51 protein-coding genes and 1 tRNA gene (2 of these 52 cut by a window edge) are annotated in these 57,671 nt (G+C 60.2%); 38 read left to right on the top strand and 14 right to left on the bottom strand.

The annotated features are described in order from the left end of the window. From RMQ97_RS14410 to RMQ97_RS14465, 12 genes are all read left to right on the top strand, one after another. On the top strand, positions 1–925 hold the 3' portion of the coding sequence (locus RMQ97_RS14410) for a glycosyltransferase family 4 protein (protein WP_413661596.1). The gene continues 221 nt to the left of window position 1, outside the view; only the last 925 of its 1,146 coding nucleotides appear in the window; its start codon lies off the left edge, out of view; its stop codon occupies positions 923–925. Next, the gene (locus RMQ97_RS14415) at positions 922–1,905 is read left to right on the top strand and encodes a glycosyltransferase family 9 protein (RefSeq protein ID WP_413661597.1); all 984 of its coding nucleotides are present in this window, start codon (positions 922–924) and stop codon (positions 1,903–1,905) included. Before RMQ97_RS14410 ends, RMQ97_RS14415 begins: the two co-directional genes overlap by 4 nt. A 162-nt stretch (positions 1,906–2,067) precedes the next feature. Then, entirely contained in the window at positions 2,068–2,589 is a 522-nt protein-coding gene (infC, locus tag RMQ97_RS14420) for a translation initiation factor IF-3 (protein ID WP_413661663.1), read from the top strand. Positions 2,590–2,817: 228 nt separating this feature from the next. Further along, positions 2,818–3,306: a peptidase S1 gene (locus RMQ97_RS14425; RefSeq protein WP_413661598.1), complete on the top strand. Its 489-nt coding sequence runs from the start codon at positions 2,818–2,820 to the stop codon at positions 3,304–3,306. Between the two features lie 37 nt (positions 3,307–3,343). Then, a complete protein-coding gene (locus tag RMQ97_RS14430; RefSeq protein ID WP_413661599.1) occupies positions 3,344–5,107 on the top strand; it encodes a hypothetical protein in 1,764 nt (587 codons plus the stop codon). A gap of 240 nt (positions 5,108–5,347) precedes the next feature. Beyond that, positions 5,348–5,548, top strand: coding sequence for a 50S ribosomal protein L35 (rpmI, locus tag RMQ97_RS14435; RefSeq protein WP_413661600.1), 201 nt, complete (start codon positions 5,348–5,350; stop codon positions 5,546–5,548). 31 nt (positions 5,549–5,579) lie between these two features. Then, on the top strand, positions 5,580–5,936 hold the full coding sequence (rplT, locus tag RMQ97_RS14440; protein ID WP_413661601.1) for a 50S ribosomal protein L20: 357 nt from the start codon (positions 5,580–5,582) through the stop codon (positions 5,934–5,936). 144 nt (positions 5,937–6,080) lie between these two features. Next, positions 6,081–7,163: a phenylalanine--tRNA ligase subunit alpha gene (gene pheS, locus RMQ97_RS14445; RefSeq protein WP_413661602.1), complete on the top strand. Its 1,083-nt coding sequence runs from the start codon at positions 6,081–6,083 to the stop codon at positions 7,161–7,163. 7 nt (positions 7,164–7,170) lie between these two features. Then, entirely contained in the window at positions 7,171–7,779 is a 609-nt protein-coding gene (locus tag RMQ97_RS14450) for a hypothetical protein (protein WP_413661603.1), read from the top strand. Positions 7,780–7,837: 58 nt separating this feature from the next. Next, positions 7,838–10,246 (top strand): phenylalanine--tRNA ligase subunit beta, encoded by a 2,409-nt coding sequence (pheT, locus tag RMQ97_RS14455; RefSeq protein ID WP_413661604.1) that lies wholly within the window; start codon positions 7,838–7,840, stop codon positions 10,244–10,246. 319 nt (positions 10,247–10,565) lie between these two features. Continuing rightward, entirely contained in the window at positions 10,566–11,960 is a 1,395-nt protein-coding gene (locus RMQ97_RS14460; protein ID WP_413661605.1) for a peptidoglycan-binding protein, read from the top strand. Between the two features lie 57 nt (positions 11,961–12,017). After that, positions 12,018–12,689 (top strand): hypothetical protein, encoded by a 672-nt coding sequence (locus tag RMQ97_RS14465; RefSeq protein WP_413661606.1) that lies wholly within the window; start codon positions 12,018–12,020, stop codon positions 12,687–12,689. 114 nt (positions 12,690–12,803) lie between these two features. Here the strand turns inward: RMQ97_RS14465 and RMQ97_RS14470 are convergent, their stop codons facing one another. Next, positions 12,804–13,325, bottom strand: a complete 522-nt coding sequence (locus tag RMQ97_RS14470; protein ID WP_413661607.1) for a GNAT family N-acetyltransferase — start codon at positions 13,323–13,325, stop codon at positions 12,804–12,806. After that, complete coding sequence (locus tag RMQ97_RS14475; protein WP_413661608.1) at positions 13,325–13,927, bottom strand: DUF1134 domain-containing protein; 603 nt, start codon at positions 13,925–13,927, stop codon at positions 13,325–13,327. Before RMQ97_RS14475 ends, RMQ97_RS14470 begins: the two co-directional genes overlap by 1 nt. Before the next feature lie 218 nt (positions 13,928–14,145). Between RMQ97_RS14475 and RMQ97_RS14480 the strand changes: the two genes are divergently transcribed. The 5 genes from RMQ97_RS14480 (at position 14,146) to serA (ending at position 19,987) form a co-directional block, all read left to right on the top strand. Further along, positions 14,146–15,669 (top strand): hypothetical protein, encoded by a 1,524-nt coding sequence (locus tag RMQ97_RS14480; RefSeq protein ID WP_413661609.1) that lies wholly within the window; start codon positions 14,146–14,148, stop codon positions 15,667–15,669. A gap of 79 nt (positions 15,670–15,748) precedes the next feature. Then, complete coding sequence (lepA, locus tag RMQ97_RS14485; RefSeq protein ID WP_413661610.1) at positions 15,749–17,557, top strand: translation elongation factor 4; 1,809 nt, start codon at positions 15,749–15,751, stop codon at positions 17,555–17,557. Positions 17,558–17,616: 59 nt separating this feature from the next. After that, positions 17,617–18,147, top strand: coding sequence for a peroxiredoxin (locus RMQ97_RS14490; RefSeq protein WP_413661611.1), 531 nt, complete (start codon positions 17,617–17,619; stop codon positions 18,145–18,147). 60 nt (positions 18,148–18,207) lie between these two features. After that, positions 18,208–18,669, top strand: coding sequence for a DUF5655 domain-containing protein (locus RMQ97_RS14495; RefSeq protein ID WP_413661612.1), 462 nt, complete (start codon positions 18,208–18,210; stop codon positions 18,667–18,669). Positions 18,670–18,778: 109 nt separating this feature from the next. Further along, positions 18,779–19,987 (top strand): phosphoglycerate dehydrogenase, encoded by a 1,209-nt coding sequence (gene serA / locus RMQ97_RS14500; RefSeq protein WP_413661613.1) that lies wholly within the window; start codon positions 18,779–18,781, stop codon positions 19,985–19,987. Here serA and RMQ97_RS14505 read toward each other — a convergent pair. Both RMQ97_RS14505 and msrA read right to left on the bottom strand, forming a co-directional pair. Further along, complete coding sequence (locus tag RMQ97_RS14505; RefSeq protein ID WP_413661614.1) at positions 19,984–20,664, bottom strand: HAD-IB family phosphatase; 681 nt, start codon at positions 20,662–20,664, stop codon at positions 19,984–19,986. The genes serA and RMQ97_RS14505 overlap by 4 nt on opposite strands. A 36-nt stretch (positions 20,665–20,700) precedes the next feature. Next, positions 20,701–21,363 carry a peptide-methionine (S)-S-oxide reductase MsrA gene (msrA, locus tag RMQ97_RS14510; RefSeq protein WP_413661664.1) on the bottom strand — a complete coding sequence of 221 codons (663 nt, stop codon included), beginning with the start codon at positions 21,361–21,363 and terminating at the stop codon, positions 20,701–20,703. A 195-nt stretch (positions 21,364–21,558) separates the two neighbouring features. On the opposite strand from msrA, the gene RMQ97_RS14515 reads away from it, so the two are divergent. Next, positions 21,559–21,649: transfer RNA gene (locus tag RMQ97_RS14515), tRNA-Ser, on the top strand. Positions 21,650–21,987: 338 nt separating this feature from the next. Here RMQ97_RS14515 and RMQ97_RS14520 read toward each other — a convergent pair. The 9 genes from RMQ97_RS14520 to RMQ97_RS14560 form a co-directional block, all read right to left on the bottom strand. After that, entirely contained in the window at positions 21,988–23,700 is a 1,713-nt protein-coding gene (locus tag RMQ97_RS14520) for a recombinase family protein (protein ID WP_413661615.1), read from the bottom strand. An 8-nt stretch (positions 23,701–23,708) separates the two neighbouring features. Then, positions 23,709–24,146, bottom strand: coding sequence for a DUF2924 domain-containing protein (locus tag RMQ97_RS14525; RefSeq protein ID WP_413661616.1), 438 nt, complete (start codon positions 24,144–24,146; stop codon positions 23,709–23,711). Beyond that, entirely contained in the window at positions 24,146–24,640 is a 495-nt protein-coding gene (locus RMQ97_RS14530) for a DUF3489 domain-containing protein (RefSeq protein WP_413661617.1), read from the bottom strand. Before RMQ97_RS14530 ends, RMQ97_RS14525 begins: the two co-directional genes overlap by 1 nt. Positions 24,641–24,849: 209 nt before the next feature. Next, complete coding sequence (locus RMQ97_RS14535) at positions 24,850–25,335, bottom strand: DUF5681 domain-containing protein (RefSeq protein WP_413661618.1); 486 nt, start codon at positions 25,333–25,335, stop codon at positions 24,850–24,852. Beyond that, positions 25,332–26,642 (bottom strand): site-specific DNA-methyltransferase, encoded by a 1,311-nt coding sequence (locus RMQ97_RS14540; protein WP_413661619.1) that lies wholly within the window; start codon positions 26,640–26,642, stop codon positions 25,332–25,334. The genes RMQ97_RS14535 and RMQ97_RS14540 overlap by 4 nt, the downstream gene beginning before the upstream one ends. Beyond that, complete coding sequence (locus RMQ97_RS14545) at positions 26,639–26,935, bottom strand: hypothetical protein (RefSeq protein WP_413661620.1); 297 nt, start codon at positions 26,933–26,935, stop codon at positions 26,639–26,641. The genes RMQ97_RS14540 and RMQ97_RS14545 overlap by 4 nt, the downstream gene beginning before the upstream one ends. Positions 26,936–26,953: 18 nt before the next feature. Continuing rightward, positions 26,954–27,631 (bottom strand): hypothetical protein, encoded by a 678-nt coding sequence (locus RMQ97_RS14550; protein WP_413661621.1) that lies wholly within the window; start codon positions 27,629–27,631, stop codon positions 26,954–26,956. Between the two features lie 85 nt (positions 27,632–27,716). Continuing rightward, positions 27,717–27,917 (bottom strand): hypothetical protein, encoded by a 201-nt coding sequence (locus RMQ97_RS14555; RefSeq protein WP_413661622.1) that lies wholly within the window; start codon positions 27,915–27,917, stop codon positions 27,717–27,719. Next, entirely contained in the window at positions 27,914–28,408 is a 495-nt protein-coding gene (locus tag RMQ97_RS14560; protein WP_413661623.1) for a hypothetical protein, read from the bottom strand. Before RMQ97_RS14560 ends, RMQ97_RS14555 begins: the two co-directional genes overlap by 4 nt. Positions 28,409–28,534: 126 nt before the next feature. On the opposite strand from RMQ97_RS14560, the gene RMQ97_RS14565 reads away from it, so the two are divergent. The 12 genes from RMQ97_RS14565 (at position 28,535) to lspA (ending at position 47,434) form a co-directional block, all read left to right on the top strand. Next, positions 28,535–28,708 (top strand): helix-turn-helix domain-containing protein, encoded by a 174-nt coding sequence (locus RMQ97_RS14565; protein ID WP_413661624.1) that lies wholly within the window; start codon positions 28,535–28,537, stop codon positions 28,706–28,708. Positions 28,709–28,865: 157 nt separating this feature from the next. Continuing rightward, on the top strand, positions 28,866–31,571 hold the full coding sequence (locus RMQ97_RS14570; protein ID WP_413661625.1) for a class I SAM-dependent DNA methyltransferase: 2,706 nt from the start codon (positions 28,866–28,868) through the stop codon (positions 31,569–31,571). Then, positions 31,571–33,655: a DEAD/DEAH box helicase gene (locus RMQ97_RS14575; protein ID WP_413661626.1), complete on the top strand. Its 2,085-nt coding sequence runs from the start codon at positions 31,571–31,573 to the stop codon at positions 33,653–33,655. The genes RMQ97_RS14570 and RMQ97_RS14575 overlap by 1 nt, the downstream gene beginning before the upstream one ends. An 11-nt stretch (positions 33,656–33,666) precedes the next feature. Further along, positions 33,667–34,932: a GIY-YIG nuclease family protein gene (locus RMQ97_RS14580; protein WP_413661627.1), complete on the top strand. Its 1,266-nt coding sequence runs from the start codon at positions 33,667–33,669 to the stop codon at positions 34,930–34,932. After that, the gene (locus RMQ97_RS14585) at positions 34,929–35,624 is read left to right on the top strand and encodes a hypothetical protein (protein ID WP_413661628.1); all 696 of its coding nucleotides are present in this window, start codon (positions 34,929–34,931) and stop codon (positions 35,622–35,624) included. The genes RMQ97_RS14580 and RMQ97_RS14585 overlap by 4 nt, the downstream gene beginning before the upstream one ends. Before the next feature lie 144 nt (positions 35,625–35,768). Beyond that, positions 35,769–39,119, top strand: a complete 3,351-nt coding sequence (locus tag RMQ97_RS14590) for a TM0106 family RecB-like putative nuclease (protein ID WP_413661629.1) — start codon at positions 35,769–35,771, stop codon at positions 39,117–39,119. Beyond that, positions 39,116–39,793, top strand: coding sequence for a DUF6946 family protein (locus RMQ97_RS14595; RefSeq protein ID WP_413661630.1), 678 nt, complete (start codon positions 39,116–39,118; stop codon positions 39,791–39,793). The genes RMQ97_RS14590 and RMQ97_RS14595 overlap by 4 nt, the downstream gene beginning before the upstream one ends. Positions 39,794–39,884: 91 nt before the next feature. After that, a complete protein-coding gene (locus RMQ97_RS14600; protein WP_413661631.1) occupies positions 39,885–40,580 on the top strand; it encodes an IS6 family transposase in 696 nt (231 codons plus the stop codon). 465 nt (positions 40,581–41,045) lie between these two features. Continuing rightward, positions 41,046–42,365 (top strand): TolC family protein, encoded by a 1,320-nt coding sequence (locus tag RMQ97_RS14605; protein WP_413661632.1) that lies wholly within the window; start codon positions 41,046–41,048, stop codon positions 42,363–42,365. Then, entirely contained in the window at positions 42,358–43,647 is a 1,290-nt protein-coding gene (locus RMQ97_RS14610) for an efflux RND transporter periplasmic adaptor subunit (RefSeq protein WP_413661633.1), read from the top strand. The genes RMQ97_RS14605 and RMQ97_RS14610 overlap by 8 nt, the downstream gene beginning before the upstream one ends. Continuing rightward, positions 43,631–46,771: an efflux RND transporter permease subunit gene (locus RMQ97_RS14615; RefSeq protein ID WP_413661634.1), complete on the top strand. Its 3,141-nt coding sequence runs from the start codon at positions 43,631–43,633 to the stop codon at positions 46,769–46,771. Before RMQ97_RS14610 ends, RMQ97_RS14615 begins: the two co-directional genes overlap by 17 nt. Positions 46,772–46,906: 135 nt before the next feature. Beyond that, on the top strand, positions 46,907–47,434 hold the full coding sequence (gene lspA / locus RMQ97_RS14620; protein WP_413661635.1) for a signal peptidase II: 528 nt from the start codon (positions 46,907–46,909) through the stop codon (positions 47,432–47,434). Here lspA and RMQ97_RS14625 read toward each other — a convergent pair. After that, on the bottom strand, positions 47,421–47,888 hold the full coding sequence (locus tag RMQ97_RS14625) for a MerR family transcriptional regulator (RefSeq protein ID WP_413661636.1): 468 nt from the start codon (positions 47,886–47,888) through the stop codon (positions 47,421–47,423). The two genes, lspA and RMQ97_RS14625, sit on opposite strands and share 14 nt — an antisense overlap. A gap of 64 nt (positions 47,889–47,952) precedes the next feature. Here RMQ97_RS14625 and RMQ97_RS14630 point away from each other — a divergent pair, with 64 nt between their 5' ends. From RMQ97_RS14630 to RMQ97_RS14665, 8 genes are all read left to right on the top strand, one after another. Next, positions 47,953–48,591 (top strand): cation transporter, encoded by a 639-nt coding sequence (locus RMQ97_RS14630; protein WP_413661637.1) that lies wholly within the window; start codon positions 47,953–47,955, stop codon positions 48,589–48,591. Next, complete coding sequence (locus RMQ97_RS14635) at positions 48,592–49,146, top strand: PEMT/PEM2 family methyltransferase (RefSeq protein ID WP_413661638.1); 555 nt, start codon at positions 48,592–48,594, stop codon at positions 49,144–49,146. It begins immediately after the preceding gene. Positions 49,147–49,343: 197 nt separating this feature from the next. After that, on the top strand, positions 49,344–49,757 hold the full coding sequence (locus RMQ97_RS14640) for a hypothetical protein (protein ID WP_413661639.1): 414 nt from the start codon (positions 49,344–49,346) through the stop codon (positions 49,755–49,757). A gap of 60 nt (positions 49,758–49,817) precedes the next feature. Next, positions 49,818–51,068 (top strand): TolC family protein, encoded by a 1,251-nt coding sequence (locus RMQ97_RS14645; protein ID WP_413661640.1) that lies wholly within the window; start codon positions 49,818–49,820, stop codon positions 51,066–51,068. Then, positions 51,065–52,777 (top strand): efflux RND transporter periplasmic adaptor subunit, encoded by a 1,713-nt coding sequence (locus RMQ97_RS14650; protein WP_413661641.1) that lies wholly within the window; start codon positions 51,065–51,067, stop codon positions 52,775–52,777. Before RMQ97_RS14645 ends, RMQ97_RS14650 begins: the two co-directional genes overlap by 4 nt. After that, entirely contained in the window at positions 52,774–55,929 is a 3,156-nt protein-coding gene (locus RMQ97_RS14655; protein WP_413661642.1) for an efflux RND transporter permease subunit, read from the top strand. Before RMQ97_RS14650 ends, RMQ97_RS14655 begins: the two co-directional genes overlap by 4 nt. After that, positions 55,926–56,333 (top strand): Cu(I)-responsive transcriptional regulator, encoded by a 408-nt coding sequence (gene cueR / locus RMQ97_RS14660; protein ID WP_413661643.1) that lies wholly within the window; start codon positions 55,926–55,928, stop codon positions 56,331–56,333. The genes RMQ97_RS14655 and cueR overlap by 4 nt, the downstream gene beginning before the upstream one ends. Positions 56,334–56,388: 55 nt before the next feature. Continuing rightward, on the top strand, positions 56,389–57,671 hold the 5' portion of the coding sequence (locus RMQ97_RS14665; RefSeq protein WP_413661644.1) for a heavy metal translocating P-type ATPase. 1,075 nt of this gene lie beyond the right edge of the window; the window shows 1,283 of its 2,358 coding nt (coding positions 1–1,283); it begins with the start codon at positions 56,389–56,391; the stop codon falls past the right edge of the window.

Below are 57,671 nucleotides of genomic sequence, written 5' to 3' on the forward strand. Positions count from 1 at the left end.
ATCCGTGATCCGCGAACAGGGCGTGGATCTCATCCATGCCCGGTCGCGCGCGCCCGCCTGGAGTGCTTTCTGGGCCGCCAAACAGACCGGCATTCCCTATGTCACGACCTATCACGGCACATACAATGCCCGCTCCGCGCTCAAGCGCTGGTACAATTCCGTGATGGCTCGGGGTGAGCGGGTGATCGCAAACTCCGAATTCATTGGGGATCATGTGCGCAAGGAACACGCTTTCGCCGCTGAGCGGATCACCATCATCCCTCGGGGCGTGGATCTGCGCCGCTACACGCCTGGCGAAATTCCGCAGGACCGGCTTCGCGCCCAGTCCGACACCTGGGCCTTGCCCGACGATGGCGCCATACGTCTGCTTCTCCCGGCCCGGCTCACCCGCTGGAAGGGGCAGGAGGTCGCCATCGACGCCCTCGCACAGCTCAAATCCCGGGATTGGGCGACGCTGCCGCATCTGGTCCTCGCCGGGGATGATCAGGGGCGACATGATTACACACAAGGACTGAGAAACCGCATCCAGCAGGCCGGTCTGCAGGATCATGTCCACCTGGTGGGACATTGTAGTGACATGCCGGCCGCTATTGAACTGTGCGATATCGTGCTGACCCCATCCGTTGAACCCGAGGCTTTTGGCCGGACGACAGCGGAAGCGGGTGCCATGAAACGCCCGGTGATTGCCGCAAATCATGGCGGTGCGATGGAAATCATTGCGCAGGGAGAAACCGGACTGAAGGTCGAACCGGGTAATTCAGACGCTCTGGCACAGGGAATTGCCGATGTTATCGCACTCGGCCCGGCCGGTCGGGCACAGATGGGTGAAAAAGCCCGTGCACGTGTCGCGCGAGCCTACTCGACACAGGCGCTCCAAGCTGCAACTTTGCGCGTCTATGAGGAAGTGTTGAAGTGCCGTCCATGAATGAACCCGATCGCGATATCACCTACATCCTGCACTGGGGTGATCTGACCGACAGCGTCCGCATGCTGGTTGCCGCCAAAACCATTCGTGCCGCCCACAAGCGCGACCGGATCGTCTTGCTGACCACTCCGGAGTTTGAGTCCTTCCTCAAACACTGTCCGTTCTTCAACGCGGTCGAGACCGATGTTCAGCCGGAAACGCGACCCGCGCAGCAAATGCGTGACAAACGCCTCAAATCGGCCAAGGTCACCCGCGTCTATGATCTCGTCGGCTCCTCCGAAAGCCGCAAGCTCAAGCGAGCCCTGAAGGTCAAGCGCGATATGTGGATCGACGTCCAGACCGATCCGCGCTCCGGGCAGCACCCCATTGACGAGCTCGCCGGGCGCATCGGGGCGATTACCGGTCTTGGTGACAGCTTCTACAAGCTGGGCGCCGCCCCGGCGCCGGACGCCAGCTGGGTCGACTATCTGGCCAAGCAATCACGGATGCTCGACCCCGCCTATTTCGGGTTGAACGGACCCTTTGCCCTGCTCGCCCCGTCCGGTGAGGGTGTGAAACCGGCGCAGAGATGGCCCAAGGAACGCTGGGCCTCGCTGTCCCACGAACTCATCCAGGCCGGGATCACACCGGCTTTGATTGGCGGTCCGGATACGCGGGAAGTCGGTCGGTATGTCGCGCATGTCACACCCGGCGCCACGGACATCACCGGGAAAGCCAAGCTGACCCAGCTGGCAGGCCTGGCACGCCATGCCCGTTTTGTATTCACGGAAGAAACGCCGCTGATGCATCTTCTGGTCGCTGCCGGTCCCCCGGCACTCGTTCTGTATTCGTCGGACGAAGATCCGGTTTTGCGGGCTCCACGCAGCGAGGCACCGGTCATCCTGATGCACACGCCGACACTGGCCGCGGTTTCACCCACCGAAGCCATGGCAGCCATGAAGTTTGCCGGCGGCTTTGAATCGCGCTCAACGGCAGGCTGAGCTTGCTTCCTGTGCCGGAATGGCCATATTGCCCCACTTTCCGTGACGATTATCCGGTTTCTTCTCGACCGGGACTTGATCGATCGTTAACGGGAAGCCTTTACTATTCGCACTTCAGCTTGAGGCCACCAGGGAGAAACATCCATAGCCCGCAGACCGCATATCGCGCAGCCGCCCAAAAAAGAAGGCCCGCGCATTAACCGGGAAATCCGCGTTCCGCGCGTGCTCCTGATCGACGAACATGGTGAGAAACAGGGTATCATGCCGGTGGACGCCGCCATTGAGGCAGCGCAGGAAGCCGGACTCGACCTCGTTGAGGTCTCTCCGAACTCTGATCCGCCCGTGTGTAAAGTCGTCGACTACGGCAAGCTGAAATACCAGGAACAAAAGAAAAAGGCCGAGGCTCGCAAGAAGCAGAAGACCGTCGAGATCAAGGAGATCAAGATGCGTCCGAACATTGATGTGCATGATTACCAGGTGAAGACCCGGGCCATGCAGCGCTTCTTCGAGGCGGGTGACAAGGTGAAGATCACCCTGCGTTTCCGGGGCCGCGAAATGGCTCACCAGGATCGCGGTATGGAGATCATGAACCGCGTCAAGGAAGACTTCGCCGAATCTGCCAAGGTGGAATTTGAGCCGAAGATGGAAGGCCGGATGATGGTGATGGTGATGGCGCCGCGCTGAGGCGACAATACCACACCTGACAGGAAAACAGGCCCTGGCGGAGATCCGTCAGGGCCTTTTTCTTGTGCATCCATGCCCCGAACCCCAAGCGGAGCATGGCTACTCGGGACAATCTGACCAAAGCGGGGCAAAACGGGCGATATTGCGGCCCGCGTGTTCAGAGCGTATTCAAGGCGCCTGGGGAAGGCTGGATGCATCAAGATGCATTCGCCAACCAGAGGGGATACTATGAGCCTAACCAAGCCGTTCGCGGCGCTCATGCTTGCCATCGCACTCGCAGCGTTGTGTCTGGCCGCACTCGGGCTGACATCCGTTCGCGGCAATGCACAGGACTGGCAGGCCCCGCCCAGGTCCGGTCAAGTGATCCTGGCCGCCGGTTTCACCCCCGACCCCTATACCGTGAGCGTGGAAGGCGGCGGCAGTATTCAGGCAAGCGCGCGTCTAGGTGACGAATGTGCCAGCCACATCAGTGCCGCACCCAGCTTCAGCCTGACCTATAATGCCGGAACATTTCCGCTCTCGATCGGAGCACAAGGCTCGGACAACATCGCCTTGCTCATCCGAGCACCGGATGGCGTCTGGCACTGTGAAACAGACGCCGGATCTCGACCGCTCACCACCTTCAATCCGCCGCAATCGGGTCAGTACGATGTGTGGCTTGGACATTCACGCTCAGGAGCCACAGTATCCGCGCGCCTGAGCATTTCGGAATTCTGATCGCCAGTGTGGTGATCAAACACAAAGGGGAAGGGAAATGGGACACATCTCCAATCTGACACGCACCGCCAGCACGCTGGCCCTGGGCATTGCCCTGGCCAGCACGGCGCTGAGCGCCGCAACGGCGCAGGATGTCGCCGCACCTCCGGCGTATGGATCCTCCAATCTGAGCGCAGGTTTCGCTCCGGACCCGACCTCTATCGCGGTCCAGGCCGGTGGAGCGGCTGCCGCCTACCGCCTCGATGATTATTGCTCGGGCTATATCTCCCACATGCCCTCCCACAATCTCTACTACGAGGCGGGCAGCTACGACCTCTTCATTTCCGCCGCTTCGGATGTGGACGCCGTACTGGTCGTCAATACGCCGGATGGCGAGTGGCACTGTAATGATGACGGCGACGGCATCGGCCTGAACCCGGGCATCGAATTCTCCGATCCGCAGTCCGGTCTCTATAATATCTGGGTTGGCACGCTGGGGAGTGGCTCAGGCTATGAGCCGGCCATGCTGCACATTTCCGAACTGGAATTCTCCCAGGACAACCCCTACTCCGTGTCCATTGACGGCGCGATGGTGCCGCAACACGGCTCCCAGCGCCTGCGTGCCGGTTTTGTGGATGACCCCCGCACGGTGTCCGTGCTGGCGGGCGGCGAGCTCGACCTTTCGCGCGGCACTGACGGCTATTGTTACGGCTATGCCGGTCAGGCCCCGGACTTCGCCGTTGATTACTCTGCCGGTTCGCTGGACCTCTATTTCTCCATGGAGGCCGATGTCGACACGACACTGGCCGTGCAACTGCCGGACGGCTCATTCGTCTGTGACGATGACAGCGCCCAGAACCTCAATCCGGGTGTCCAGATCTCGGACCCGCAATCGGGACGCTATTCTGTGTGGGCCGGACGCTATTCCGAAGGTTCGGAAGAAGCCGCCATGCTCTATGTCTCCGAGCTGGGTTTCCTGGGAAGCGAGAACCGTCTCGACCCGGGCATGGACCCCACCTATGGACAGGTCAATCTGAGTGATGGCTTCACACCGGATCCCTACCAGGTCAGCCTGGATGCCGGTGGTGATGTGGATGCCTCCTCTGCCACTCAGGACTGGTCCTGCCGCGGTTACGTGGCAATGGCCCCGGACTATCGCCTGAACTATTCCGCCGGTGACTTTGACCTCTACCTCTCCGCCATGTCGCAGCGTGACATCACTCTTGTGGTCAACGCCCCGGACGGCAGCTGGCATTGTGACGATGATACCGCCGGTGATCTGAACCCGGGCGTGATGTTCGACAGCCCACAATCGGGTCAATACGACATCTGGGTTGGCACATTCGGCAGTGCTGACATCGCACCGGCCGAACTCTTCATCTCGGAATTGGGATGGGGTGGCGATCTGACCACAGGTGAGCTCGACTACACCCTGCCGCCCAATTACGGCTCGGTCTTCCTGTCCGGCGGGTTCGCACCTGATCCGCACGTGGTTGACGTGCAAACCGGTGGTGCTGTTCTGGCCGAGGAAGCGGCCGATTACAGCTGCACCGGCTATGTCAGTGAAGCGCCAGACTTTGAACTTGAGTTTGAACCTGGCGCGCTCGACCTGCACATCTATGTCGAAAGCGATCTGGACACGACACTCGTGGTCAATGATCCCAATGGCGACTGGGTCTGCAATGACGATGATGATGGCCTGGATGCAGGACTGACCTTTGATAATCCGCAGGCTGGCCTCTACCACATCTGGGTGGGCGCTTATGGCGATGATGATTTCGGTCCGGCCCAGCTGAATATCTCCGAGCTGCCGCGCTACTGATCAACACGCGCGCACGGTCTATCTGAAACGGGCGGTCTGTCGGCAGGCCGCCCGTTTTCTGTTGAGCGTCCGTTTTCTGTTAAGCGTCCGGGATCGGCCTGCGGATTCAAGACTTGCAATCCTTTGCCAGCCGCGTATAAGCCCCGCTTTCCAATTGCGCCTCCCGGGCCCCATCGACATGCCCGGTGGCGAGACGTTCACCTGATCCGGTTCCGGCCGGATTGAGACAAGGAGATCGAAATGTCGAAGATGAAGACGAAGAGCGGCGCGAAAAAGCGCTTCAAGCTCACCGCCACCGGGAAAGTGAAAGCCGGTCAGTCTGGCAAGCGCCACGGCATGATCAAGCGCACGAACAAGCACATCCGCAACCAGCGCGGCACGACCACGCTGTCCGAGCAGGATGCGCGCATCGTGAAAAAATACATCCCGAACGGCCTGTAAGGCCGCTGGCAGACGAGTTTAGGAGCAAGACATGTCTCGAGTAACGTCCGGACCGGCGACCGCATCGCGCCACAAGAAAGTCATCAAGAAAGCCAAAGGCTATTACGGCGCCCGCCGCAAGCAGTTCCGCACCGCGGTTCAGGCTGTGGAGAAGGCCGGCCAGTACGCTTACCGCGACCGCCGGGCCAAGAAGCGCAATTTCCGCGCTCTGTGGATCCAGCGGATCAATGCCGGCGCCCGCCTGCATGGCATGACCTATTCCACCTTCATGAATGGCCTGGCGAAAGCCGGTATCGAACTGGACCGTAAAGTCCTGTCCGACATCGCCATCCGTGAGCCGGAAAGCTTTAAGTCCCTGGTCGACCAGGCGCGCGCTGCGCTGGGCTAAGCCGCGGATTGAAACGATCCTGGATCAAGGCCCGTCAGCGCTCGCTGGCGGGCCTTTTTCGTTCAAGCCAGACCCGCAACCGCGCGCCCCTGTCGACACCAGAAAAATCACCCGCTAAACCCCCATCAAGCATAGGGGCCTGACATGACCGACACGTCCAATCTCGACACGCTGGAAAGCGATGTCCTCTCCCAGATCGAAGCCGCCAGCGATGAGGCAGGCCTTGATGAAATCCGTGTGTCCGCACTCGGCAAGAAGGGCTCCGTCAGCCTGATGATGCGCGAGCTGGGCAAGATGAGCCCGGAGGAGCGCCAGGTGATGGGTCCGGCCCTGAACGGCCTCAAAACCCGCCTGAATGATGCGATCACCACGCGCAAGACCGTGCTGGAGACGGCGGCTTTGAATGCGGCCCTGGCGAGCGAAACCGTGGATGTGACCCTTCCGGTACGGCCGCAGCCCGAAGGTTCGCTGCATCCGATTTCCCAGGTGATGGAAGAACTGGCCGTGATCTTCGCCGATATGGGGTTTGCGGTCGCAGAAGGGCCGGACGTGGAAAGCGATTTCCATAACTTCACCGCCCTGAACTTCCCGCCCGGACACCCTGCACGCGATACGCAGGATACGTTCTTCATGAAGCCGGACGAAAACGGTGAGCGTAAAGTGCTGCGCACACACACCTCACCGGTACAGATCCGCACCATGTTGAACGAAAAACCGCCGATCCGCATTATTGCGCCGGGCCGGGTCTATCGCTGTGACTGGGACCAGACCCATACGCCGATGTTCCACCAGGTCGAAGGTCTGGTCATCGACAAGGACACCCATATGGGTCACCTCAAGGGCGTGCTGCTGGATTTCATCGCCGCCTTCTTCGAGACCGATCAGGTGGAAGCGCAATTTCGGCCACACCATTTCCCCTTCACCGAACCCTCTGCCGAGATGGATGTGAAGTATGAGCGCGTGGGCCAGGCCGTGAAGGTCGGTTCGGGCGATAAATGGATGGAAATCCTGGGCTGCGGCATGGTGCATCCGAACGTGATCCGCAATTGCGGGCTGGACCCGGATGAATATCAGGGTTTCGCCTTCGGCATGGGTGTCGACCGTCTCGCCATGCTCAAATATGGCGCTCCGGACCTGCGTGACTTTTTCAATTCTGACGCCCGCTGGCTGGCCCATTACGGCTTCAGCCCGCTGCTGCAGGCCAATCTCGCGACGGGGCTGAGCTAGTTTCACCATGCTCCGCTGGCTGAAACATAACCATCAGGCCTTGACCGGACTCGGCGCGATGCTGGTTGGCGTCGCTGCGCTGTTTATTGCCTGGGATCAGTCGCGGGTGATGCGGGCCCAGCAACATGGCGCCGTGGTGCCCGTGCTCCAGGTGGATGGGTTCATCCAGTCGTCCAGCACTCGTCGGGATCTGGGTTTGCGCGTGGTCAATAATGGTGTGGGACCTGCCATGATCCAGACCATGACCCTGATCCGCGACGCGCAGGATGCGACAGATTTTGATCCTCTGCTGCGCCACATGCCCGACACTGTGGACCGGTCCTGGTCCAGCGTGAACGGCCGCACACTGGCTCCAGGTGGAGAGGTCGAACCAGCCGTGTTCACCTGGGCCCGGGGCGAGCTCAACGATGGCGAGCTCGACGCCCTGCTGGATGAATGGGCCTTCTGGACCGTGGAAGTCTGCTATTGCTCGGTCTTTGACCGCTGCTGGACAACCACCTCCGACAATGAAATGCGCCAGCCGGTCCGACGCTGCCCCCTGGTTGACCATGACGTGTTTGAACGGTTCGGCAATTCCGAACGTGGTTCGACCCCGATTCCGGAGGCGGGCGAATGACACCTTTGAGCGACGCACTCCGATCTTTCAATCTTGCAAGCGACGGCGGGAGCCGACCATGAAATTCCCTCTTTCCTGGCTGAAATACCATCTCGAGACCGATGCCTCCCTGGAGGCCCTTGCCGAGGCCATGACCATGGCCGGTCTGGAGATCGAGGACATCGACAATCCGGCCGAGAAGTACGGCGAGTTTACGGTTGCCTATGTGAAAGCCGCTGAGAAACACCCGGATGCCGACAAGCTGCGGGTCTGCACGGTCGACACCAAGGATGGCGAAAAGACCATTGTCTGCGGTGCCCCCAATGCCCGCGCCGGCATGTATGCCGTGTACGCGCCGCTTGGAACCTATATTCCGGGGCTGGATTTCTCCCTCGACAAGAAACCCCGCAAGATCCGCGGTGTGGAAAGCCATGGCATGATGTGTTCGGCCAAGGAGCTTGAGCTTGGCGAAGATCATGACGGCATTATCGATCTGGATGGCGAATGGGAGGTCGGCACACCGGCTGTCGTGGCGCTGGGCCAGGACGATCCGGTGCTCGATTTCGAAGTCACACCAAACCGGCCCGATTGGCTGGGCGTGCGCGGTATTGCGCGCGACCTCGCCGCAACCGGTATCGGCACACTGAAACCCCATGACCTGGCACCGGTCGAGGGCACGTTCGCCAATCCGGTGGCCATCGAGCTGGAATGGCCAGAAGCCTGCCCGGTCTTTGCCGGACGTGTCATTCGCGGCATCAAGAACGGTCCCTCGCCGGCCTGGTTGCAAAAGGCCCTGACCTCCATCGGTCTTCGGCCGATCAATGCCCTCGCCGACATTACAAACCTGATCTCCTATGATCGCTGCCGCCCGCTCCACGTCTATGACGTGGCCAAGCTGGATGGCCCGGTCCGAGCTCGTCGGGGCAAGGGTGAGGCAGACCGTTTCGAGGCGCTCGACAACGCCGAATATGCGCCGAGCGATACGATGTGCGTGATTGGCGACAATGCGCGTGCCCTCGGCCTGGGGGGCGTGATGGGCGGAACTCTGTCGGGCTGTTCCGAGGAGACGACTGACGTCTTCATCGAAAGCGCCTGGTTTGATCCGATGATTACCCGCGCCACGGCAAAAGCGACCGGCATTGATAGTGACGCCAAGTATCGCTTCGAACGCGGTGTCGATCCGGCCTCCTGTCTGGACGGTATTCACCAGGCGACCCAGCTGATCCTGGAATTGTGCTCGACAGATGCGACCGAGGTGTCGGAAATCACGCTTGCGGGCGAAACACCCGCGGCTCCGGCGAATATCGAGCTACCCCTGGGCGAGGTGAAACGCCTGACCGGTCTCGATCTGGATCGCGCCGAGATGGTCCGCATTCTCGAAACCCTGGGCTTCACCGCCACCGGTGAGGGCGATAGCCTGACCGTCTCCGTGCCCAGCTGGCGTATGGATTGCAGCCAGAAGGCCGATCTGGTTGAGGAAATCGCCCGAATTCACGGCTTCGACAAGCTGGAGGCACTCTCCCTGCCGCGTCCGCCCGTGCGACGTGAAGCGCCGGCCACAGTGATGCAATTGCGCGCCCGTTATGCGCGCCGCGCCCTCGCGGGCCGAGGTTTCAACGAAACCGTCACCTGGTCGTTCTGCGAAAAATCACAAGCCGCACTGTTTGGCGGACAAGGTCCAGGGCTGGAACTCGACAACCCCATCTCCTCCGAGCTGGATGTGATGCGGCCGACCGCGCTCATTCACCTTCTCACCGCGCTTCAAGCCAATGCGGACCGGGGCCAGGCCGATCCGCGCCTGTTTGAAGTGGCTCCGATCTATCTGGACGACAGTGAAAAAGGTCAGCGCCTGGTGGCCACAGGGGTGCGCCGCGTGACCCAGGACCGCCACTGGGCCGGCACGCGCCAACCGGACGTGTTCGATATCAAGGCGGATGCTCTGGCCGTGCTCGATGCCATTGGTGCACCGACCGCCTCCCTGCAGACCGCAGCCGAGGCGCGCGAGTGGTGGCACCCGGGACGATCCGGCGTGCTGCGCTTGGGTCCGAAAAACGTCATTGCCGAGTTTGGCGAGATCCATCCCGGCATCCTCAAACAGCTGGGCATCGACGGCCGTGTGCTCGCTTTTGAAATCGTGCTCGACAATGTGCCTCAGCCCAAGAAAGGGTCGGGCCTGAAAGCCCGGCCGCAGCTGGACCGGGCGGATCTGACGCCTGTACGCCGCGATTTTGCCTTCCTCGCTGAGGCCACCGTCTCGGCCGAGACCCTGATGCGGGCCGCCCGTGGCGCCGACAAGGCGCTGATTGCCGATGTCAGCGTGTTTGATGTCTATGCCGGACAGGGCGTTCCGGACGGGCATGTCTCCATCGGCGTGGAAATCACCCTGCAACCGCGCGACAAGACTCTCACAGACGAGGATATCGAGGCCGTTTCCAACAAGGTCGTCGCCAAGGTCACCGGTGCGACCGGGGCCACGCTGCGCAGCTAGCACAGCCCCAGCGCGAACCGGGATGGCGATTCTCAAGCCAGAGGGGAATTCGGATCAAATCGTCCGGATTCCCCTTTGTTTTTGTTGACAGACCAGAAGTCTGTGGCATCTCAATGGTGTCGAAGCTAGTATGGTTAATGGCCGGTTAATCGGCGTTTTGGGATGCTCGGCAAGACCGGGTCCAAGACCCGCGATAAGACCGAACCATACGAGTTGAGATCCGGCCTGCGGTGGTCACTCATATCCGTGCGCTGAGCCAGTGGGGTGGCTCATAGCGGGTGTCAGTGAGATCACCAAGGCCAGAGGGGGATGCGAGATAATGATCGAACGGGTAACAGCCCTGCTGGCGCAAAGTGCTGCGACCATCATTGCCGTCACCGGCTTTGTCGGTCTTCTAGCCTATACGCATACCCAGGCTTTCCGTGCTGGCGAGACCAAGGCCACCGAAACAGCCTCTTTCAATCCGCCCGTCATCGAACCCGTACCGGCTCACCAGCCACAATTTGCTGCGACCGCCTATCCGGGACAGGGGCAGGTCGCCACCGGCGCCCCCCAGGTCGATAGTCGTCCGACGACCGTATTGCCTGCCTCGGCACAGGGCACGGTGACTGTGACCGCCCAAGGGATTCCGCCAGACCCTCCGCCCAATCTAGGTGGTCCGGTTCTTGGTAGTGAAGGCCTGCCGGTCAGCGATGGAATTTCAGGCACTCCGATCAGCCCGCCGCCCGGCCCTGTTGGTCCGGGTACAGGCACCGGATCCGGCCCGGTTTATGTGCCCAATCCGGGCGCTGACATCTGCTACTCGCTCGATCCTAATATCGGGGATAGCGATATCGCGCGGTGCTGGCTTCGGGTCGGGGATGCCTATCAGTCCGTCGGACGCATGGAACAGGCGCGCGTGGCGTGGGATGAAGCCCTGCTGATCGGCGCGCGCGTGGGCGGAGCCCAAGCCTCTCTGATGGCTCAGCAACGCCTGCAAAGCGCTGTGCTTGCCCGGTCCTGCCCGGCTAATCCGGACTCACTCTCGCGCATCGCCAACGGGTTTGATCGCGACGAAATCAATGGTGAGATCATCTCCCTGAGAGCCCGCCAGGATGCTATGCGCGCTCTGGGGTATTACAATGCTGAGGTGGATGGAGAGTATGGGCCGAGCACACGTCGTGCGGTCCGCGACTTCCAGGCCGATATGGGCTTCGATCAAACCGGTGCACTCAATGCACAGGAGACCGTGGATCTGGTGTGTCACGCCGCAATCACGGCTCGCGACCCCGGTGCACAGAACCTGCTCGGTATCATGTTCGCCACAGGTCTGGGCGTCGAGCTGAATGTCGACATGGCCACGGAGTGGCTTGAGATTGCTGCCGCCCGCGACCAGGCCGAGGCCAATTTCAATCTCGCTCTCATCTACGGCACCGGCACGATCGAAGGCAGCTATCGCCTGTGTGGCATTGTCGAGAGCCCTGAGCGCGCCGACGCCTATCTGCGCCGCGCCGCCGAGCTCGATCACCGCCGGGCCCGCAGTATCCGCTCAAGCTTTGGCACCGGGGGATCACCGGCCGAACGGTGGAATCGTATTGAAGACCGTCTTCTGCGCCAGGCGCAGGACACGGGTGATCGTTTTTACCTGGCCTGGCAGCGCCGTCTCGAAGAGGCGGAATTGCGCGCCGTCCGCGGTGCCAGCCAGCCAGGTTGTTATCTGGATCCTGTGGATTGATGAACCGACCGGTCTGGGCCGCGGGCATGGTCCCGACCGGAAAAAGGGGAGTGCATGATGAAAAAACTGATTGTGGGTCTGACGACCCTGGCCCTGGTGGGCTGTGCCAGTCCGGGTGTTCACGAACATACCTTCTTTGAAGGAGTGGTTCCGGCTGTCGATACGGATCTGGAAGCGCGCAGCATGTGTTCGGCTGTGTCCTATGAAGCCGATCACGACCGCTGGCTAACCGTGGTCCGCGACATGCGCATGGCTCTGTCAGGCGGGGATGATGGCCGCACCGGAAGCCCTGAGCTGGAAGGTGGCAGCCCGGATCCGAATTATCCGGACTACACGGAAAGCCGTCGCTCACCGAATTATTACGGCGTCAACGACCCCCAGGTTCGCGATGCCCTGTACATGGTGACCCAGTTCGAAGCCGAGCTGGACGGATCCTATGACGCGGTTGTTCAAAACTGCCGGGCTTATAATCAGTGCATGATCCGCAATGAGTATGATGAGCGCCTGTGCGGACAGACGGCAGATATGTGGGAGAACAGCCAGGTGCGCTTCCACCAGCTGGCTGATCGCATGGCTGAAGTCCGTGAGCGCGTTGCGCGGGCCTGTAGCAATTGCGGCCCGAGCTATAATCGTCGCCCGCACCACACCCACTCGTCTGGCCATGGCCGTACCAATAGCGGCTATCAGAATGATGACCGGTACGGCCCGTTCTCGGGTGGTTCCAACTGATCAGCGCGTATTCGCTGATCCCCCGGAGCGGCATTCATTCCCCGCCGCCTCCGGGGCCTGCCCGGCTTGATTGCTCCGGTAAAACGCTCGCGCGATAGCGTGTCGCCATCGCACCTAAACCGCATCAAATCCTGGATGGTAGTGGACAAGGGCTGGTCCGGGCGGACAGGCACTCTCGCGCCAGCGCAGCAGCTGAAACGCGTCGCCGGTTTCGCTCCCCGTCGGGTCCTTATCCCAGAACCAGACATGATCGCGTGCGGCCGAGAAACCGAACCGGCTGTAATAGTTCGGCTCCCCCAGAACAACACAGAAGGGCACGCCCAACGGCGTCAGGCTTTCAATGGCGCAATCCACCAAGGCTGAGCCAATACCCCGCCCCTGATGGGCCGGACGAACAGCAAGCGGCGCCAGGCCAAGGCCATAAACCTCCCGGCCGTCGGCATAGCGGGCCTCAACGGGTGAGAAGAGGACTGTGCCGACAATATCGTCCTGTTCCAAAGCGACGAGTTCCAGCGTATCCGCCTGCGCCGCGCGCAAGGTCTTGACCAGTCGAGCCTCTGCCTCTGTCTCAAACACCTCACTCAAAACGGCGGTAATCGCCGCATGGTCCTCGTCCGTCGCCGTGCGGATATGCATCAGAAGGGCAACCAGCGCCGCTCGCGGGAATAGGCCAGATACCCCACATTCGCGCCGGCTCGCAGCCCGACACCGGACCGGATCGGCGCCAGGGTAATTTCGTCCGCGCGTTGATAATTCACACCCAGACCAGCGATAAAATAGGCCGAGCCTTCCACGCCGGGAAAGCGCTGGAAAAGGTGGTCGGTGTCGTCCAGTCGATAGACCAGAACAAAGACCCGGCTGGCATTGCCGCCGGCGTCCCAGCCAATCGACGGGCCACGCCAGTACACTTTTTCGCGCTCGCCATTTTTCATGGTGAGATAGCCTTCGCCATAACGCAGACCCACACCGACCGCGCCGGCGACTTCCTCACCCGCGACATAGCCAACCGGACGGCCGAGATCGGAGAACACCCGCTCGAGAACGCTGGCCGACGCCTCAGCCGTCACTCCGAAGAAATCTGCAACAGCATCCACCATTTCATCGCGGGAATAGGTGTCGACCGGATCAGAATACGCGCTCGGCTGTCCATAGTCGGGCGGCGTTTCCTGCTGGGCCCGGGCCATGGAGAGCGGTGTGACCGTCCAGATCACGGCCATCAGAAGCGAAATCAGTCTCATCTTACTCTCCCAGTCTGCTGGGGTGTTGGGATAGGGGTCAATTGGGGCCACAGCGCGGCGAAAGCGTTACGATGTGGTTAAGAGCATCCCCACAACGCGATTAAAACATTGCATTATGCCACCAACGTTTATGTTGAAGTAAGAGAGTTGCACTACCCTACATCGCATACCCGGCAAGGGAGGCGGCACGATCTGCCCCAAGTGTACAGGTCACGCGTATGAACACGTATGAGGACAAGCTAAGACAGGCGCTGGCGGCACACCCGTCGATACGCACCGAACAATTCCAGCTCATCGAGATGGACATTATTCGTGAAGCAACAGGCGCGCGCTGGATCAGCGTAAAACAGAAGATCTACGCCATAGCCGCCCACTTCCTCGAAAGACGCCTTGGGGAACGCGATCTGGTGTTCCGGTGTCGCGGCGGGTTCCTGACCCTGTTCCCCGATCTTTCGCCCGAGGAGTCGCGTGCCCGCTCCGAGGCCCTGTCCGAGGCGCTCAATCTGTTCTTCCTCGGCGACAAGACACTCCGGCAACTCAAGATCCGCAGCAAGGCCCGACAGCTGGCCGGCGCGGATATCGGTGTCATTGTGCGGGCAAAAAACCCGCCGCACCGTGCGGCCAGAGCCCAGGATCCGCAAGGCGCTGACGACCGCTCTCCTTCAACACTCGCCTCCCCCCCCGACCTAGCGGAGGGTGCGTCTTCAGACACGATCGGCCCGGCACACCGCGATGCTCACTGGTTCGACATGACGCTCAGCCACCACCCGGCTTACCTGGATGCCCTGACTGCACCACCGCCTGAAACGGAGGGTTTTGCACCGATCATGATCGAACCGGGAGAAAGCGGCATGCTGTCACCGGACACGGCCCTACCGGCGACGGATACCCTGCGCGTCGACGATCCGGTTCTTCCACCCCCCGTACCGGCCCGACGTCCGGCGAGCACACCGGCCCGCCCCAAAACCTATTGGGATGATATTGTATTTCTTCCCAGCTGGGACGCGAAGGAGAACCGCGTATCCCGCTATTTCTGTGTGGCGCGCAAACTCAGATTTGGACAACCCGTCTATGGTCGCAATACGCTCGGCCCTGACGCGCCGCCCCTCTTGCATCTCGCACTTGATCGGGCTGTCGCCCAGGCCGCGCAACGCGCGACGCTTGCCCTGTGTGAAACCTGCCGACCGGCCAATACCGCGATCGCACTGCACTATGAGACCGTTCAGGCCATATCCGACCGGGTTGCCTATTTCTCGGTCCTCCAAGCCATACCGCCAGATCTGCGCACCTGTTTCGACCTCTATATTGACGGCATCCCCGAAGGCACGCCGATCGGGCAAATGCAGGAAGTCTTCCGGTCCATGAAGGGTTTCGGGTTGAGAGTTCTGGTGCGCCTGCCCTTTGGTGATGCCGATATCAGCCGGTTCGAAAACTGTGGTGTCGATATGTTCGGAGCCGAAATCCCTGAACATGTCGGCCGGGACGGGATCAAACAGACCGATATCTTCCGGATGTCGACCCAGGCTGAAGCGATCGAGGCCGCAGGCACCGAGAGTTTTCTCACCCAGGTCACTGGTTTTGATGTGCTCAGTGCTGGCGTGGTTACCGGTATTCGGCATTTCAACGGCACTGTTGTCGGGGCAGCAGCGGATACACCGACCGAGGCCTTTGCGCTCAAATACGAAGATCTCTGCTCGCTCGACACCGAAGCCACGCCGTCTGCGGCCCAGGCCAAGGCCTAGACAGAGGGTTTCAGTTGAAATCGCGATGAACAGCTAAGTCTGCTTGGCCAAACGGGGCCGGAATGCTACCTCCCGGCAGATGAGTACAGATCCGTCCCTGATCCGCAATTTCTCCATCGTGGCGCATATCGACCACGGTAAGTCCACGCTCGCCGACCGCCTGATCCAGACCACAGGTGGTCTATCTGATCGCGAGATGAAGCAGCAAGTCCTGGACAATATGGAACTTGAACGTGAGCGCGGCATCACGATCAAGGCCCAGACCGTGCGCCTGGACTATACGGCGGCCGACGGCAAGACCTATATTCTCAATCTGATTGACACCCCCGGACATGTGGACTTCGCCTATGAGGTCAACCGGTCCCTGGCCGCATGCGAAGGCTCGCTTCTGGTCGTGGATGCGTCACAGGGCGTGGAAGCCCAGACGCTCGCCAACGTCTATCAGGCGATCGAGGTGGATCACGAAATCGTCCCCGTCCTCAACAAGATTGACCTTCCGGCCGCGGAACCCGATCGGGTCAAGGCCCAGATCGAGGACGTGATTGGTCTGGATGCGTCTGACGCCGTCGAAATCTCTGCCAAGACCGGTCTGGGGATCGACGGTGTGCTGGAAGCCATCGTCAAACGCCTCCCACCCCCCGAAACCGGCGATCCATCATCTCCGCTCAAGGCCATGCTGGTCGATAGCTGGTATGACCCCTATCTGGGCGTCATCTGTCTGGTGCGTGTGGTCGAAGGCACGCTGAAAAAGGGCATGCGGGTCCGGTTGATGGGCACGGGTGCGGCTTACCCCGTGGACGGTGTAGGCGTATTCCGTCCCAAAAAAGAAAACATGGACGCGCTGTATCCGGGTGAAATCGGCTTCCTGAACGCCTCCATCAAACAGGTGCGCGATGCGCGCGTGGGTGACACTGTCACGGACGATCGGCGCCCGACCGAAAAAGCCATGGAAGGCTATAAACCCGCCCAGCCAGTTGTGTTCTGTGGCCTCTTCCCCGTGGACAGCGCCGAGTTCGAGGATCTGCGCGAAGCCATCGAGAAGCTGGCGCTCAACGATGCCTCCTTCTCGTATGAGATGGAGACTTCGGCTGCGCTAGGCTTTGGTTTCCGCTGCGGCTTCCTCGGCCTGCTACACCTCGAAGTCATCCGCGAACGCCTGGAACGCGAATACGATATCGAGCTGATCACGACAGCTCCGTCAGTGGTCTACAAACTGACCCTGACCGACGGGACACAAACCGATCTCCACAATCCCGCCGACATGCCCGATCCGGTCAAGATTGATTCCATCGCCGAACCCTGGATCAAGGCCACCATTCTTGTCCCGGACGAGTATCTGGGCAGCGTTCTGAAACTGTGCCAGGACCGTCGCGGCATTCAGGTCGAACTGACCTATGCGGGCAATCGGGCCATGCTGATCTATGAGCTCCCGCTCAACGAGGTCGTCTTCGACTTTTATGACCGCCTGAAATCCGTGACCAAGGGCTATGCCAGCTTCGACTATCAATGGATCGAAGACCGGGTCGGAGACCTCGTCCGCATGTCCATTCTGGTCAATGATGAACCCGTTGATGCGCTGGCCATGGTCGTGCACCGCGGACGCGCCGAATTACGCGGTCGGGCCATGTGCGAGAAGCTCAAGGACCTGATCCCGCGTCACATGTTCAAGATCCCGATCCAGGCGGCGATTGGCGGCCGGATCATTGCCCGTGAAACGCTCGCTGCGCTGCGCAAGGACGTGACCGCGAAATGTTACGGCGGTGACGCGACGCGTAAGCGCAAACTGCTGGACAAGCAGAAGGCCGGTAAGAAGAAGATGCGTCAGTTCGGCAAGGTCGATATTCCGCAGGAAGCGTTCATTGCGGCGCTCAAGATGGACGACAACTAGCCATCTGCCTTGCCTTCTGGCGTGTTTGCGCCATCTTGGCCGGAGAGAGGGAGATTTCCATGCGCCGTATTCTGACCAGCCTGGCTGTTGCCACCGTATTGACCGTTGCCGCCCATGCCGATCTGGCCGTGGGGGATGCGGCACCTGACTTCACCGTTCAGGGCTTCCAGGCCGGCGAGGCTGTCGATTTCACCCTCTCCGAGGCGCTCGAGGACGGTCCGATTGTGGCCTTCTTCTTCCCGGCCGCGTTCACGGAGGGCTGTGAAGTCCAGGCCGCCAGCTTCGCCGACTCCATCGAGGATTTCGAAGCGCTGGGCGCCACAGTCATCGGTCTGACCGCAGGCAATACGGACCGTCTGGCCGAGTTTTCAACCCAACACTGCGCCAGCGCGTTTCCGGTTTTTGCCGTCAATAACGACATCATTCGCGGATATGACAGCCGCTTGCGCCCGGGCGGCAACTGGACCGGTCGCATCACATATGTGATCGATCAGGACAGTGAAATTGCCTTCCACTATGCGGACATGAATCCGGTCGAGCATGTGGATCGCTCACTGGAGGCATTGCGCAACCTGCCGACCGCAGAATAGAAACGACCTGCTCATTCAACTGATATGGGCCTGCGAGCCACTGCCTGACAACGGTGGTCAATGCTTGCATGTTTTTTGAGAATAGTTCACAGTCGCGCATCTTTATCACAAGATGCAGGCAGTGTTGTGGCTCCAGACCCTACATCTACCCCACCGGACATTCGCTCGTCCAACAATGGTCAAGACACGCTGCTTGATCGTATTTATGGAAAGCGTCCGGCGCTGAGACCCATTCACGATGTGTTGATGCAACAGGTTGCGCGCTTCCAGCCCGACTTGCGCGTCGATTTCAAGAAGAGCTACGTCTGCCTCTATCGCAGCCACCTGTTCGCGCGCCTTCAACCCACCGGCAAGACCTGTCTCGATCTGATGCTTCAATTACGCGGCTTCGAGGCATCGGGCCGCCTGGAAGATGCCCAAGGTGTCAAACCCCTCATGACCCACCGCATCCGCCTGCGCGATCCCATCGACGTCGATAATGAGGTCTATGACTGGCTCCGCCAGGCCTGGGCGCTGTCATAAGCTTCACCATAATTTGTATGCGCCTATACACAGGGCATGGCTTATGAGCGCTTGCGATAGCGCTCACGTCTTCTAGGTTTGTGAACTCCCTATTCACAGAGATCCCGCCATGACCCAATCTGCCGTCCTGTTCGAAAACATCCACGCCCTGGCTGATGCCCCCCTCACCTCTGCCGGTGTCGACCTTGTTCGCCATGGCGCGGCTCTTCCGGTTGATACACTCCATTCCGAACTCGCACAGGCCAGCCTGGCCGGCATCCGTTCTCGCACCAAGATGAACAGCGCGGCCTTCGATGCCGCACCCCAGCTCCTTGCCCTTGGGTGTTTCTGTATCGGGACCAATCAGGTCGACTTGGTCACCGCAGCCGATCGCGGAATACCGGTTTTCAATGCGCCCTTTGGCAATACACGCTCCGTCGCCGAGCTGACGCTGGCCTCCGCCATCATGCTCATGCGCGGCATTCCGATGCGCTCCGCGGCGGCCAAGGCCGGCAAGTGGATGAAATCCGCCGACGGCGCCCATGAGGTCCGCGGCAAGAAGCTGGGCATTGTCGGTTATGGCAATATCGGCTCCCAGCTTTCCGTCCTGGCGAGCGGGCTGGGCATGCATGTGTATTTCCATGATGTCGAACCCAAGCTCGCCCACGGCAATGCCCGGTATGTCGACAATCTGGATGAGCTACTGGCGCTAAGCGATGTGCTCACCCTGCACGTGCCATCGACGCCCCGCACGCAGGGGATGATTGATGCCGCCGCCCTGTCCAAGATGAAGCCCGGCGCCATGCTCATCAACCAGGCCCGTGGCGATCTGATGGATATCGACGCTGTCGCGGCGGCGCTGGAATCGGGTCAGTTGGGCGGCGTGGCCGTTGATGTCTTCCCGGTTGAGCCGGCCTCGAAGAGCGATCCCTTCGTCTCGCCGCTCCAGGCGTTCGAGAATGTCATCCTGACACCACATATCGGGGGGTCCACACTGGAAGCCCAGGCAGCCATTGGCACCGATGTCGCCAGTAAGCTCGCCCGTTTCCTGACCGAGGGAGCCACAAAAGGCGCCGTGAATGTACCGGAAATGGATCCGGGCCCTCTCAGCGCGGGTCAGACCCGCCTGCTCAGCTTCCACGGCAATGCGCCGGGTTATCTGACCCGCCTCAATGAGGCTGTCAGTGCGTCAGGCGCCAATGTGACGGCACAGCGTTTGGAAACCAAAGGCGAACTCGGTTTTGTAGCCGCCGATCTCGATGGGGAGTTGCCGGCGGGCTTTGTGGACTATGTGTCCGCGCTGGAGGGTTCGATCAAGACTCGCCTGATCAAGGGTTAGTCCAGCAAAACAGCGCGCAATTCGGTCAGCGTGTTTGTGAACACCTGGCCGCGTTGCGCGGCGGCGGCGCGGACCGCCGGACGATCGGCGTTTTGCGCGAAGCCGATAAAGCGGATGCCCGGCGCATCACTCGCCTCGCAATCCGTCATGCCATCCCCCACCAGCCAGGCGGTTGCATGACCGGTCTGATCCATGAGCCGTTTCAGGATCTCGGCCTTGCCGCCATTGCGCGACAGTGCGATCGAGGTATCGACACCTTCAACACCCGTCTTGCCCCACTTAAACCGGTTGGCAAAACGATGTTCGGGCGCAAAAGCGAGATCGGAGAGCACGGGATCCAGCAGATCGCGGAATCCGCCCGATATGGCGTAGACCTGGTCTCCACGCTCGCGCAACTCACGCAACATGTCCGCCATGCCTGCTGTAATCGTCGATCGAAGGTCGAAGGCAATCGCCGCCACGCGCCGCGCGTCGAGATCAGCCAGCTTCAACCGAGCGGCCAGCGAGTCCGCCATGGCCAGCTCACCGGACATGCCCGCCTGGGTGATCCGGTGTAACGCTTCTCGACGGGCTTCGGCTTCGGGATGTCCCGCCAGCGCGGCGGAGATGGCCACGTCCAGGGATTCCACCGTCAGAAGGGTGGAATCCACATCAAACGCAATCAGTCGTGTGCTCATCCCGGCCCGTCCTCTTGCCCGCTCACGCTCGCCGCGTCAGAGGCGTGCGCCGGTGCCGATCGGGCACACCACACCCGTGCCACCGATACCGCAATACCCACCCGGATTTTTGGCCAGGTATTGCTGATGGTCAGCCTCGGCATAATAGAAGGGACCAGACGGCGCGATCTCCGTTGTGATCTCACCGCGGCCCTCTTGGGCCAGCGCCTTCGCGTAGGCCGCCTGACTGGCTTGCGCCGCTGCGAGCTGGGCCTCATCGCGTGTATAGATCGCTGAGCGATACTGCGTCCCGCGGTCATTGCCCTGGCGCATGCCCTGTGTGGGGTCATGATTTTCCCAGAATGTCTTCAAGATCGTGTCCAGACTGATCACAGCCGGGTCGAACACCACCCGTACCACTTCGGCATGCCCTGTCCGGCCGGAACACACTTCCTTGTATCCGGGGTTTTCGGTCACACCGCCTGCATAACCGACAGCCGTATGCACCACACCCTCGGTTTGCCAGAACACGCGTTCGGCACCCCAGAAACAGCCCATGCCCACAATGATTTCGTCATGACCCGCCGCGCGATCCATCTTGATCGGTTCTCCGGTCACAAAATGCGTCTTCGCGGTCTCGATCGGTGTGCGGCGGCCCGGCAAAGCCTCGTCGGGGGTCACGAGACGGGTTTTGTCGGACGTGTTGGAAAACAGGCCCATACGCAATACTCCTGCGCTGAAATTCATGTCTTAAGACCTATAGATAGGGCGCACATCGCTAAACGTCATCGCCGCGACGCGGCATAGCGCCATACAAAAGCGTGAACCGCGCAAAAAACACCGCGATTTGCTGCTTTTCACCGCTTCGACCACCTTGCCCATCGGCCAATCTTGCGTATAGTCCGCGCCTCTTACGGTGAGGTGGCCGAGTGGTCGAAGGCGCACGCCTGGAACGCGTGTAGGCGGTGTCCCCGTCTCGTGGGTTCGAATCCCACCCTCACCGCCACTCTTTTCCCTGAAATCACAATGCGTGCCCGAGCCCCGGAAATCCGGCGGCATTTCCGTGCCTTCGCACGGGGCTCCTAAAGTGGAGACCGCGACGTGCCCGCGCTGATGGGGCATTTCTGGGGGAAAGTCTCAGTCCGGGATTTCGGGCAGATCGGGTAGGGTAATTCCCTGTTCTCCCGAAACCGCAGGGAATTTTGCGAAAAACGGCCTCAATGTCGCGGGTGGTGTGAATTTAGTCACGTACTATCAGTGGGTTGTGTGAAAATACCCTGTAGCCAATAACAGGGAAATCGCTTTCCCTGTTACGCTTGAAAACAGGGAAGTCTGTTTGGTCGATCAGGGAAACTTCTGGTCGGCAAAACCCAGTGCCTGCGCCTGCGCATCCCAGTCCAGAGGAACCGGATTTGTGAGGAGAAATTGCAGCGTCAGCTCCGGTGGCTGGCGCCCTTCGAGGATTGCGCGGGTGATCTCGGGTGAAAGGAACGCCAGGCGAATGCGCTGCCGGACCGGACTGTCGGTCCATCCATGGCGCCGGCCGATGGCGGCCAGGGAAACACCTTGCCGGGCTTCGGCCAGCCACTGGTGAGCCCTCGCGATCGCGTTGATCAGGGTCTGGTCTGGTGCGCGCTCGAACTGGCCGGTGATGATTTTGACCTCCACACCGCGGCGGCGCAGTTCGAACCCGGTTTCGGTCGCCAGCTGATCGTCAGCGAGCCCATCCGGAGAGAGGGCCAGCATCTCCGCTACTCTCTCCCGGTCGAGCTCGATACGAAGCCGGGTTGGTGCCACGCGAACCAGGCCGACGATGTCGCGAAGCGTTTCCCCGTCGCGCGCTTCCAGCCGGGTTCTCAGATCACCGAGAGCGTGCTGCGCCTTGTAAACGGCTACGGGATCGGGATCACGGAACAGTTTTTCGCCCGCTTCATCGAGATGGCTGGCGATTGCTCCGCACACGGCCCGTTCGAGCTTGAGAGCTGGCAGGCGCCATCCCGAGGGATCGTCCGCAGCTCCCTTCATCAGTCGCCGGGAGACGTAGTAGCGGATGCGCTTGTGTCCCTCTTCGGTCTTGCGCCTCGAGTGGCTGGGCGTCAGCCGGTCTCCGGTCTCGTCCATTAGCTTGCCCGCCAGCGGGGATTTCTGGTCGGGTTGCTTGAGTGCCCTGGTGGTACGGTCCCGGACGCACGGCCGGGCAGCATGTCCCCGGAGCTTCTCCTGCACCCGGGTCCACAGGCCCTCATCGATTATGGCTTCATGCAGCCCGTCATAGACGTCCAGCTTGTGCCGGATGCGGCCGACATAGATCGGATTTGTGAGCATGTTGTGGATGGAGCCATGCGACAGGACTGCGCCGCCGTACCTCTTGCCCGAGGCGAAGGTACGGTCTTTCGAACGGATGCCTTGGACTCTGGCCCTCGCCGCTACCGTCGAGAGACATTCATGCTCGTCATAGAGTTCGAAGAGGGCGCGGACGTTCTCGGCTTCGCGCGGGTTGATAACAATACCACGGGCGCCGGGATTCGGGTCGGCGTCGTATCCGGTTGGCACCATCCCGCCCATCCACATCCCCTTCTTCTTCGATGCCGCAATCTTGTCCCGGATGCGTTCCGACGTGACCTCACGCTCAAACTGGGCAAACGAGAGCAGGACGTTCAGCGTCAGCCGGCCCATCGAGGTGGAGGTGTTGAACGCCTGGGTCACCGAGACAAAGGAGCAGTCGACCGCGTCGAGCCTGTCGATCAGGCGGGAGAAATCCGCCAGTGAGCGGGTCAGCCGGTCGATCTTGTATACAACAATCATGTCGACCTTGCCGGCCTCAACATCGGTCACCAGGCGCTGGATTGCAGGGCGATCCAGGGTGCCGCCGGAAATGCCGCCATCATCGTATCGTTGGGGAAGCAGTTTCCAGCCTTCTGCCTTCTGGCTGGCGATGTAGGCTGCGCAGGCTTCGAACTGTGCGTCCAGGGAGTTGAACTCCTGGTCGAGGCCTTCCTCCGACGATTTGCGCGTGTAGATGGCACAGCGGATGGTACGGCGGGCACTGTCTCGCATAGTGGCCATCACGACGTTTTCTTTCGGGAGACAAGGCCGAAAAAGCGGGGCCCCGACCAGTGGGTGCCGGTGATCTCCCTGGCGATGGCTGAGAGTGAGGTGAAGGTCTCCTCCCGGTATCGATAGCCTTCGTCAACGACATCGACGCGGTGCGTGGTCCCATTCCAGGTGCGCATCAGCTGCGCACCTGGTTTGAGTTTCGGGGCAGCGGGTTTGGGTGCCTCGCCGACTGCGAGCGAAAGCAGCCGTTTCTCGAGGCGCGGTCCGAGCCCGCCCCTCGCCTCGACTTGTAGGTCATAGGCGAGGAGACGAGCGAGGAAGGCCTTGCTCAGACCGCGGGGGGCTCCTGTAGCGAAGCTGGCCTGCCAGATCTCCACCAGTTCGGTGCGTGGCTTTTCGACAAGGCTATCAAGATCAATCCCGATCGTACGTTTGCGCCGTGCCATCAGCCCGCCTCGACGAGCGTGTAGCGCGCGGATCGGGTGCCTTCGAGCGGGGCCAGCTTGTCGATCGTGTAGCCGTTTTTCCTTAGCCCGGTCATCGCAGCGCGCGTGGTGTGCGGAAGCCAGTCCAGCCGGGCCGCCAGATCGGGAATGGTGATGCCCGTTTCGACGGTCAGGAGCGCGATCAGGCGGGCTTTCTTGGTCAGCTTGTCGGGCTGACCTTCTACAGCCGCAGGCGCGGGGGCTGAGGCGGACTTGCGCCATGCTTTTGTGATCGTCCCGGCCGGCGCTTGTGCAAGAGCTGCCTGACCGACCTCGGTGAGTGCGATGGCCTTGCCGGATCGCGTAAGGAAACCGCGGCTGGAGAGGTGGTCGAGGTGGGCCTCCAGTGTGCCGCCAGTCGTGGGAAGGCCGGATAGTTGATCGATGGGTACTGGCCCATCCTGTGCGCTGAAGGACTTCAGGATGGCAATGTGGGTGGGTGTAAGCTTGGACATGTGTGTCTCCTGCGATGCCTTCGCGGGATGCGAGGGGCTGCACTGAGACAGGCCCGGAACCTTGAAGCAGGGCCGTCCGGGCGCGGTCAGCATGCATGCTCGGGTCCGGCAGGAAGTCCAGTCTCCAGATACACGCCGGCCCGCACTTTGGGTCAGGGCGGGCCGTGGCGGTGTAACTGTTCTGTGCTGTCGCCATTCGGCGCTGCGATCTAGCTGTCGCCGTCTGCCCCTTCAACATCGTCAGGGAGGTATCCATCCCAGCGCTCGATCACGCTCGGGGTGCCGTCCGCGTGGTAGTCGATCCGCTCACCGGGCTTCTTGTAACACTCCTCTTCGGGGATCGCGGCGTGAACCAGCTCGACAACGATCTTGTTTTCCTCCCTGGCAAGGCGCCGCGCTTCCTCGGCGGTGTGCTGGGCCTTGAGCTGGTGAACCTTGTCGAAGGCCTTTGGGTCACCCTTGAGGGCCTTCTCCATGAGACGACGAGCGATTAGTTCCTCGCCACTCATTCTGACGGGCTTCCCGTCGACGCGGACGGTGCGATTTTCAGCAAGCAGCTCCGCCATATGAGCCGCAACGTCCTTTGGCTGTTTTCTCGGCCGGCCACGCGGATTGCCGCTCTGGCCTTTCTTGAACCGGGTGGCCTTGGGCGGTTTGCCGTACCCTACCTCGTAGTCAGGTTGATCCTGGCTCATGCCTGACCCTCCCACTCCAGACGGATTTCACGCACAAGGGAGAAGCGCTCGCCCGTCGCTTCCAGTCGGGCTTCTTCCCCCGAGGCAGCCTGGAACCTCGACACGATGAGGTCGCAATAGCGTGGGTCCAGCTCGATCAGTCGCGCTGACCGGCCACAGCTTTCAGCTGCGAGCAGCGTCGAGCCTGATCCGCCAAACGGATCCAGCACCAGACCGTCCATCGGGGTCACATCCTTGATCGCATCCTTAACCATGGCCGCCGGCTTCACAGTCGGGTGCATCGCGAGCTCATCCCGACGGCCGATAACGCCCGGATAGTCCCAGACATTGGTGCGATTGCGGCCGAAGCGGCCCAGCTGGACGTTGTTGGTATGGCTGCCGCCGCGCCGGGCAAACACAGCTACCAGCTCGTGTTTCGACCGGTAGAGCGAGCCCATGCCACCTGCATCCTTGTTCCAGACGCAGATATTCTTAAGCTCGCCGATCTCCTTCTCTCCCGCGGCGACCAGCTCACAGATGTGACGCCAGTCCATGCAGGCGAAGGCAATGCCGCCGGGCCTGAGCACGCTGCAGATCCGCGCTGCGACGGTTTGCAGGAAGCCCGAGAACTCCGCGTCAGACATTTCACCCGAAGCCATGACAAACTCGTCATGGGTTTTCTTGCCGAGACCGCTGACATGGCCGGCGATCGGTACATTGTAGGGTGGGTCCGTAAAACAGGTGTCCACAACTTCATCGCGCAACAGGGCCCGATAGGTCGCCTCATCAAGGGCGTCGCCACATACCAGTCTGTGTCGACCCAGAATCCAGACATCTCCAGGCCAGCTGACTGCAGGTCCTTCATCCCGCGCCGGCACCTCCTCGTGGTCAGCGCATTCGTCCTCGCCCGCCAGGATGACGTCGATCTCGCCTGTTTCGAAACCGATTGTCTCGATCTCGAATTCGAGGTCCATCTCGATGAGCTCCCCGATCTCCAGTTTCAGGAGGTCGTCATCCCATCCGGCGTTTTCAGCCAGGCGATTATCCGCGATGACGTAAGCCCGTTGCTGTGCCTTGCTCATGCCGGAAAGGCGCATCACCGGCACTTCGCCAAGGCCCATTGACTTCGCCGCCTCGAGACGACCATGACCGGCGATGATCTCAAGGTCATCACTGACCAGGGTCGGGTTCGTCCAGCCAAAGGCCCGGATACTGGAGGCCACCTGCTCGATCTGGCGCTTGGAGTGCGTCCTCGGATTGTTCGGGTATGGCTTGAGCGAGCGGATTGGCAGCGTCTCGACCCGCAGGTCCCTGATGGAAGCGGTCATGATGCGTCTCCAAAGACAGGAAGCATGATACGGGTGTCGATGAGGTGGGCGATCTCCAGGAGATCTTCGCCGAATGACCTGAGTGTTTCTCCCGACTGCAGATGCACGATGGAGTAAATCCATCCTTCGATGAGCTGGCCCGTTCTCTGATCGTGAAAGCTCACGATGTCGCTGCGGAAGTGAAGGTAGCCGGCCGGAACTGGCGGCGGTGAAAAGATTGGCATGGATTCCTCCGTTAGCCGATTAACGAAGGCTTCCAATTGAACGATGCAATCCTCGCGGAACAGAAACAAAAGGGTCCCGAAATCGAGCTATGACGAGTTCTCGATTTTCCGCCGGCGTACATATCTCGCGATTTCACGAGAGATCAGGGCGGGGAAAGGGTGTGCGCCCAGGTCAGTTAGTATTCGAGTGACCCACGCTCCGGCGGGGGATGTGCATTCCTGCGAATAATTGGCACCGGACAGGTTCGACGCAGTAACTGGCCGCCGCACTGTCATCTCCCAGAACTTGCAGAGTTCGGCTACGGTCCACTCCAGAGTGTAGTGTCGAGGGCGGCCTTGCCCTTTTGCTGCAGAGCCATCACGTTTCTTTGGCGGCGTGGAGAGGGTCTCCAGGGCAATGTGAGCGGCGCTCTTGAGCGTTGCCTGTTTGATCCTTCGCTCAAATAGAGCCTGCTCAATAGAGTCGCCTACACCAACCTCATCAAGGGGAGCTAGACTCCAGAGCGCGTCAATCAAAGCGATTTCCGCCCCGCCGTTCAGCTGTGCAACAGCCTGAGCGGTGGGGTGTTTCAGAAAAGCGTTCAACCCGTCACGTGCCTGCTTCCGCGTAAAGGCCTCGGGTCCGCGTTCATGTCCGCAAAGATGCGATATCGCGATCGAGTACAGCTGGTGGCGAGCTGAGTCTTTGGCCAGGTCGGGCGCATGCCGGCTCAGCTCATCGATCCATCGGTCCAGATCGGGGCCGTCGAATTCAAGCGACGGCATGTCGGACCATCCGTCTTCGCCCCAGCGAGGCTCCTTTGGCTTTGTCATGGCGCAGAACTTCCTTTCTGCGCCAGACGGGCAGAATTCAGGCGTTGCGGTCAACTATTGTTTGTGCCGCCCTGATGAGCGCCACGGCCGCTTCGGTTCGATCCAGAAGCGGGTCTAGCGTTCCCGGAAGCGGACCGGTCTGGTGCCGGAGTGCGAGGGTGGCGGCATCTTCCAGTTCGGCGGTGGCCTGCGCCGCGAGATGGTGGAAGAGCTCGATCTCGTCGGACGAGACTGTCATGCCTCGAACGCCGCGACGAGCGCCTCCGCGACTTCGGCCATATGATGCATCCGGAAGGTTGAATACCGGTCCTTGCTGGTCGCGCGATGGTTGGGGGCGAGGCTCATCTTCTGCCTGCCCTGTCGGGCCACGGTGTGAACCTCGCCGGAGGGCAATAGCCACGCGCTTTCCAGCCTGGCATTCTCTCCGTCAATAGCGACGGCGAGCAGGTAGAGTGCAGGGTCGTCCCGCCAGGTGGACGTCCGGATATCAAACTGCACCGTTTGCGGCCGCGTCGCATCCTGGAAAGTCCAGCTCTTGATCTGCAGGCCGATCGCGCGGTGGGTCACCTTGTCGTGGATCATCACGTCAATGCCGTCGGCATCCACCAGCGGGACGTAGCTGGAGAGCCGGCCTCCCGAAGCAATCATCAACTGGCAGGCCACGAGGATTTCCGCGGCGGTTCCGAGTTGGCCGGACGAGGGCCCGGGGAATGTCGGTCGGGTTTCCATAACGTGCACACAAGTGCTTGGGTGCCCGGGCAAGTCAACAGAAAAAGAGACTCATAGTCTGTAGTCCCAAAGTGTGCGCCGGTGTCGGATCCGCGCATGGAAATTCGCCAGCGACTTGCAGACAACATGCGCAGATACAGGCGCGAAAAAGGCTGGTCCCAGGAAGAGCTGGCCCATCAGGCTGGCGTGCACCGCACCTACATTTCAGGCGTTGAGCGTCTGGTGCGAAATCCAACGATCACAATAGTCGGCCGAATTGCGGAAGCGCTGGGCGTGGCAGTTGGCGATCTGGTGGATTGAGGGCTGCTCTGGCGCAGGAGCTGGCTAACTGCCAATTCATGCCCATTTCTCCGACTGCCAAGATTGTCGTATAACCTCCCGGTGACACTTGAGTTATTGCGCGTCTTGGCTGTAACTGCATAAGGTTGGTCGCACTTGTTGCATTCACGAGCCATCCATGAGCCCAACAGAAATCGCGGACGCCCTCGAGGCCATTGCCAGACAAGCCTTCGACCCGGACGAGTTTCCCTTCGCCTTTGCCGCGGCCACGGGGAATGCGCCTGCAACGGTGTCAAAGCTGCGGCCTGGCCAGCGCTCGCTCAATCGCTCGAAACTGCCGGGCGGTGTGTTGGTGAACAAGAAGTTCCACTTCCTGCCGGCCGTATCCGGCGAAGTGGATGCCGCGATCGATCTCCTTCGCACCGACAAGAAAACCGTCCAGCACAAGCCAGCCATCCTGATCGCGAGCAATGGAGAGATGGTGGTCGCGGAAAACCCGGCCACCCGCGAGACCCTGCGCTGCGCCTTCAACGAGCTGCACCGGCATTTCGGCTTCTTCCTGCCCGCGGCGGGGATGACGCGTTTCAAGGCAGCGGATGAGAACGAAGTCGACATCAGTGCGACCCGCAAGCTCGCCCACCTCTATGACGCCTTCCTCAAGCTCAACCCGGACTGGGGCGCTCCGGAGCGGCGCCACGAGCTCAACCAGTTCATGACGCGGCTGATCTTCTGCCTCTTTGCCGAGGATGTCGGGATTTTCCCCAAGGACCAGTTCTCCCGGCTGATCGTCAATCACGCAGGCCATAAGGGCGCGGAGGCTCATATCGCCATCGCCCACGCCTTCCAGGCGATGAACCGGCCCGCGAGCGAGCGTGCAGACCTGCCGGGTTGGACGCATGAGTTCGAATACGTGAATGGCGGCCTGTTTGCCGGGCCGATCGACTGCCCGGTGTTCGATGCAATCGCCTGGGGGTATTTCCGCGATCTGGGAGATCTGGACTGGCGCGACATCAACCCGGATATTTTCGGATCGATGATCCAGACCATCGCCGAGGCGGACAAGCGCGGCGAGCTGGGCATGCATTATACCAGCGTGCCCAATATCCTGAAGGTCATCGGGCCGCTCTTCCTTGATGATGTGGATGCGGACATCGATAAAGCCTGGGACAAGCCGGCAGCGCTGGAACGCGTCCTAAACCGCCTCTCGCGCATCCGGGTGTTCGACCCGGCCTGCGGCTCGGGGAATTTCCTGGTCATCGCCTATCGCGAGCTGCGCGCCCGGGAGATGAAGATCCTTGATCGCCTCAAGGCATTGAAAGGCGAAACCCAGGGCCAGATGTGGTCATCCATCTCACTGGCGAGTTTCCACGGCATCGAGATCACGGATTTTGCGGCCGAGACCGCCAAGCTGGCGCTCTTCATTGCCGAATACCAGGCCAATTCGGTGATGGAGAAGATGTTCGGTGCTGCGGCCAGCCCGCTGCCCTTGCGCGATGGCGGCCACATCGTTTGCGACAATGCGCTGCGGATAGACTGGGAAGATGTGTGCCCGCCTCCGCGAGATGATGAGGAAGTCTATATTGCAGGGAACCCGCCGTTTCTGGGTTCGACTTATCAATCCAAGGCGCAAAAGGCAGATCTTGCCTTCGTCTTTGCCGGACGGGTGCAAAGCTACGCCGCATTCGACTTCGTTGCGGCCTGGTTCTTCAAAGCCTCGAATTATATTCGAGCGAGACAGGCAAAGGCGGCACTCGTTGCGACCAACTCGATTTGCCAAGGCTATTCGGTAGCGGCGCTCTGGCCACACGTGCTTGGAGAAGATCTCGAGATCGGCTTTGCGCACAAGGATTTCAAATGGCGCAATAACGCGAAGTCCAATGCTGCCGTGGTCTGTTCGATCATTGGCGTCAGGAATCGATCTGGTGCGCCCAAGCGTCTTATCGTTGGCGGGACCGATTTTGCGGCGGCAAACATCAACGGCTATTTGGTCAATAGTCCCGATGTTTCCGTGGAAGGTACGCGAAAGGGGTTTTTCGGTTTGCCGTCGATGGACTACGGCAACAAGCCAGTCGAAGGCGGGCACCTTATCCTGTCGGCTGAGGAGAAGGACCAGCTTCTTGCTGAGGCGCCCTCGGCCTCAAAGTTTATCCGGCCATTCATGGGTTCAAAGGAGGTCGTCAACGGCTTTCATCGATATTGCCTCTGGATACAAGAACACGATGTCGTTGAGGCTAGGTCGATCGCGTCGATAAGCCAGCGAATAGATCGGGTCGCCGAGTTTCGCGCAAAGAGTACGGACAAGTACGTCCGCGAAAAATTGTTACCCTTATCCCATCGCTTCAAACAGGTCTTCACCAGTGAGTCGCACGCCCTTCTCGTTCCTAGCGTGAGCTCCGAACGGCGTCCCTACTTGCCAGTCGATCGTGTGGATGCCGAGGTTATCGTCTCGAATCTCAGCTTCGCCCTCTACGACGCCCCCGAGTGGTGCCTGGCCCTGATCGCCTCTCGTCTGCACCTCGTCTGGATCGGCACGGTATGCGGAAAGTTGAAATCGGATTTCCGTTACTCCAACACGCTCGGCTGGAACACCTTCCCGGTCCCCAATTTTACCGAAGCCCAGCTTGAAGCGCTCAACGCCTCGGCGCGGGACATACTGAAGACGCGCTATCTACACCATCCCAAGACGATCGCGGAGCTCTATGATCCGGAGAAGATGCCGGATGATCTGCGCGAGGTTCACCGGCGCAATGATGAGCTGCTGGAGACGATGTATATCGGCCGTCCGTTCAAGACCGATACGGAGCGCCTGGAAAAACTCTTCAAGCTCTATGCTGCCCGAGTGGAGAAGCTGAAGCCGAACAAGACATCGAAGGAGACAGCCTGATGGTGGATCTCATCCGCATGACCTACGGGTCTTCCGGCGCGGCCGCGTCGAACGCGCTGGGCATGCGCCCGATGCAAGCCCGTGTTTACGAGGCGCGCGCGGCCCAGTTCATCCTGCTCAAGGCCCCCCCGGCCGCCGGCAAGTCGCGGGCGCTGATGTTCGTGGCCCTGGACAAGCTGGAGAACCAGGGCGTCAAGAAAGCCATCGTCGCCGTACCGGAGACCTCGATCGGCGGATCTTTCAAGACGACAGATCTCACTTCCTACGGCTTCTTTGCGGACTGGGAGGTCGAGCCGCGCTGGAATCTGTGCCTGTCCGGTGAGGATGACGCCAAGGCGAATGCCCAGAAGGTGAAGACCTTCGAAGCCTTCATGGATTCGGACGCCAAGGTTCTGGTCTGTACCCACGCCACCTTCCGCTTTGCCTTCGAGGCCATCGTCAACGAGCGCGGCGTCGAGGCTTTTGACGATTGTCTGATCGCGATCGACGAGTTCCACCATGTGGCCGCCAGCGATGACAACCGCCTGGGCGAGATCCTGCGTCGCCTGCTGGATCGGGAGCGCGCCCACGTCATGGCGATGACCGGCTCCTATTTTCGCGGCGACAGCGTGCCGGTGCTTCGCCCCGAGGACGAGGCCAAGTTCCGCTCGATCACCTATTCCTATTACGAGCAGCTCGAGGGCTATAAACACCTCAAGTCGCTTGGCATTTCCTACGCCTTTTATCGCGGTCGCTATCTTTCCGCGATCATGGACGTGCTCGACACCGACAAGAAGACCATCATCCATATCCCACATCGAGGCTCGGCCGAAGCCTATGACGAGAAGAGCAATGAGGTCGGTGCCATCATGAGCGCGATCGGCGAACATGTCGGCCAGGAACCGGACACCGGCTTTGATCTCGTGCGCCGCCGCTCCGACGGCAAGACCCTCAAGATCGCGGACCTGGTGGATGACGGCCCCGGCCGCGACGGTGTGAAAGCCGCCCTGCAGAAGGAACACCTTGGCGCGGACGGCAAGCGCGATGACGAGGCGGATCGGGCCAAGGTCGACATCATCATCGCCCTGGGTATGGCCAAGGAAGGTTTCGACTGGGTGTGGTGCGAACATGCGCTGACCATCGGGTATCGCAACAGCCTGACCGAGATCGTGCAGATTATCGGCCGGGCCACGCGCGATGCCAGCGGCAAGGGCCACGCCCAGTTCACTAACCTCGTTGCGGAACCGGGTGTCGAGACGACGGTTGTGGCCGATGCGGTCAATGACATGCTCAAGGCCATTTCCGGCGCGCTCCTGATGGAGCAGGTCCTGGCCCCCAATTTCAAATTCTATCGCCGCGAGGATGGTGATATCCGCGAGAAGGTGTTCACCGACGAAGACGGTCGGGTGAATATCGGCATTGGCGGACTGCTCGAGCCGCCGACAGCACGCGCCCGCGCGATCGTCGAGAACGACATGCAGGACCTGGTCGCCAAGGCGTGTCAGGCGATGGATCGCCGCGTCATTGCCGATGACGTCCACCCGGAGGTCGCAACCCAGATGGTGCTGACCGACATCGTCGAGACCTCCTACGAGGGTTTGACGCCGGACGAGACCGAGGCCGTGCGCCAGGACCTGGCCGCCCGCATGAACCTGATCGGCATGGCCAAACGCGAGGCGCAGGACGCCAGCGACGGCCTGAACGTGAAGGAGACGGGCTCGACCTATAACCATGACGATCCCGATGGCGAGGAGGGTCCGAACCTGTCGCTGATGAATATGGTCAAGCGCTTCATCAATGTGCAGGACCTCGATATCGAGCTGATCGATTCCGTGAACCCGTTCCGCGAAGGCTTCAATGTTGCCTCCCGCGCACTCGACACGCCGCTGCTCAAGACCATCCAGAACGCGATGGTCGCCCAGCGGATCCAGATGACGGAATCCGAAGCCCTCGTCCTGTGGCCGCGCATCAAGCGCTTTCGGGCCCAGGAGGGCCGTGAGCCCAATCCTCATGCCGAAGACCCGCTGGAAAAGCGTCTGGCCGAAGCCCACGCCTATATCCGCAACAAGAAGGCCGAGCGGGCCCGCGCGGATGCGCCGGCATGAGGGGCGCGTAGATGAGCCGCTATCGTTCGCTCGATGAGATCTTTGATGAAGAAGACGAGTTCGGCCTGCTCGAAATCCGCCAGCGCGCCTCTGCGAGCTCGACCCCGGACAACCGCAATGCCGAGATCGTGGCCCAGGTAAACGTCTTCTGGGAGCGCCATGGTCGATTGCCCGACGACAACAGCCTCGACTTGGAGGAGATGAAACTGGGCACGATCTGGCGATCCATTCGGACCAGTCCGTCAGCAGCCATGGCGGCGGCCGACCGCAACGGGCTTCTGGGCGGAGACAAGGCGTCCGCGCCAGACCGGTCGGTATCCGCCCCGGCCAAACCTGAGCCGTCTTGGCGCGACGAACCGGGCGAGGATGACGTCCCGGCCAGTCTCGATGACATTTTCGACGACGATGATGAGGAGGTCTCCGAGGCGGTGACCACCCTGCGGCACGTCACGCCGTCCGCCGAACGGGAAAAGCCATCCCACCGCGCCGATATGTTTCCCTGTCCTGACTTCGGTCAATTCGAGCAGGGTTTCGCGGACATGCAGGCCAGGCTGGAAAGTGGCGAGCGCATGGTCAGCCCGATCCAGGACGGCCAGGAACTGCGAGTCCATGAGGGCGATTATCTCATCCATCGAGGTCTTCTCGCCTACATCGCTGAGAAGACGGAATTGTCCCGTCGGGGCGGCAAGCCCGACCACCGGCTGCGCATCATCTTCTCCAACGGTATGGAGAACGACCCCCTCGTTTCCTCGCTCAGGAAGGCGCTGGCGACCGACAGGACCGCTCGATATGTGCACCGCCCCGGAATGGGCCCGCTGGACCCTGAATGGCAGGAAGACGCGCTTGAGCTGACTGGGACCATCTATGTGGCCCGCAGCAAGTCCACGCGACCGGAGATCGCTGAGGTTCGCAACATCCTCCACAAGATTGGCGTCACCTCCCAGGACGTCAGACGCCGCGTGGCCGATGCCCGCAATGACGCGACCTTTCTGCTGGCCGATGTCGACATCGTCGCGACCTATGAGCTCAAGAATCTGAGCCGCACAAAGATTGAATCCCTGCTGCACCGCTTCTTCGACGTGGCGCGTCCATCAAGCCTCGTCATCATGGACCGGTTTGGAAAGCGCGTGCATCCGCGAGAGTGGTTCTACGTCCTGCCCGAACACGTGGCGGAGGCGGTCAAACTGATCGCAAACGGGACGCTGCATGAATATCGGTATGATCCGGCGGAGCAGCGGATTGTGCGGGGCGAGGAAAAAACATGGGAAAGCTCATGAGCAATACCTCACCGTTCAGTGCCGATTTGATCCGCGCGATAAACCAGTGGCAGCGGGGTATGGAGGACAAGGCCAAGAAGCTCTGTAAACTGATCTCGGCGAGCTCGGATCTCCCCGACGCGTTCAAGCGAGTTGACCAGCCAGTCTATCGCCAAGTGCGTCTCTACGCGGGTTTGTCCCAGGAATTCATTTTGGATGAAATTCAACAAGACGGATCCGCTTGGACTCTATCCCGCGACGTCGCAAAGACATTTCGTCAAAGCCCGAATGATCGTGAAAAGATCATGTTTCTGCTCGAGAAGGATCCGAGCGATTGCGAGGTGATCCTGAATCTGGCTGCTGTGTATGCGGACCCATATTTCATGAAGGAAGTGAAGCGACTCGAGGCTGCGGAGAGTGTCGAATTCAAAGGCATTCGTGATTGGAAAGGCTCACAGCGCGAGGTGGTGCTGCGTCCAACGACCATTTCGTACGACGAGATAGTGGCATTCGGAGCGTTCCGCTGTTTGAGCGATGTTATCCCGCCTATCGGTCCGCGAGATCCATCGGCACCGAGCGACAATGAAATCATGAAAGACTTGATTGGCGTTAATGAGAATGAACACTTCTGGACGGATGTTCGGAATGCAAAGGGAGTAGTCTCGCACGTTCTAGAGAATGTTCGCGGCGCGCTAGCCAGTACCGATGAGTGATTGTCGCTTTGTGCGGCTCCCGAGCCGGGCGGCAGGCGCCGGTCGTACTCAAGAATCTTCGATGTTCACGCTCGATAGTGACAGATTTTGTCGCCCCACGGTTGCAGAGTATGTTACACGGTAAACGTGCGCATCGAGGGGCAGATGAAAAAGACCAACGGAAACCTGAACTTCTACGCGTCAGACCTGATGCGGTTTCAGGGGTGCCAACATGCGACTGCGCTGGATCTGCGTTATCTGGAACAAGGTGACATCACTCCGGCTGCGGACGATGACGAGAAGCGTCTCGTTCAGGACCAGGGCCACGCCCACGAGACGTCATTCACCGAGCGACTGCGGGCTGAAGGACTGGACGTGGTCGAGCTCGAGCGCAAATTTGCGTCGCCGGAACTGGAACATGAGGCCACGCTTGAGGCCCTGCGATCAGGCCGAGAGGTCGTGGCTCAGGCCGCTCTTGGCGCTGAAGGGCGCTGGGGTGGATATGCGGATTTCCTGTACCGGGTCGAGCGTCCGTCAGAGCTGGGCGCCTTCAGCTACGAGGTCGCCGATACCAAGCTGAGCCGCTCGCCCAAACCCGGCCAGATCCTGCAGCTGTGCCTCTACTCCGACTTGCTGACCGACATCCAGGGTGTCGCGCCTGAACGTGCCCACCTCAAGCTGGGATCGGGTGAACGATATACCGTGCGCCTGGATGATGTCCGGGCCTATGCGCGTCTGGCCAGAGAGCGCTTCGAGGCCTTCGTGAGCACACGGCCCCAGACCCGGCCAGAGCCGGTGCCGGCCTGCAATCTCTGTCGCTGGCGCGAACTCTGCCGGAATGAATGGGAGGCGGCAAACAGTCTGGTCCTGCTGCCGGGCGTTCTGACCAGCCAGCGCCGAAAGCTCGAGGCCGCTGGCATCACAACCATCAGCGAGCTTGCGGGCGTGCAGGAACGCATACCCAAGCTCGCACCGCGAACCCAGGACAAGCTGGTGTCACATGCACGCCTCCAGCGAGCCCGTCGCGCGGGCGGGCCTCCGGCCTTCGAACGGCTGCCGCTTGAGCCGGGCCGCGGGTTCAACCGCCTGCCCCGTCCGGATGAAGGCGACATGTTCTACGACATTGAGGGCGATCCCTATTTCGAGGGTGGCCTCGAATACCTGCACGGCGTCTGGTTCCGTGAGGGCGGCACGTGGCAATTCCGGGACTTCTGGGCCCATGATCGGGAAGCCGAAGGCCGGTCCCTGGACGCGTTGATGAAATTCTTCCGCGACAGGCTGGCCGCTTACCCCGGCGCCCACATCTATCACTACGCCCCATATGAGATCACCGCCCTGCGCAAGCTGACCAAGGTACACCGGAGCCATGAGGTGCTGCTCGACCAGTTCCAGCGCGACAAGGTCTTCGTTGATCTCTACGGCGTGGTGACCGGCTCGATACGCGTGTCCGAGGGCGGGTACTCGATCAAGGACCTGGAAGCCTTCTACATGGAGAAACGCGAAGGCGAGGTGGCGACAGCTGGCGCAAGCGTGGTGGCCTACGAAAAGTGGCGAGAGACCGGCGATGACGCCATTCTTCAGGAGATACGGGACTACAACGAAGTCGACTGTATCTCGACCCAGCTGCTGCGTGACTGGCTGATCGACGAGGCGCGCCCTGCGGACCTTTCCTGGCCCGACTTGTTGGACGGGGACGGGCATGAAGGCCCCGACTTAGAACGTGTTGCAGAGGAGGAAGCCGAGGATGTGGCGAATGCGGCCAGACTGGCTCCGCTCCGAGACATTGTCGGTGATGAAGCAGCACAACTCGTCATCGACCTCAATGCCTTTCACCGACGTGAGAAGAAGCCGGCCTATTGGGCGATATTCGACCGCTTGGCCAAGGACAGTGAAGATCTGGTCGATGATCTCGACTGCCTTGCCGAACTTGAGGCGATTGGAGAGGCAGAGCGCGGGAATCGAGGGGTTCACCGGCAGCGCTACCGCTTTCCAGCTCAGGACACAAAGATCGCGGAAGGCAAGAAAGCAAGTCTGAAGCCGACAGAAATGCCTATCACCGTTTCGGTTCTCGAACTCGATCATGACCGGGGCGAAGTGTTCATTCAGTTCCCGGGAAAGGCCGGGCCACCGCCGGCGGAGATCGATCTCCTGCCGCCGGGTCCGATCAGGGACAAGATCCTGGTAGAGGGGGTTGCGTCCGCCAGCGACCTCTTGCTTGCTGAAGACACCAGCATCAACGCATTCAAACGCTTCATGACGCGGCAGAAGCCGTGCTTTCAGGATGAACGAGAGAAAATTCTCTCAGGAATCGGCTACCTGCCTGAGCAGATCGCTGAGGCGATCCAGCAGCTTGATCGCTCGACGCTGGCTATTCAGGGGCCTCCCGGAACCGGCAAGACCTATGTCAGCGCGTTGGCTATTTCCCGCCTGGTGGCGAGTGGCAAGCGGATCGCGATCTCGTCGAATTCGCACAAGGCCATCGAGAACCTGCTGCTGGCGACAGCCCGGCGCATGGATGATGCAGCCGTTACAGGACAGATTGTGCAGAAAGTCCGCGATGGCGATGTCGAGCTCGCACATGATCGCATTCTGACAGTCACTGACAATGAGGACCCCGAGATTGATGCGGCCGCCATTGTCGGGGGCACGGCATGGCATTTTGCACGTTACGACGAGAACGCGTTCGACTATCTCTTCATCGATGAGGCCGGGCAGGTTTCTGTCGCCAATCTGATGGCAATGAGCCGTTGTGCCGAGAACATCGTGCTGGTGGGAGATCCCATGCAGCTGCCGCAACCGGTCCAGGGGTCACATCCCGGCCAGAGCGGCATGTCCTGTCTTGAATATCTTCTGGGCGAGCATCGCACGGTGCCGAATGACCGGGGTGTTTTTCTGCCTACCAGTCGTCGCATGCATGATGGCGTCTGTGCCTTCATTTCCAAGACGGTTTATGAAAGCCGGCTGGGAAATGACGCCGGCGCCTCCAAGCAGCGCCTTCATGACGCAGCCGGAAAACTCCGGCTAGGGGCGCATTTCGTCCCGGTCGAGCACACCGGAAATGCCCAGGTGTCGGAGGAGGAAGTCTCTGCAATCATTGGACAGATTGAACAGCTTGTTGGTGGAAGCTTTGTCGACCGGGACGGCGAGGAACGCACGCTCACGCACGCCGACATACTGGTGGTTGCCCCGTATAACGCGCAGGTCAATGCTCTGCGCCTCGCTCTTCCATCGGCAGTGCGGGTTGGCACGGTCGACAAGTTTCAGGGCCAGGAGGCACCGATTTGCCTTGTTTCCATGACAACTTCCAGCGCATCTGAATTGCCGCGCAATCTGGAGTTCCTGTTTTCATTGAACCGAATTAACGTGGCGGTCTCGCGCGCCAAGGCTCTGGCCCTGGTCTTCGCCAGCCCGAGGCTGCTGGAAGTGCCTTGCGCAAGCGTAGAGCAGATGAAGCTGGTCAATACGTTGTGCGAGCTTCGTCTTTCCGGTGATTGGCAAAAAGGGGTGTCCCGATGAAAAATTGCATCTATCGCCCGACGGCCGGAGCCGAGGACTGGAAGATGTTTCTCGCCAAACCTGATCTTCACTGGAAGAAAGGCTACTCGGCGCGGACCATGGCACACAGTTGGGAAGACGCCGGTGGCTGTCCACCGGAGATTTCCAGGTGTCTTGAACAGATGTTCGGGGTCGAACCAGAACCGCTGTTCGCTGTTCCGGAGCACCAGGTGGAACTCCCGGGAGGAAAAGCGGCGAGCCAGAACGATGCTTTTCTGCTTTGTGGTGTCGGAGAAGGGCTGGCCGCGGTCATGGTTGAGGGCAAAGTCGACGAGCCATTTGGCCCGACCCTCGGCGAATGGCTGGAGCGTGCAAGCCCCGGAAAGTTGACCCGGCTCGACGCCTTGCGAACGACGCTCGGGATAGAAGGCGAGCTTGATCCGGCGCTTCGATATCAGCTCTTCCACCGCACGGCTTCCGCGGTGATTGAAGCGCGCCGCTTCCGAGCGCAGCACGCGGTCTGTCTGGTGCACTCCTTCTCGCCTACGGCACGATGGCGTGACGACTTTGAACGCTTTGCCAGGCGCCTCGGATCAGAGCCGCTCGGATCGGGCTGGGCGCAGGTGCCGGGGGCGACGAATCCAACACTGCATCTCGCCTGGGTAGCCGGTGAAGCGCGCTATCTGGACGAATAAGAACGAATTCGGGGAACACATGACTATCAAGATGGTGGTGTCAGAGGAACTTGACCTTGTGGCATGAGGGCCGGATTCGTAACCTGCTTCGATGCGTAACCCCTTCAAATATTTCAAGACCTCACCCGAGATTATCCGTCTTGCGGTGATGATGTATATCCGTTTCCCGCTGTCGCTTCGGAATGTCGAGGACCTGCTCCACGAACGGGGTATCGATATCACGCACGAGACGGTGCGATTTTGGTGGAACCGGTTCGGGCCGTTATTCGCGAAATCAATCCGAAAGCGCCGCGTTGAAAACCGTTTCTATTCGAATTGGGCGTGGCATCTGGACGAGGTTTTCGTGAAGATAAACGGCGAGCTCCATTATCTTTGGCGCGCCGTCGATCACGAAGGCGAAGTGCTTGAGGCGTATGTCACCAAGACGCGGAATCGCAAGGCTGCATTGAAGTTTCTGCGCAAGGCGATGAAGCGATATGGTCGGCCCGAGGTTGTCGTCACCGACAAACTTCCGTCCTACAGGTCCGCGCTTCGCGAGCTTGGAAATTCGAGCCGCCAAGAGACGGGGAGGTGGCTCAACAACAGGGCCGAAAACTCACATCAACCCTTGCGGCGGCGAGAAAAAACCATGACGCGGTTCAGGTCGATGCGAAGTCTTCAAAAGTTCGCCGCCGTCCAATCCTCTGTTCTCAACCACTTCAATCTCGAACGCCATTTCTACCGCCGTGAAGAATTCAAGGAAAACCGTACTCAAGCCCTGGCCGCATGGCGTCAACTCGCGGCCTGAGTTAGGTTCGATCCCGGTCTTTCGAGACCGATCCGTTTTCGTCTGACAGCACCGCCTGGAGGGCGGGGCTTTCAATCTAGGTGAGTTTAAACTAAGAACTCGGCATGCGGATCAGCTTGCAGTTCATACTTTTGATTGCCGTGACTATCTCATTGGGCGGCGAGACCGTGCTGGCTGCGTCGCCTGATCACGATCATCATGTTGATAGCGTGTTGAATATTGACGACCGTGAGTCAGCTGACACGGAACATGGCAAGCACGCCCTTCACGGATGTGGTGTCTGCCACCACGTGGTGGATGGTCGGTCTTTCCCGTCCGTTGTCAGCCCGCCAAAGACGGAACATCGGTATGATCTCTCCAGCGATCGCGTTTCTTCGCGCGCGTTAGAGCCGCCATTCCAGCCCCCGATTGACGTTTCAGCCTGACCTCAAGTCCAACTGAAACAACCAATCGGAAATTACACTTATGAGAATAGAAAATGTGACCTGGCCGAGATGGCTGGGCAAAACCACCATGGCTGCTTTGATGTTAGCCACGGTGAGTATGGAGACGGCTGTAGCCCAAGATGCTCAAGCCGTGAGCCAACTAACCCTGTCAGATGCGCTAAATCGCGCTTTGGACAACAACCCAATCACCAATGCCGCAGATGAGGAGATCCGCGCAGTAGAGTCGGAGGCACGGCAAGCTGGTCTCTGGGATAACCCAACTTTCGTAGCCGAAGTGGAAGATTTTGGCGGCGACCGTGAAGGGCTCGGAGACGCAGACACCACACTGTCGATCAATCAAACTGTACCGCTGGGCGGCGACCGAAGCAGAGCTCGTGATGCTGCTAATGCCTGGGCACAAGCCGCTCGCGCAGACCGAGATCTTCACCGGACGCGACTTCTCGCAGATACGGCTCAAGCCTATGTCGCTGCACATGCTGCGTCGGAGACGCTTGCAGTCCGCTTGGAGTTGCTGGAGCTAGCCAATAACTCGGCGGACGCCATCAATTCACGTGTTGAAGCAGGGCGAGCGTCGCCAATAGAGCGTAGCCGAGCCAGCGTTCTCATAGGGCGCGCCACGATCGCGGCAAATGAGGCTGCGAGCACGCAGGCGGAGCAGCACGATCGTCTCGCTGCGATCTGGTCTGGCGGAAGATTGGATGCGGATTTTGTTTCGCCTTTGGATGCGTTTGATTTGTCGCGTTTTGAAAACGCTGAACTCGATGTCTGGATTTCCGAGAACCCTGAACTCCAGAAGTTGCACGCGATCACACGAGCGCGCGCGCAGGAAATCCGACAGGAACGCGCTGCGGCTATTCCCGACCTTACGGTTGGTGCGGGCGTACGACGTTTTGGCGGAACTGATGAGACAGCGTTCGTTGCAACGGTCGAAGTCCCGATTCCAGTGCTAAATCGCAATCAAGGTGGTGTGCGGGCGGCCGCGTCGCGAGAGAATGCTGCGAGGCTCGATGAGGAATCGACGCGTCGTGCATTGTTGGCCCGGTTTGCATCTGCAAGCGGCCGCTTTGAGCGTGCTCGGTCTACGCACGAGCAACTGTCTGAGAACATCCTTCCCGCGTCAGAAAACGCATTGTCTGCAGCGCAGGAAGCCTACCGTGAAGGCGCTCTGGACGTTCTCAATTTCCTAGATATCCAGCGGTCGTACTTCGATGTGCGTGTGGATCTGATCTCCGCGCAATCTGAATTGGCTAGCGCGCTCATCGAACTCGATGCGCTCGCTGGTGCCCCGCAACTAAATCGAATGGTCAACGCAAGCCCGGAGGAAGAGCACAATGACTAACTTAAAAACCAAACTTCTTCTGGTGACGGTCAGCTTGCTGGCGGTTTCTGCCTGTGGCCAAGACGCAGAAGAACATCAAGAAGCGCCATCCAGCTCAATCGCCGGTACTCATCCTGAGCAGGCTCAGGATGACCATGGTGACGAAGACCATGACGGAGACGATCATGGTGAAGACGAACATGATGACGACGACCATGGCGATGAACATGGCGAAAGTGCCGAAGTTCATCTTAGTCAGGACCAAATCGACGCACTTGGTATCGCCGTTTCTCCAGTGGCGCGTGGTGCCGTGGATGGCGTGATCGAGTTGCCGGCAGAAGTCGGCTTCGATCAAAACCATCTTGCTCATGTTTCGCCTCGTGTCTCAGGCGTCGTCCGAAGCGTAAATATTGCTGAAGGTGACCGGGTTCGTGCCGGTGATGTTCTCGCGGTTCTAAGCAGCCGGACATTGGCCGACGCGAAAGCTGGTTATCTTTCAGCGCGAGCGAGATTAGATCTCGCTCAGAGCTCTTTCCAACGTGAAGAGCGCCTGTGGGAGCGGCAGATTTCCGCCGAGCAAGACTTTCTCGATGCCCGCCGAGCACTGGAAGAAGCTCGCATCGATGTGCGAAGTGCAGGACAACAACTAGACGCTCTCGGCATTGATGTTGCCACACTGCCGCGCGTTGAGGCGTCAACGGAAGTGTCTCTGACTCGTTATGAATTGACGGCGCCGATCTCCGGCACAGTCATTGAACGCCACGCGGTGCTTGGTGAGGTCTTAGAAGAGGCCGTTCAACCCCCTGCTTTCATCATCGCGAATACCAACACTGTTTGGGTTGATGCCGCCGTGTATGGAGCGGATTTGGGGCGCCTGCGCGAGGGAGCACACGTGGCAATTGATGTTGGCGACGGTGGAGCAAGGATCGAATCCTCCATCGATTTTGTGAGTCCTCAGATCGGAGAACGAACCCGAACGGGTCGAGCTCGCATCATCATCGAGAATGCCGGTGAGAGACTGCGCCCTGGTATGTTCGTAACAGTCTACGCGACGGCAGCTGACGCCACGCCGACATTGCGTGTGCCAGTTTCAGCAATCCAGACAGTAGAAGGCGAAACAGTTGTCTTCGTTCGTACCGAAGATGGGTTCGAGGTTCGCGAGGTTCGTATTGGTCGCCGTGCCGATCAATATGCCGAAATCCTGTCCGGCGTCGAACTTGGCGAGATGATCGCAACGACCGAAACCTTCTCCCTCAAAGCCGAATTGCAAAAAGGGGAGTTTGACGATGGCCACGCGCACTAATTCCCCGAAACAAGAGTCAGGTCTATCCCAGCTCTTGCATCGCATCGCGGGCGGTCGGCTTTTCGCGGCCCTTGCGTTTGCATTCGTGATCATTGGCGGTGCGGTGACGTTCCGCTCAATGCCGGTTGATGCCTTCCCGGACGTCACGCCGACTTTGGTTCAAGTATTTACCGAGACCGAGGGGCTCGCCCCGGAAGAGGTCGAGAGGTACGTGACCTTCCCGGTAGAAACGTCAATGAACGGTCTTCCTAGGCTTCAGGAAGTTCGATCGACTTCCAACTTCGGACTGTCGGTCGTGAACATCTATTTCGAAGATGGTGTCGATATCTATTGGGCACGCCAGCTCGTAGGTGAGCGACTACAACAAGCCCGTGACGAGATCCCCGACGGCTTTGGTGACCCAGGTATGGGGCCCATTACCACCGGCCTGGGTCAGATCCTGTTCTACTTCCTAGAAACCTCTGATGAGGCTGTTGACGGGGTGGCCTTGCGCACGCTCCAGGATTGGCAGGTTAAGTTCGACCTCCAAACCGTTCGCGGCGTCACGGAAGTCCTCTCCCTGGGCGGGTTCGAGCAGCAGTATCAGATCGATATTCGACCCGATGCCTTGTTGCGCTATGGCTTGGCGATTGAGGATGTTGTTGCGGCCGTAGAGGCCAATAACGCGAACGCAGGCGCCCAGTTTCTCATCGAGAACAGTGAGCAATACACCGTTCGTGCGGTTGGCTTGGCCCAAGGCATTGGTGACCTCTCCGATATCATCGTGAAAGTTGAGGATGGTGTACCTGTCCGGGTTCGCGATGTCGCCAACATCGAGATCGGAGGTGCGCCGCGTCAGGGTCTTGCGACCATGGATGGCCAGGGCGAAGTCGTGGCGGGCCTCGTGCTCAAGCTGTTGGGAGCGAACACCAATGAGGTGATCGAGCGCGTCCATGACCGGTTAGAGCGTATCAACGCCGCACTGCCGCCGGGCGTAACGGCTGTTCCCTACTACGATCAGTCAGAGTTGGTAGGTGCCGCCGTGCGCACCATGACGACGGCGCTTTGGCAGGGCGCATTGCTCGTCGCGATTATCCTCTTTCTATTCCTGAGAGGATGGCGACCAAGCCTTATCGTTGTGGCTTCTATTCCCTTCTCGGTCGGTTTCGCGATCGTTGCCATGCAAGTCTTCGGCGTCTCCGCGAACCTGATGTCGCTGGGTGGTATTGCTATCGCCATCGGCATGATGGTCGACGGTGCAGTGGTGATCGTTGAGAACGCCAATCGAGCCCTGCTGGCGGCCAAGAAAGGCGAGGCTAAACAAGCGCTGATCGCTGCTGCTTGTGCTGAGGTGCTCCAACCACTGATCTTCGCAATCTTGATTGTGGTGATCGTGTTTATACCGATCCTGACGCTTGAGGGTGTTGAAGGTAAGACGTTCCGACCGCTCGCCTTCTCGGTCGTCTTCGCCATGGCGGGGTCACTGGTGTTTGCAGTTTTGCTTGCACCGGCAGCGTCCATGCTGGGGTTGAAACTCGGCTCAGCAACCAAGCAATCAGAGCAACCAAACTTCTATGAGCGCCGCTTTGCGCCGTTGGTCGAGTTTTTCGTTTCGAAGCGCCGTGCGGCGTTGGGGCTTGCAGCAGCCATGCTCATCATTGGCGCGCTGATCTTTCCACGCTTGGGCTCAGAGTTCACACCGCGCATGAACGAGGGAGATCTTCTTGTCCGGTTGACGATGGCGCCGTCTATTTCTTTGCCGGAGGCGAGGGCAACGGTTACACGTTTCGAGCAACAACTACGCGAGAGCTTTCCTGAAGTTGAGCGTGTCGTGACGCGTGTTGGTCGCGGCGAGGTTGGCGCTCATGCTGACCCCGTGAACAGTGCTGAAGCATTCGTCGCGCTAGCCCCACGAAGTGAATGGGAGACAGCTCGATCGCAAGAAGCGCTGCTGGCAATGATGAGCGAGAGCTTTGAAAGCTTCCCGGGCGCCCGGTTCAATTTCACTCAGCCGATCGCTGCAGCGACCGATGAACTTCTGACCGGGACCAAGGCAGACCTTGCGATCAAACTGTTCGGAGAGGACATGTCTGTTCTCGAGCAGTATGCGGGGCAGATCGCCAACGTCATTCGCGACATCCCCGGATCCGCAGATGTTCAAACCGACCAGGTGACTGGTGCGCCTCAGCTTCGCATCACAGTCAATCGCGAGGCGATCAGCCGGTTCGGCCTCAATGTTGAGGATGTGCTGTCGGTCGTACGCACCGCAATCGGTGGTTCCGAGGCAGGCCAGGTCTTTGAAGGCGTGCGCCGGTTCGACATCATTGTTCGCTACCGCGAGCAAGACCGTATGAATGCGGAGCGTATCAGCCGGATCATCCTAAATGGCCCTGGTGACGAACTTATTCCGCTGGGACAGGTCGCTCAGGTAGAGCGGATCGAGGGCCCCAGACAGGTTACCCGTGAAAACGGCCAGCGCTACATCACGATCCAAACCAATGTCCGCGAGCGTGACATCGGTTCCTTCGTGCAAGCGGGGCAAGCCGCGGTCGCTGAGAACGTGGCATTGCCACCGGGCTACTTCGTTGAGTGGGGCGGCCAGTTCGAGCTTCAACAACAAGCAAATGCTCGGTTTGCTGTTGTGATCCCGGTCACGTTGGGCGTGGTGTTCTTGTTGCTGCTGTTCAGCTTCGGCAGGCTCAAAAGTGCGCTCTTGATCATCGCCAACATACCATTGGCCCTGGTCGGCGGTATCGCCGCGCTATGGCTGACCGGGCAGAACCTATCGGTTCCCGCCTCAGTCGGGTTTATCGCGCTGTTTGGTATAGCGCTGGGGAATGGGATGGTTCTCGTGTCATTCCTTGATCGCTTCGCCAAGGAGCGCACCGACATAGATGCCTTCAGTGTTGAGGCAGCGGTGCGTCGTGCTCAGCCGGTATTAATGACCGCAACCACGACCGGGCTTGGCCTGATGCCGCTTCTGTTCGCGACGGGCATCGGCTCTGAGGTTCAAAGACCTCTCGCCGCCGTTGTTATCGGAGGCCTCGTGACGTCGACCATTTTGACGCTGCTAGTTTTACCAGCGGTCTACAAATGGTTCGCGCCACATCCACCCGTACGCGTTTCTGATCGCCGACCTAGCTGACCGAAGGAGGGTCTGGTAGAGCGGTAATTGATGCTCGCAACCACCAGATCCTCCGGTCACCCGGATATGCCAGTTGATTCTGCACAGGCGTCACGGATGAATAGGTTACTCACTCAATTTGAGGGAACATAAAAGATGCGAGTATTTCGACCCGCCAGTATTCGACGCAGGTTGTTCGGTCTTCGAAGGATACGCTCAAGTTATTTTGTCATTTTGGCGGTCTTGGTGGCGTTCGATTTGATCGCAAAATCCCAAATCGATCGTTTGCTCGTTCATATCGGCACATCAATGCCGCTGATACCCGGGTTCAATCTGACGCTGGGACACAATAGAGGCATCAGTTTTGGGGTGTTGGATAGCGATCACTGGTTCGCGCCCTATCTTCTTTCAGCTGTGGCCGTTGTGCTCATCGTTGCCGTCTTGAATTGGACTGCGCAGCAGCGATCAAAACTTTCAGATATCGCTGGTACTTTGTTCGCGTCAGGTGGGTTGGCCAACGCCATCGATCGGCTCGGTGACGGAGCTGTTACAGATTATCTTGATTTTGGATGGCAAGCTGTGCGTTGGCCCACCTTCAACATGGCTGACGTCTTCATATTCTTCGGAGTCGTTCTATTGCTTCTGGGATGGCGAGAAACTCGAACTCTCACTAGTGACACTTAGTGGCCGAACACTTGTTGTTTGGCTGCTTGGGCTGATGATCTGACAAGCATTTCGAGTGATCGAACAAGCTGGTGACGATCTCACAACTACCGACTTTGCCGCCTGCACATCCATCGATCATACGTTTAAGCTCACGCTCCAAAACGCGCAGTTGTTCGATACGCTTTTGCGTCTCCACCAGGTGATGGCGGGCCACTTCGTCAGCGCGAGTACAATCGGTGCCGGGGTTTTCCTGCAGCTCGATCAGGTCACGTATCGCCTCGACCGTAAAGCCAAGGTCGCGGGCATGCCGGATAAATCCAAGAAGATCGACTGACGCTTGATCGTAAACCCGACGGCCGCTTTCTACCCGCCTCGGTTCCGGCATCAAACCAACGCTCTCGTAGTAGCGGATCGTCGTCACTTTGACGCCGGAGGTTTTTGCCGCTTTGCCGATACTGAATTCTTTTGTCATTTTCTTCTTGCTTCTACAGTCACTGTAGAAATTAGACTCCATGTCAAAGTTAGGAGTCAAGAGAATGAGTTGTTGCTCAAACGACCAAAAATTCGACGGAACATCAGTTGCGTATCGTCGCGCCCTATGGGCCGTCATTCTCATCAATCTGGTGATGTTCGCCGTCGAGATCACAGCCGGGTTCGCTTCCGGCTCACAGGCCCTTAAAGCCGACGCCCTCGACTTCGCCGGTGACACCATGACCTACACCATCAGCCTGCTGGTGATTGGTTCGAGCCTGGCGTTACGTGCTCGGGCCGCGCTCTTTAAAGGCGGCCTGCTAATCGTGATCGCGGTCTCAGTGCTCGGTATGACGCTGATGCGCGCCCTGTCCGGCGAACCGCCCGTCGCGGAAACCATGGGCATCGTTGGCTTCGCAGCGCTCCTTGCTAACGCAGCCAGCGTCCTCATCCTCCTCAAATGGAGAGACGGCGATGCCAATGTTCGCTCGGTTTGGCTCTGCTCCCGCAATGACGCTATCGGCAATGTCGGCGTGATGATCGCCGGTGGGCTCGTCGCCATTACGGGGTCCGCATGGCCCGATCTAATTCTGGCCTTCGCATTGGCCGCGCTGTTCACACGGTCAGCTTGGTTTATCTGCACCCAGGCTCTCGATGAGCTGCGTCGCCACAACCACGCTATCGCTGAAGCTGGGGACGCCTAGATGTCATCGCTGCTTTCTATCGTCGTGGGGTATGTCCTCATCAACGCCGTGCTCGCCGTACCATTCACGCTGCAAGCCCGCGCAGATTTTCAACGCCAAGGAAAATGGTCCCGGCCAACAGCGGCCTTTTCGGGCCTCATCATGCATGGTCATTTCCTCGCAACGATCGCGCTTGCATGGCTCGACCGAGCTAGCTTGTTCCAACCGAACCTGATCTCGCTTGCATTGGGTGGTGCACTCTTTCTGGGCGGCGCGTTCGTCATCTTTCTCGGACGCTACGCCTATGGCTCGCAGGAGCGCGTTTATGGGCTGCTCGAAGATGAGCTGATCCAACACGGGATCTATCGACGCACCCGCAATCCTCAGTACGTGGGTTATGGTGCCATGTTCGTCGGCAGCGCGGTGGCGGCCGGGTCAACATTCGCGGTTCTGTCGGCCGTCTCGTTCTTGGTGATCATCCACGTGTTCATCACCTGGGTCGAAGAACCGCACATGAAACGAACCTTCGGAGAGACGTTCGAGCGATATGCCGACGCTGTGCAGAGATACTGGTAGTAGTATCCAGAAAGCCCAAGTAGTAGTTCGTTCGATGTAGTATCTGAAGACGCTTGAAATCGATGTGCCAGCAGGTCTTGCTCGATGAAGTAAACTTGGCTTGTGCCAAGAGGCTTGAGGTGATTTCGGTAGAGGGAAATTCAGATTTGCAGCGTATAGTGCACCGAAGGATAAGAATTTCCGGGAGACTCTCGCAGATGCTGCTGCATCGGTTCGGCATAATTCTCGCTCTGCTCGGCGCGCTGGCGCTCGGGTTGGCGGGCTATGCTCCGGCGCAGGCTGCCGACCTTCCAGCTTCCGCCCATTTGGACATGAACGAGGCAGAGATGGCCAGCCATCACGCGGAGGTGATGGAGTGGCACGATTGTTGTCCGGAAGGCTCAATGGATCATGGCGTTTCCGACCCGGCGACCAAAATCGTCGAGATGGATTGTGATGATATGACCGGTTGCGCCGATGGGCCGTGCGGACTGGCTACCGCGGCTGTCCCTCTTCTACTCGACGGGGCAGTTGTCCCGATCAGTCATTCCGCTGCGATGCGTCACGGCTGGGTTGCTGATCAGCCGGTCGAGATCGCCCCCTCCGGCCTGGAACACCCTCCACGCGCTTGACGATTTTGAACCAAGTGGATTGGTTCGCATTCGCTCGTTCAGCCCGTCTTGGAGAGCTCCATGTCTTTCACCGCATTCGCCGCGACGGCGGCCGTTCTGCATCTGGCATCGACCGGATTGGCAGAAATCGAAAATCAACACCCGCTCAGCCTGGCGGAGGCAATCCTCATCGCCGGTCAAACCGATGATCCGGCGATCGCCAGCTGGGAAGCGCGTGCCGGAGCGTTCGAGCATGCCGGCGAGGCCGCGACAGCTTTGCCCGACCCGATGTTGCGCGTGGGTGTCGCCAACCTGCCCCTGAGCGATCTCGACCATAATCGGGAGGCCATGACGCAGACTCAGATCGGCGTTCGGCAATCGATACCGCGAGAATCAAGCCGGGATCTACAGCGAGCCCGGCAATACGCCCGGGCCGACGGCGCGCGCGCGATGGGCGAGCTTGAACAGCGCATGATCACGCGGGCGGTGCGCGTGTCCTGGCTGGAGGCTTTCTACTGGGAGCGAGCCGCGGAGCTGACGCGGGCCCGGCGCGAGGAAATCCGTCAACTGAGCGAGGTCGCGACGGCGCTCTTCGCGAGCGGTGGCGGAAACTCGCATGATGTGATCCGGGTCGACCTGGAGACGGCTCTGCTCGATGCGCGCCTGATCGAGATCGACCGGCAGGCCGGAACGGCGCGCGCGCAGCTGGGACGATATATCGGTCTCGAGCATACTGACCGCGCGATCTTGCTGAACCTCCCGCGTCTTCCAGGTCTGCCTGAGGCCTCACTTGCGGTGGACTCGCTTGCGCAACACCCGGCAGTCAGCACCCGCAATGCGCGGATCGCAGCCAGCCAACGTGACCTTGACCTTGCCCTCGAAGAGTATCGGCCGCGTTGGAGCGTGGACGCGGGTTATGGCCTGCGTGGCAGCCGCTCTGACGTCGCCAGCGTTGGCGTGACGGTTCAGATGCCGCTCTTCAGTCGACGCAGACAGGATGAAGGCGTTGCCGGGGCTCGCGACGCCCGATCCGCAGAAGAACTTGAGCGGCAGGCCCTGTTGCTGGACCTGCGGCGCCAGCTCGATGAAGACTGGATCCGCTTTCAGCGCCTGAATGAAACGGCGCAGGCCTATGAGACTGATGTTCTAGACCGCGCGCGAGAAACCACAGAGGCCGTGCTCGCCGCCTATGAGAATGAACAGGCCGATTTCGCCGAACTTGTTCGGTCCGAGCTGGCCTTGCTCGACATCGAACTCACCCTGGTCCGCACGCGTGTGGATGCCCTCCAGGCCCAGAGCCGAATTCTCTTTTTGACGGGAGATGTCCAATGAACCCGCGCACGCTGATCTTGGGAGCGGTCGTCCTGACCGTTGGCATCCTCATCGGAGTTTTCGGAGGGCGCCTGATGGGCGGTGGCGACGCCACATCCGGCTACGGCGAACCTGAAATCCTCTACTGGGTTGCCCCCATGGACCCGGACTATCGCCGGGATGGACCGGGCCAGTCTCCGATGGGGATGGATCTGGTTCCGGTGTACGCGGGCGATGAGCCGGCCGACACGTCCACAGTGATGATCTCGCCCTCTGTCGAGAACAATATCGGCGTGCGCACTGCAGAGGTGGAGCGCGGACGTTTCGCGGAAGATCTGACGACGGTGGGTTATGTGCGACCGGTCGACGATCTGACCTCGGTCGTAGATGTGCGAGCGCAAGGCTGGATTGAAGACCTGCGAGTGGCTGCCGTCGGCGATGTCGTTGAAGCCGGCGATCTTTTGTTTCGCATGTATTCGCCAGAAATCGTGACCGCTCAGACCGAGTATCTCCAGGCTGTGCGCGTGGGGCGTTCCGGCCTGGTTTCAGCCGCGCGTTCGCGCTTGCAGGCGCTGGGTGTGGGTGCGGCACAGATCGAGGCCATCGCACGGCGCGGTGAGGCCCAGCGCCTCATCGAGATTTACGCGCCCAGGAGTGGTGTCGTCCTCGAGATGAATGTCCGCGAAGGCTCGCATGTTCACCCGAGCATGGAGGTGATGACCATCGCCGATCTGGGCGAAGTATGGGTGATCGCCGATCTGTTCGAGGATGCTGCAGCAGTGATCACCAGCGAGCAGGATGTGCATATGCGTTCGCCGGCCCAGCCTGGAAGGATGTGGCATGGTCAGGTGGAATACGTCTATCCAACCGTGGACGCGACCAGCCGCTCCATTCCGGTGCGCATGCGGTTTGCCAATGCGGATGGCGCGTTGCGACCGGAGGCCTTTGTCAATTTGCGCATCGAAGTCGCCCCGCGCGATGGTGTGCTTTCTGTGCCCGCCGAGGCGGTGATCCGTACCGGGCAGTCCGAACGGGTCATCCTGGCCCTAGGTGGTGGGCGGTATCAGCCGGCGCGCGTGGAAACCGGGCCGGAGGCCCAGGGCCGTGTTGAAGTGCTGTCAGGATTGGCCGCCGGTGAACGCGTTGTGGTGTCCAGCCAGTTCCTGATCGATTCCGAGGCCAATCTCCAAGGGGCAAGCCTGCGCATGTCCCCGGCAGAGGAGGAGGCACCGCCACCGGAGGTCGTCTATGGCAGCGGAGTTGTCGACGCGATCATGGCGGGGCACGGAATGATCGATCTCACACATGACCCCATCCCGGCGCTGGACTGGCCGGTCATGAGCATGTCGTTCTTCGCATTGGACGAGACCGTGTCCCTGGACGGGCTGGCAGTCGGGCAAACCGTAGATTTTTCTCTGCGTCAGAACGCCGACGGACAATGGCGGATCGCGTCGATCTCCGCGGCCGGTTCCGGCTCGGAGCCCCTTGTCGAGGGGCGCGGCCGGGTCGTTACCCTGATGAGCGAGTTCGGCATGGTCGAGATCGATCACGAACGTATCGAGGCGATCAACATGCCTGCGATGAGCATGGTCTATGAGCTCGATGATGGTGTTTCCCTGGATGGTCTGAGCGTTGGGGATGAGGTCGTTTTCTCGATCGAGGAAGAGGCTCCGGGGCAATGGCGACTGACCGGTTACAGCATCCGCTCTGACGCGGGAGAAACACCATGATCAGCGCGATTATTCGCTGGTCGATCGGTAACCGGCTGATCGTCCTGATCCTGGCCATGATGCTGGCGGGCGGCGGCGTCTGGTCGCTGGCGCGAACGCCAATGGACGCGATTCCCGACCTGTCTGATGTTCAGGTGATCATCAAGACGACCTATCCCGGCCAAGCGCCGCAGGTGGTGGAAGACCAGGTCACCTATCCGCTCACGACGGCCATGCTGGCTGTACCGGGCGCGGTGACGGTTCGCGGCTATTCCTTCTTCAATGACAGTTATGTCTACATCATCTTTGAGGATGGCACAGACCTCTACTGGGCGCGTTCGCGTGTGCTGGAATACCTGTCCCAGGTGGCGCCGACCCTGCCAGAGGGGGCCACGCCGGCACTGGGGCCTGACGCGACGGGCGTTGGCTGGATCTATCAATACGCGCTGGTCGACAGGACCGGACAGAATGATCTCTCGCAATTGCGTTCACTGCAGGACTGGTTCCTGAAATACGAGCTGCAGACCATCGAGGGTGTGGCCGAGGTGGCGACGATTGGCGGCATGGTCCGCCAGTACCAGGTCGTCGCGGACCCGGATCGCCTGCGTGCGCTCAGCATCCCGCTTTCGCATGTTCGTATGGCCATTCAGCGGGGCAATCAGGAAAGCGGTGGCCGCGTCATCGAGATGGCCGAGGCCGAGTACATGGTGCGGGCCTCAGGCTACATCCAGGGCGTCGAAGACCTCGAGGCGATCCCGCTCTCGGTGACCGATACCGGTACGCCCATCCTGTTGTCCGACGTCGCCGACATCCGGGTCGGCCCGGAACTCCGTCGTGGCATCGGTGAGCTGAACGGCGAGGGCGAAGCGGTGGGCGGTGTTGTCGTCATGCGTTATGGCGAGAACGCGCGGGCAACGATCCAGCGTGTCGAGAACCGGCTGGAGGAATTGCGCGCATCGCTGCCCGACGGGGTGGAGATCGTCACCACCTATAACCGGGCCAGCCTGATCGAACGGGCGGTCTCATCGCTGCGGGAAAAGCTGGTTGAGGAATTCCTGGTCGTCGCGCTGATCTGTGCGCTCTTCCTGTTCCACTTCCGGTCATCCCTTGTGATCGTGTTGAGTCTGCCCCTGGGCATCCTGACCGCGATTATCGTGATGAATGCGCAGGGCATCAACGCCAACATCATGTCACTGGGCGGAATCGCGATTGCCATTGGCGCGATGGTGGATGCGGCGATCGTCATGATTGAGAACATGCACAAGCATGCCGAGCGACAGCCCATCACCCGCGAGAACCGGTGGGAGGTGGTGACAAAGGCCTCGACGGAGGTCGGCCCCGCCCTGTTCTTCTCGCTTTTGATCGTGACGTTCAGTTTCGTGCCGATTTTTGCGCTGGAAGCCCAGGAAGGGCGGCTTTTCCACCCGCTGGCTTTCACCAAGACCTATGCCATGGCAGCCGCCGCCGGGCTGGCGATTACACTGGTCCCGGTCCTGATGGGCTATCTGGTCCGGGGCAAGATCACGCCGGAGCACAAGAACCCGGTGAACCGGGTGCTGATTGCGCTGTATCGTCCCTTCATCAATCTTGTCATCCATCGCCCCTGGGCTGTTTTGCTGGGGGCCGTGCTGGTTCTGGGCAGTACGGCGGTACCGCTGTCGCGTATGGGCAGTGAATTCATGCCGGATCTGGATGAGGGCGATATCCTTTACATGCCCAGCGCCTATCCGGGCGTGTCGGCGGGCAAGATCACGGAAATCGTACAACAGACCAATCGCCTGATCATGACGGTGCCTGAGGTGCTCACAGCGCATGGCAAGGCCGGACGGGCCGAAACAGCCACGGATCCGGCGCCCCTGACCATGATCGAAACGACGATCCAGCTGCGGCCGCGCGAGGAATGGCGACCGGGTATCACCATCGATGATATCCGTGCCGAGCTGGATGCGGTCGTGAATGTGCCGAGCCTCACCAATGCGTGGATCATGCCCATTCGGGGGCGGATCGACATGCTGGCGACCGGGATCAAGACACCGGTCGGGATCAAGATTGCGGGACCTGACCTGGATGAGATCGCGCGCATCGGTGAAGAGATCGAAGCCGTGATCGCCGCTCTGGATGGTACAGCATCGGTCTATGCGGAGCGGGTAACCGGCGGTCGGTTTGTCGATATTGATGTCAATCGCCTGGAAGCGGCCCGCTTCGGGCTGAACGTCGCCGATGTGCATGAGGTCGTTCGCACAGCCATCGGTGGCATGACCGTGACTGAGAGCGTCGAGGGAGCAGAGCGATATCCCGTGAACCTGCGCTATCCACGCGACTACAGGAATTCCGTGTCGGCGCTGCAATCCCTGCCGGTGATCACACCGACCGGCGCCGAGATCCCGCTGGGGCGCGTGGCTGATATCACCATTGCCGACGGGCCAGGGGTCATTCGCAGCGAGAATGCGCGCACCAATGGTTGGGTCTATGTCGACATCTCCGGTGTCGATATCGGGAGCTATGTTGCCGATGCCCAGGCCGCCGTGGCCAGTCAGATAGATCTTCCGCCGGGCTATTCCATTACCTGGTCGGGGCAATATGAATTCATGGAGCGGGCCAAGGCCAAGCTGGCTGTTGTCGTGCCGGTGACCCTGGCCATTATATTGCTGCTGCTGTTCCTGAATTTCCGCCGCCTGACGCCGGTACTGATGATCATGGGCACGCTCCCGCTTGCCCTGGTCGGGGGCGTGTGGTTGCTCGACCTGCTGGGTTACAACCTGTCGGTCGCTGTCGGTGTTGGCTTCATCGCCCTGGCCGGTGTAGCTGTCGAGATCGGTGTACTGATGATCGTTTATCTCGAACAGGCGCTGACCCGCCGCCGGGAGCTCGCTACGGATGAAGGGCGGGCCATGTCCTCGGGTGACCTGGCCGAGGCCGTGGTGGAAGGGGCGTTGCTGCGTGTCCGCCCGATCATGATGACGGTGATCGCGACCATCGCCGGACTGCTGCCCATCATGCTGGGATCCGGTACAGGGTCTGAAGTCATGCGCAGGATCGCGGCGCCAATGGTGGGCGGGATGACCAGTGCGACCATTCTGACCCTGTTGGTAATTCCGGCGGCGTTTCTGATCTGGCAACGCTGGGAGCTGACCCGAAGTGCACAGAAACCGGAAGCGGGAGCGGCGGCATGAATGTGAAGCAGGCGGCAGAAGCCACAGGTATCCCTTCCAAGACGCTGCGTTATTACGAGGAGGTCGGGCTGGTGCGCCCGGCGCGTGCCGAAAATGGCTATCGGGTCTATGCCGAGACCGATCTTCGCAAGCTGGTCTTTGTGGGTCGTGCCCGGGGGCTGGGTTTTTCGCTGGAGGACTGCCGCCGGCTTTTGTCCCTCTACGAAGATCAATCCCGGGCAAGTGCTGACGTGAAGGTGCTCGCACGCTCTCATGTGGACGAGATTGATCGCAAGTTGAAGGAGTTGCGAGCCATCAAGGCCGAGCTCAACCGGCTCATCTCGGCCTGCCACGGCGATGACCGGCCTGACTGTCCGATCGTGGAGGGGTTGGCCGGTTCCCAGGCTTGCCGGACGGAGGCTTGACCTTCCAGTGACTGGAAGCTTCACAAGGGTCATCGCTTAGCCAGAGGACACGATCATGAGCTGCCAGCATTGCGATGAACCCGCCAAGACCAATCCGCTGCATGATGCACCGGTTGTCACCGATCCCGTGTGCGGGATGGATGTCCGCCTGGGCGCCGGGAAGCCGCATTTCGAGCACGCCGGCGAGAACTATCATTTCTGCTCGCAGCGTTGTCATGACCGGTTTGAAGCCGACCCGGATCACTTCCTCGGCGGGGCGCATCTGCAGGCCTATGAGGATATGCCAGAAGGCACCCGGTACACCTGCCCGATGGACCCCGAGATCATTACGGATGAACCGGGCGATTGTCCGATCTGCGGTATGGCGCTGGAACCCATGGGCATCAATCTGGCGGACCAGGGGCCCAATCCGGAACTGGTTGATTTCAAGCGTCGTTTCTGGATCGGTGCACTCCTGACGCTGCCGGTCTTCCTGCTGGCAATGGGGCCGATGATCGGTCTTGGTTTTTTCCGCTCCTGGGTTGGCGAGGCTGCGGCTGGCTGGGTCGAGCTGCTGCTGGCGACCCCCGTGGTGGTTTGGGCAGGGCGACCTTTCTTCGAACGCGGCGTGAAGTCGATCATCAGCGGAAATCTCAACATGTTCACCCTCATCGCGATGGGGGTTGGCGCTGCCTACATTTTCAGCCTTGTGGCGGTGATTGCCCCGGGTGTGTTCCCGGAAGCATTCAGGCATGGCGATGGCCATGTGGCGGTCTATTTCGAGGCCGCAGCCGTGATCATCGTGCTGGTCCTGCTGGGGCAGCTGATGGAGTTGCAGGCGCGCGAGAAAACCGGCTCCGCGATCAGGGCGCTGCTGGACCTGGCGCTAAAAACCGCTCTCAGGCTGAACGAGGATGGCTCAGAGGAAGAGGTTGCGCTGGATGCGCTGAAAGCCGGTGACCGCCTGCGGGTGCGGCCTGGGGAGAAAGTGCCCGTTGATGGTGTGGTTGTCTCCGGTCGCTCCTCCATCGACGAGTCAATGATTACGGGTGAGCCGGTGCCGGTCGAGAAAGCCGAGGGCGACCCGGTGACCGGAGCGACCATCAACGGGACCGGTAGTCTCGTCATTGAAGCCCGACGTGTCGGGCAGGATACAACCCTGAACCAGATCGTTGAAATGGTGGCCAATGCCCAGCGCAGCCGTGCGCCCATCCAGAAATTCGCCGATCTTGCGTCCGGGCGCTTCGTACCGGCCGTCATCGCGATCGCTGCTCTGGCTTTCATCGCCTGGTCGACCTGGGGGCCGGAACCCTCATCCGCCTACGGGCTGATTGCGGCTGTTTCCGTGCTGATCATCGC

The sequence above is a fragment of the Maricaulis sp. D1M11 genome (assembly GCF_047308265.1).
Taxonomy (GTDB): Bacteria; Pseudomonadota; Alphaproteobacteria; order Caulobacterales; family Maricaulaceae; genus Maricaulis.

Coding starts and splice junctions, on each gene's coding strand:
- RMQ97_RS14525 (WP_413661616.1), bottom strand. CDS start 24,146: ATGGCACGGCGCAAACGTACGATCGGGATTGATCTTGATAGCCTTGTC.
- RMQ97_RS14605 (WP_413661632.1), top strand. CDS start 41,046: ATGAGAATAGAAAATGTGACCTGGCCGAGATGGCTGGGCAAAACCACC.
- RMQ97_RS14535 (WP_413661618.1), bottom strand. CDS start 25,335: ATGAGCCAGGATCAACCTGACTACGAGGTAGGGTACGGCAAACCGCCC.
- RMQ97_RS14465 (WP_413661606.1), top strand. CDS start 12,018: ATGAAAAAACTGATTGTGGGTCTGACGACCCTGGCCCTGGTGGGCTGT.
- pheS (WP_413661602.1), top strand. CDS start 6,081: ATGACCGACACGTCCAATCTCGACACGCTGGAAAGCGATGTCCTCTCC.
- RMQ97_RS14430 (WP_413661599.1), top strand. CDS start 3,344: ATGGGACACATCTCCAATCTGACACGCACCGCCAGCACGCTGGCCCTG.
- RMQ97_RS14650 (WP_413661641.1), top strand. CDS start 51,065: ATGAACCCGCGCACGCTGATCTTGGGAGCGGTCGTCCTGACCGTTGGC.
- RMQ97_RS14520 (WP_413661615.1), bottom strand. CDS start 23,700: ATGCGAGACAGTGCCCGCCGTACCATCCGCTGTGCCATCTACACGCGC.
- RMQ97_RS14415 (WP_413661597.1), top strand. CDS start 922: ATGAATGAACCCGATCGCGATATCACCTACATCCTGCACTGGGGTGAT.
- cueR (WP_413661643.1), top strand. CDS start 55,926: ATGAATGTGAAGCAGGCGGCAGAAGCCACAGGTATCCCTTCCAAGACG.
- RMQ97_RS14560 (WP_413661623.1), bottom strand. CDS start 28,408: ATGGAAACCCGACCGACATTCCCCGGGCCCTCGTCCGGCCAACTCGGA.
- RMQ97_RS14640 (WP_413661639.1), top strand. CDS start 49,344: ATGCTGCTGCATCGGTTCGGCATAATTCTCGCTCTGCTCGGCGCGCTG.
- RMQ97_RS14505 (WP_413661614.1), bottom strand. CDS start 20,664: ATGAGCACACGACTGATTGCGTTTGATGTGGATTCCACCCTTCTGACG.
- RMQ97_RS14655 (WP_413661642.1), top strand. CDS start 52,774: ATGATCAGCGCGATTATTCGCTGGTCGATCGGTAACCGGCTGATCGTC.
- RMQ97_RS14590 (WP_413661629.1), top strand. CDS start 35,769: ATGAAAAAGACCAACGGAAACCTGAACTTCTACGCGTCAGACCTGATG.
- RMQ97_RS14540 (WP_413661619.1), bottom strand. CDS start 26,642: ATGACCGCTTCCATCAGGGACCTGCGGGTCGAGACGCTGCCAATCCGC.
- RMQ97_RS14480 (WP_413661609.1), top strand. CDS start 14,146: ATGAACACGTATGAGGACAAGCTAAGACAGGCGCTGGCGGCACACCCG.
- RMQ97_RS14550 (WP_413661621.1), bottom strand. CDS start 27,631: ATGCCGTCGCTTGAATTCGACGGCCCCGATCTGGACCGATGGATCGAT.
- RMQ97_RS14570 (WP_413661625.1), top strand. CDS start 28,866: ATGAGCCCAACAGAAATCGCGGACGCCCTCGAGGCCATTGCCAGACAA.
- RMQ97_RS14625 (WP_413661636.1), bottom strand. CDS start 47,888: ATGACAAAAGAATTCAGTATCGGCAAAGCGGCAAAAACCTCCGGCGTC.
- lepA (WP_413661610.1), top strand. CDS start 15,749: ATGAGTACAGATCCGTCCCTGATCCGCAATTTCTCCATCGTGGCGCAT.
- RMQ97_RS14610 (WP_413661633.1), top strand. CDS start 42,358: ATGACTAACTTAAAAACCAAACTTCTTCTGGTGACGGTCAGCTTGCTG.
- RMQ97_RS14530 (WP_413661617.1), bottom strand. CDS start 24,640: ATGTCCAAGCTTACACCCACCCACATTGCCATCCTGAAGTCCTTCAGC.
- RMQ97_RS14585 (WP_413661628.1), top strand. CDS start 34,929: ATGAGCAATACCTCACCGTTCAGTGCCGATTTGATCCGCGCGATAAAC.
- RMQ97_RS14490 (WP_413661611.1), top strand. CDS start 17,617: ATGCGCCGTATTCTGACCAGCCTGGCTGTTGCCACCGTATTGACCGTT.
- RMQ97_RS14460 (WP_413661605.1), top strand. CDS start 10,566: ATGATCGAACGGGTAACAGCCCTGCTGGCGCAAAGTGCTGCGACCATC.
- RMQ97_RS14450 (WP_413661603.1), top strand. CDS start 7,171: ATGCTCCGCTGGCTGAAACATAACCATCAGGCCTTGACCGGACTCGGC.
- RMQ97_RS14425 (WP_413661598.1), top strand. CDS start 2,818: ATGAGCCTAACCAAGCCGTTCGCGGCGCTCATGCTTGCCATCGCACTC.
- pheT (WP_413661604.1), top strand. CDS start 7,838: ATGAAATTCCCTCTTTCCTGGCTGAAATACCATCTCGAGACCGATGCC.
- RMQ97_RS14635 (WP_413661638.1), top strand. CDS start 48,592: ATGTCATCGCTGCTTTCTATCGTCGTGGGGTATGTCCTCATCAACGCC.
- RMQ97_RS14495 (WP_413661612.1), top strand. CDS start 18,208: ATGCTTGCATGTTTTTTGAGAATAGTTCACAGTCGCGCATCTTTATCA.
- rplT (WP_413661601.1), top strand. CDS start 5,580: ATGTCTCGAGTAACGTCCGGACCGGCGACCGCATCGCGCCACAAGAAA.
- RMQ97_RS14580 (WP_413661627.1), top strand. CDS start 33,667: ATGAGCCGCTATCGTTCGCTCGATGAGATCTTTGATGAAGAAGACGAG.
- RMQ97_RS14470 (WP_413661607.1), bottom strand. CDS start 13,325: ATGCATATCCGCACGGCGACGGACGAGGACCATGCGGCGATTACCGCC.
- serA (WP_413661613.1), top strand. CDS start 18,779: ATGACCCAATCTGCCGTCCTGTTCGAAAACATCCACGCCCTGGCTGAT.
- RMQ97_RS14575 (WP_413661626.1), top strand. CDS start 31,571: ATGGTGGATCTCATCCGCATGACCTACGGGTCTTCCGGCGCGGCCGCG.
- msrA (WP_413661664.1), bottom strand. CDS start 21,363: ATGGGCCTGTTTTCCAACACGTCCGACAAAACCCGTCTCGTGACCCCC.
- RMQ97_RS14645 (WP_413661640.1), top strand. CDS start 49,818: ATGTCTTTCACCGCATTCGCCGCGACGGCGGCCGTTCTGCATCTGGCA.
- RMQ97_RS14475 (WP_413661608.1), bottom strand. CDS start 13,927: ATGAGACTGATTTCGCTTCTGATGGCCGTGATCTGGACGGTCACACCG.
- RMQ97_RS14600 (WP_413661631.1), top strand. CDS start 39,885: ATGCGTAACCCCTTCAAATATTTCAAGACCTCACCCGAGATTATCCGT.
- RMQ97_RS14595 (WP_413661630.1), top strand. CDS start 39,116: ATGAAAAATTGCATCTATCGCCCGACGGCCGGAGCCGAGGACTGGAAG.
- RMQ97_RS14615 (WP_413661634.1), top strand. CDS start 43,631: ATGGCCACGCGCACTAATTCCCCGAAACAAGAGTCAGGTCTATCCCAG.
- lspA (WP_413661635.1), top strand. CDS start 46,907: ATGCGAGTATTTCGACCCGCCAGTATTCGACGCAGGTTGTTCGGTCTT.
- rpmI (WP_413661600.1), top strand. CDS start 5,348: ATGTCGAAGATGAAGACGAAGAGCGGCGCGAAAAAGCGCTTCAAGCTC.
- RMQ97_RS14565 (WP_413661624.1), top strand. CDS start 28,535: ATGCGCAGATACAGGCGCGAAAAAGGCTGGTCCCAGGAAGAGCTGGCC.
- RMQ97_RS14555 (WP_413661622.1), bottom strand. CDS start 27,917: ATGACAGTCTCGTCCGACGAGATCGAGCTCTTCCACCATCTCGCGGCG.
- RMQ97_RS14630 (WP_413661637.1), top strand. CDS start 47,953: ATGAGTTGTTGCTCAAACGACCAAAAATTCGACGGAACATCAGTTGCG.